The following is a 57,671-nucleotide window of genomic DNA, read 5'->3' on the forward strand; positions in this document are numbered from 1 at the left end:
AGCCAAACGGCGCAAAACGTGACTGTCCCAAGATCATCGGCATGTCAGCGATCCGTTCTCTCGATGGGCGCGGCATCTTTCATGCCACCTCCTGACTGGTATCGTGTGGGGAGATTTGAAGCGGTAATGCCTCTCTTGTCCACTGGCGAGTGAAAATTCAGTCAGGCCGCATCGACCCTTGGTCACGGGTGACAGGAGCCGGATCTCCGCTATGCCGAGACCCGGTTCCGCCTAAGCCAAAGCGTCAGCCGATCTGCGCGTTGTCATCACGCTTGATGGCGATAACGGTGGAGCGCGGCAGCTTGCCTTCGCCATCCGGGAAGGGGGCGTCGGGGTGCTGGATGCCGACGAAGTGGGTACGCTTGTCGCCGGACCATGTCTGGCCGGTAACTTCAGAACCCTTCGGCGCGGTCAGGAAACGTTCGATACGGCCGGTCGCCGGATCGCCTGCCAGCATCTGGTTATTGCCCTGGCCGGCGAAGTTGCCCTCGTTGCTGTCCTCTCCGTCGGTCTGGATCCAGAGGAGACCGGTCGAATCGAACATCATGCCATCGGGCGAGTTGAACATGTTGCCTTCGTTGATGTTCGAAGAGCCGGCATAGGCATCCTTGTGAACGGTGGGGTTGCCGGCCATGCAGAACAGGTCCCACTTGAATCTGCCGTCCGCGTGATCGTCGTTTTCCGGGTACCAGCGCACGATCTGGCCGTATTCGTTCTTTTCGCGCGGGTTGGCAGCATTGATCGCCATGGCGTCACCGCCAGCATTGGCGCGCAACTTGCCGTCTTTCATTTCGCCGCGACGGCTGTTGTTGGTAAGGGCGCAATAGGCTTCGATGGCGACCGGGTTGATGGCGACCCATTCCGGGCGGTCCATCGTTGTCGCGCCCACCTTGGAAGCGGCCTGACGGGTAAAGACGCAGATTTCATCGATCTTCATGCCTGTCGTCTCAGGCGTGAGAGCCAGCCATTCACCAGCGCCGTCGTCCGAGAACCTGGCGACGTAGAGCGTGCCTTCGTCTAGCAGTTTCGAGGTGTCGCCACCGGGCACGTAAATGCCGTTGGAGACGAATTTGTAGAGGAATTCGCCACGCTCGTCATCGCCCATATAAACCACCACGCGGCCGTCACGGGCAATCACCACGGCGGCGTTCTCGTGCTTGATGCGGCCAAGGGCGGTGCGCTTGATCGGGGTGGAGGAGGCGTCCGAAGGATCGATCTCAACCACGTAACCGGCGCGGCGCGGCTCGTTGGGGTTCTTGGCGACATCGAAACGCGCATCGAACTTCTCATAGGCGTAACGGGTCTCGGCGACGATACCGTAGCGCTTGTAGTCATCCGGCAGCTTGAAGGCGGCATCAGTGGTACCGAAATAGCCGTTGAAGTTTTCCTCGCAGGTGAGGTAGGTGCCCCAGGGCGTGCGGCCGGCGCCGCAATTGTTGAAGGTCCCCAGACAGTCGACACCCTTCGGATCTGCGGCGGTCTTGACGAGGTCCGAGCCTGCGGCCGGGCCGGAAAGCTTCATCGGGGTGTTGTGGTGAATACGGCGGTTGAACGGGCTGTCGAGAACGATTTCCCAGCCTCCGGTGCCTTCCGCAACTTCCATGACGGTGACGCCCTGCATGTTCTGCAGGATCTTGACGTCGTCGGCCGTTTTCGGGTTGCCCTTTTCGGCATGCGGCAGGTTGGTTTCCGGGTTTACATATTCATGGTTGACGGCGATCAGCTGGTGATTGCCAACCATGAACAGTTCCATGCCGTCAGTATTTTCGCCGAAGACCTTGTCGGAGTTTTCAACGCTGACACCCTTGGCAGGGTCGAGGTCGGGCACGTTGGAGAACAGCGGCTGGCCCCACTTGGCGACCGGCTTCCAGCTGTAGCCTTCCGGTACGTGAATGGTGTGGTCGGTCGCGGCAGCCACCGGCTTGAAGGGGAAACGGCCGGCTGCCGCTTCCTGCGCTTCCGCCGAGGTGCTGGTCATCAGGTTGCCGAGCGTGCCCATGGCTGCTGCGGCCGAACCGAAGGCAAGCACGCCACCGAGAAAGCCGCGGCGGGAAATCGCGGTCTCGACCACGCGGTCGAAATCGGTTTCGGCCGGCGGCGGGTTTTGCAGCTCGTCCCACGCATCCCAGGAAAGCTTGCTCGTATCGATGTCGGTCATATCGTATCTCCACCGTTTGCATGTTTGGAATCATTCCAACACGGTGCGTACCGTTTCAGTGTTTCACACAAATGACGGGAATAACGACTTTAAATATGATCTTCACAGGAAAGGATTCTGTATTTTTCCCTCAATGCGGGAGAAGGATACGGGTGAGCAAAAAGCCTTCGAAGCGGCAGAAGTGGAAAGGAATGTCCGTTCCCTTGCGCCACTCGCCGCTGATGTCGGTCGTCAGCCGAAGGGATGCTGAACCGCACTCTTCATAGCCGGATAACTCCGCCGCCTCGAAAAAGAACAAACGTCTGACGGTCGGATAAAGCGCTTTGAACAGGCTTTCCTTGGCCGAAAAGATCAGCCCGGTCATGAAGGGATCGATGTCGTTTCCAAGACTGAGGCGTTCGTTTGCGGTCAGTACCTGCGGGGCAATATCGCAAGCTTCCTCCTCGTTCAGAAGCCTTTCGATATCGATGCCAATGCCGCAGAACCGCTCGGAAGAGCCGGCAAGCGCAATTGCCCGCTCGTGGCTGTGGGAAATCGCGCCGACCACGCCTTCGGGCCAGATAGGGGCGCGATCCTCTCCCATGCCGGGAAAGGCGGCGCGGCCGGTGAGACGGCGTATGGCTTCGGCAGCACATCTGCGCCCGGCGATAAATTCCGCCTTGCGTCTGGGCGAAGCGCGCAAAAGCTGCGGCGGCAAGGGAGGGACCTTGCCGCCGCGCCCTTCTTCGGCGCTGTAATGAAGGCTGACGCAATGACAATCGCATCTGTCATCCGGCCAAGGCCAGATGGCCTCGGGTGGATCGCCGGAAACAGCTTCGCCGTGAAACGCCGGCACGTTGGCCATTTCTGTCATCCTCATCACGCGGACCGATGCTCAGGCGGCAAGCGTGGCGCCGCCATCGACTACGATCTGTTGCATCGTCACATGGCCTGCCTGATCGGAGGCGAGGAACAGCACCGTGTCGGCGATGTCGTCCGGCCGCGCGATCTTGCCGAGCGGAATGCCGAGCTTGAACTGCTCGGGAAGACCGGCGACCAGTCGCTGTTTGCCGCTGGGATCGTTCAGCATGCCGGCCAGCATCGGCGTATCGGTGGAGCCGGGTGACACCACATTGCAGCGCACGCCATAGGGCGCGAGTTCAAGTGCTGCGCAATGGCTGAGGCTGACGAGTGCGGCCTTGGAAGCACAATAGGCGAGCATGCCGATGCGCGGCACAACGGCGGCGTTGGAGGCGATGTTGACGATTGCCCCGCGCCGCTGCCGCTTGAAGACGCCGCTCCATTGCCGCAGCAGGTAGAACGGCCCCGCAGCATTGACATCCATGCAGGCGTTCCAGTCCTGCGGCGTCAGGCTTTCGCTGTCGCCGAGCCGGAGGATGCCGGCGGCGTTGACGAGAATGTCTAGCCCGCCCCATTCCTTCTCGATCGCCTCGCTCGCCGCCTCCACTGCCGCCGCGTCCGTGATGTCGAGCGTGATTTGGCGGAAGGTTGCATCGGTTGCATCGGCAATGAGGTCAAGGCCGATGACCTCGGCCCCTTCCTCGGTGAAACGCTCGGCGATGCGGCGGCCGATGCCCTGCGCGGCACCTGTCACCAGCACGCGCCGCCCGTTAAATCTGTTCTGCATCATCTTGTCCGTCCGCTCAGGCCGCGAGCCGCTTTTCTTCGATCAGCGCCCACCAGGCAGAAAGCGTCGGTACGCGGGCAAGCTCTTCGAAGCCCACGATGACGCCGCGTTCCTTCAGTTCGCCGGCAAGCTTCATCACCTGCAGCGAATCCAGCCCATAGAAGATCAGGTTCTCATCCGGGTCGATGTCGCTCTCGTCCTCCACCATTTGCAGGATGCGGGCCTTCAGCCATTCGCTGATATCGGTGGTCTCTCCCGCGCCGGCAAGGCTTGCAGTGTCGATCACCACGCCGCAGCGTGTTGCCACATATTGCAGCGCCATGCGGTGTTCGGCTTCGGAAAAATCGGCGACGGCATCACCCAGCATGAAGGGCTGAATATCCTTCATGAAGGCTTCAACAGCCGTCATCATGCAGCCGATATGGGCATAGACGCCGCCGATGATGATCTGGTCGCGGCCCCACCCCTTCATGCGCTCGGCAAGGTCTGAACGCTGGAAGGCGCTGTAGCGCCATTTGGTCAGCACCACATCGTCGGGCGTCGGCGCAAGCTTGTCCACGACCTTCTGCAACTCCGGGTCGACCACGGTCAGGCCCGGTCCCCACATGTCGTTCAGAAGCGCGCGGTCGGCGGCAGGCTGATCGTGCGGCTGGGCGGTGTAGATGACCGGCACGCCGTTCTGAACCGCCCATGCCTTTACCTTTGCAAGATTGTCGATGAGGGTTGTCATCAACCTGCCGTCAGCCTCGTAGAACCGCAGGAAATAACGCTGCATGTCGTGGATGAGCAGCACGGCGCGCTTGGCGTCCGGCTGCCATTTGGTCTTGTTGGCCGGAAAGCTTGCTGCGACCGGCATCGGATAATCGGAAATGGTGGGGATCGTCATATTGACCTCGATAGTTTGGCGCATCGGCATGGGCGACACGCAATTTTCAAATGGTTGAGGCGTGCACGCTCAATTACGCCGGGATTGGCGCTGCGAGCATGTCGCGCAGACGTTTCTTGTCGATCTTGCCGACGGCAGTAAGCGGCATGGTGTCGATGAAACGCACCCGGTCCGGCAGCTTGTAATCCGCAACACCCAGACCAGAGAGATGCTGGCGGATGGCCGGTGCCTTGAGAGCGGGATTGCGGGAAACGACGAAGACGCAGCTTTTTTCACCGAGGAGTTCGTCCTGCATCGCGACCAGTGCGGCATGCGTCACATCCGGATGCTGAAGGATCAGGTTTTCCACCTCTTCCGATGCGACCTTCTCGCCGCCGCGATTGATCTGGTCTTTCACCCGGCCAACCACCCGCAGGTAACCTTCGGGGGTGCGCTGAACGACATCGCCGGAATAATAAAAACCCTGGTTGTCGAAGACGCGCGCGCTGTGCTCGGCGGCGCGGTAATATCCGCGAAACGTATAGGGGCCGCGCGTCGCCAGCATGCCGGCTTCGCCTTCTGGGACGTCGTTGCCGTCCTCGTCAACGATGCGGATCTCGTCATCCGGGCTGATCGGCCGCCCTTGCGTGGTGAAGACAATATGGTCGGGATCACCGGCGCGGGTATAGTTCACCAGACCTTCCGCCATGCCGAAGACCTGCTGGAGGGCGCAACCCAGCACCTGCGGCACCTGACGCGCTAAAGCTTCAGCAAAGCTTGCGCCGCCGACCTGCAGCAGCTTGAGGGATTTCAGCCGTTCGCGATGGGCGGGCGCCACCTGTAACCACAGCGCCACGGCAGGCGGCACCAGAGGCACAATGTCGATGCCATGTTTTTCGATGAGGTCGAAGCAGGCAAGCGGCTCGGGATTGGCCGCCATTACCACGGTGCCGCCAGCGTGGAACACGCCAAGCGCACCCGGCGAACTCATGGGGTAATTATGCGCCACCGGAATGGCGCAGAGGAAACGGGTCTGCGGCGTCAGCTCGCAGATTTCCGCACTGGCCCGGGCGCTGTAGTCATAGTCGTTATGCGTGCGGGGGATCAGTTTCGGTGTTCCGGTGCTGCCGCCGGAAAGCTGGAACAACGCTACCTCATCGGCTGCCGAAGGGCCGTAATGCGGCGCATTTTCGGCGGGTGATGAGAGCCATTGTTCGAGGCTGCGCTGCGGTTCCGTCTCACCAAGCAGCAGCGTTACGGCAAGCTGCGGAGAGGCAAGCTTCAGCGCATCCAGAAACGTGTCATTGGCAAAAAGCTCGTGGGAACGCGAGCCGATCACCAGCTTTGGCGCAATCTGTTCCGCATAGGAGGTCATTTCCAGCCGGCGATGGCTGAAAAGCGCATTGACGGGTGCAGCGCCGATTTTCATCAGAGCGAAAAAGACGAGATAGAACTCCGCGATATTAGGCAATTGCACCAGTGCCGTGTCGCCCCTGCCGATCCCGGCGGCAGCCAGATGCCCGGCAAGATTGGAAGATTGCCGGTCGAGATCGGCATAGGTGAAGCGGCGGTCGCCGCAGATCAGCGCGGTCGCGTCCGGCCGAAGTTCTACCTGCTGGGTGAGGATGTCGCTGAGCGGTCTGTCGATCCAGTAGCCGCGGTCGCGGTATCGGCGCGCCAGATCTTCGGGCCAGCGTTCAAATTCGATTGTCATGGTGTGTCCCTGGGAAAATTAGGCAGAAAGACCGCAGGCGTTCAGCATGGTCTTGAGCTTGGTCTGCACCTCGGCCCATTCGGATTCGGGTTCCGAGGCTTCAACGATGCCGGCGCCTGCGAACAGCCGCACGGTTTGCCGTTGCACGGTGCCGCAACGGATTGTCACCACCCACTCGCCGTTACCCTCGGCATCCGTCCAGCCGACCATGCCGGTGAACAGCCCACGCTCGAAAGGCTCGACGAAGCGAATAAGCCTGCGGGCACGTTCGGTAGGGAAACCGCAAACAGCAGGTGTGGGATGCAGCAGGCACGCGAGTTGCAGCGCATTGGTCTCGGGATCAGCAAGGCGACCCTCGATGCGCGTCGAAAGATGCCAGAGAGCGGCCGTGTTGATGAGGGAGGGTTTTTCGGGAACGTCGATTTCAGTGCAGCAAGGCGTAAGCAGCGAGCGTATATCCTCGATCACGAGGCTATGCTCGTAATGGTCTTTTTCCGAAGCCGAAAGCCGGTCTGCATTGGCCTTGTCCGCTACCGGGTCAGCCATGCGTTTTGCCGAGCCCGCGAGCGGGTTCGAGATGACTTTTTCACCCTGCTTGCGGATGAGGAGTTCGGGGCTCACGCCGATCAGATCGCCGCCATCGGGTAGCGGAATGCGGAACTGGTAACCCTCGCGGTTCTGTTTGGCGAGGCTGGCCAGCAATCTTTCGACATTGACCTCGGAGGCGAAGGTCAGTTCGCGCATGACCGAAAGCACTGCCTTGCGGACATCGGAATGGCGGAAATTGACGATGGCATGCTCGACGGCGCGCTTGAAGCCATTTTCATCGGGCAGGCTGTTCTGGCCGACAAGCGTTGGCATCGCCGAATCAGTCGAGATCGAAGCGGTACCCTTTGGATTCCACTCATGGTTGTTGGGAATGTACAGGCAGGATGGCTCGTTGACGTCGAAGGGGATGGCGCCAATGGCGATGGGATTGTCCTGTCCGGCCCTGCGCGCCCTCTCAAAAGCGGCCTTTATCGCCTTCTGCAAAGGGCTTCCCGCATCTTCGGCGCCATGGGCAGGAATCGTTATCCTTTCGCGAATGCCTCTGGCTCGCAGTTCGCCCGAGCCAGAAGTGAACAGAAATTCTCTATCAAAATCAGTAATTTCGTCGGAATCGACGTCATTCGTCCTGAGTGCTCCCGTTTTCATGGGATGCCTCCTGTGCGAGTGGTTGACGGTGGCTTATACTTGATTATGATAATCATGTTTTGTCAATCGGTGCAAATTCACATGCTAAATTTAACCCCCATGCAGGTTGCCTACTGGGTCGGCCGAGAGGCGGACGGGATACTCGGAAAAGTTACGCCGCATCTCTATCTCGAGTTCGAAGGCAAGGGGCTGGAGGCGGAAAGACTGGCCGTCGCGGTCGAAAGGCTTTGCCGGCGTCACCCCATGCTCAGCCTCAGGATCGATGCGGAAGGGCGACAGACGGCGGACCCCGCCGGCCGGCCGCTCCGCCTCGGCGTGGAGGACATGGCGTCTCTCAATGAGGAGGCGCTTGCGCACCGTCTTGCCGCCAAACGTGAGGCGTGGAGCCATCGCCAGATCGATCTACGCGTTGCCCCGCCGGCGGCAGTGTCGCTCAGCCTGCTGCCCGCAGGTCGCGCCAGGCTGCATTTGGATACCGACATGCTGGCCATCGATCCCGCCAGTATACGTATCGTGCTGGAAGATCTCGCCCGCTTTTATGAAGCCGACGCGGACGAACTCGAGCCATTGGGGGATACACCACCATCGTTTTTCAGCTGGGCGGAACGTCTTGCATCCGATCCGGAACTCAAAGCCCAGCGTGAAAGGGACCGGCTGTGGTGGCGGCAACATATTGCCGATATTCCGGAGGCACCGCCATTGCCGTTTTTGCCCGAGGACCCGTCACGCGCCGTTCACACCGATCGCCTTGCAGCAAGACTTTCTCCGGCTGAACGCAGCAGTCTGGAACGGGTGGCGCGGCGCTGCGGCGTGACCACGTCGACCCTGTTGCTTGGTATCTTTGCAGTGGTGCTTTCGCAGGCGACGAATACGGAAAAGTTCCGGCTTTCCGTGCCGGCTTTCTGGCGCGCGCCGCTGGTGGAAGGGGTCGATGGCATCGTCGGCGAATTCTCCAATGTGCTCATTCTTGGCGTTGATATCCGGCCTGAGGAGAGCCTTGAGCGACTGCTTGGACGGCTGTTCGGAGAGATGAACGGGCTTCTGGCGCACCAGTCCTATCCCGGGGTCAGCGTCATGCGCGACCTTTCCCGCCTGCGCGGCGGTTTGCAGACCTCACCGGTTGTCTTTACCGCGGGTGTCGATTTGCCCGGGGGCGAGTTGTTTTCGGAAAATGTGGCGCGCGTGTTCGGCCCGATGATCCACACCGTCTCGCAGGGGCCTGGAGTTGCGCTGGATGCGCAGGTCGCAGCGCTCGATGGCGGGCTTTTGATCAACTGGGATGTGCGGCTCGATGCGCTGCCGGAAAGCTGGCTGCGAGCCCTGTTCGACGCCCATACCGCCCTTCTTCGCCACCTCGCCGCCAGCCCCGATCTCGCTTCCGAGACCGTTGAGCGATTAGGCTTGCAAGCGCCTGAAGCGACAGTGCAGACAAAAGGAAAATCCATGGAACGGCCACTCTCAGCCTTGCAAAAGGCCTATCTGCTCGGTCGCGGCACCCATCTGCCGCTGAGCGGCGTGGCGATGCAGGAGTTCCGCGAATATCGCGGCAATATCGATCCCGCATTGCTTCGCTCGCGCCTTACCGCAATGGTCGAGCGGCATGAAAGCCTGCGCACCCACATCGATGAGCGGCGTCTGGTGCAGGTGATCTCGGATGAGCCGAAGCTAAACCTTGATATTGTTGATCTTTCGGACCTGTCCGCTTCCGAAGCCGAACAGCGGATCGACACCGTGCGGCAGGATTTCTCCCATGCCCATTTCGATCTTGCCGCTTCTCCCTGGCAGGTCACGGTCTTTCGTCTGCCGGAGGTTGCGGTGGGGGACAGCGTGGCGGTCTTCCTGCGCTTCGACGCCCTTATTCTCGACGGACGGGGAATAGCCAGCCTTGCGGCGGAACTCTTCGATGATGTCGTGCCGCCCGGATCAGCCGTCGCAGCCACCGCCGCGCAGCAAGATGTAGCAGCGGCCCGTGCCGAGGATGCCGCATATTGGGCTGAGAAACTTGAGGGTGCGGAAGTGCCCTCGCAACTGCCCTGGAAAGCCCCGCTCGAAACCATTGCCGTTTCGCGTTACAGCCGCCAGAGCCTGACCGTGGAAAAACAACGCTTTACCGCCTTTTCACGGATCGGCGCGAAAGAGCGGCTGTTCAAGAATTCTGCGCTGACGGCGGTAATCCTCGATGTGCTGTCGCTTTGGCTGAACGAAGGTGCCCTCGTCGTCGGCATTCCTGTCGCCCCGCAGGTGGAAGGCGCGTTTGCCAATCGCTCGAGCTTCATCGCAGTCAAATGGGATGCGGCCAAGGGCGATTTTGCGGAGCGGGCCGCAGCTTTGCAAACCGATGTGCTTGAGGGCCTCAATCATCTGGCTTTTTCAGGGGTAGATCTCAATCGCATCCTTCTCAACGCCAATCCGGGTGGGCTCGCCCTGCCTGTCGTCATCACCAACGGCCTTTCATGGCCAACGCTTTCGCAAGCTTCGACGCTTCGTTGGACTGACGGGCTTACCCAGACGCCCCAAGTCGCGCTGGATTTCCGTTTTTCGCAAAACCCGGATGGCGATCTCGTCCTTGCTATCGACTATGCGGAGCAGGCTATCGATGCCGGATTGGTGGCTGGCATTCTCGGTGCCATAGAGCGTGCGATTACCGCGATCACCGCCAGCGGGACGTTTTCGATGAATTTCCGCGAGATCGTCGACCTGTCTCACTATCGGCTGAATGGCGACGAGCGGAACTTCGTCTGCCCGCCATTCCTGGAACGGATCGCCTCGCATCTTTTCGAAGGAGACGGATCGCGCACGGCCCTGATCAACGGCAAACGGCGCATCTCCTATCACGAACTTGGCGACGCGGTGGCGCGGGCGATGGCGGGCCTTAAGACGCGCGGCATTGGCCGAGGCGATGTCGTAGCGGTGTGCCTGCCGCGCAGCCCGGAGCACACAGCCGTCACGCTCGCCGCTGCACTTATCGGCGCCATCTGGGTGCCGATCGATGCGAGCTCGCCGGAAGATCGCCTGCACTATCTGCTGACCAATTGCCACCCGGCCATGATCGTTGCCCGTTCCGTTCCGCAAGGATTCGACGCTGTCGGTCCCGAGGAGATTCTCGCAACGCCAGCCGCCTCCGGCGTGCCCGTTAACGCGGCGGAACTGGCGGCACTTTCAGCAAGCGAAGCACCCGCTTATTACCTCTACACTTCCGGCACGACAGGCAAACCGAAATGCGTCGTGCTCTCTAACAGGGCCACGGCCAATGTCATCGGCAGCACGCTTTCGGAATGGGCGGTGACGGAAAATGACGTCTTCATCTCCGTCACGCCCTTGCACCACGACATGTCGGTCTTCGATGTTTTTGGGTCGCTTGCCGCCGGTGCGACACTGGTGCTGCCGGAACCCGGCGAGGAAAAGGATGCGGTCCGCTGGAACGAGTTGGTGGCCGAACACGGCGTTACGCTGTGGTGCTCGGTGCCGGCGATTCTTGAGATGCTATTGTCCTGCCATCGTGGCGACCAGCTCGGCTCGCTCCGGCTCGTCGCGCAGGGCGGTGATTACATCAAGCCCGTGGTCATCGAGGAGTTGCGCCGGCTGAAACCCGAGCTTCGGCTGATATCGCTGGGCGGGCCGACGGAAACGACCATCTGGAGCATCTGGCACGAAATCGTGACAGCCGATACCTCGGCGATACCCTACGGGCATCCCTTGCCCGGCAATCGCTATTTCATCCTCAATGATCAGGGCGGCCATTGCCCGACGGGCGTTGTCGGGCGCATCCACACAGTGGGAGTGAATGTGGCGATCGGCTATCTGGAAGATGGCGCCATTACCCAGACGGATTTCGTGACGGTCAGCGATACGGATGGACATGCGGTGCGCGCTTTCCGCACCGGAGACCGGGGCCGTTACCGGCCGGATGGCAAGATCATGTTCGCCAGCCGCGTCAACGGTTACGTCAAGGTGCGCGGGGTGCGGGTCTCGCTGCCGGATGTGGAAAATGAACTTATCCGCCACCCCTTCATCCAGCGTGTACTGGTGGTGGATTACGGTGCCGAGCAAAAGGGGGAGGCTGCTATCGGCGTGCTTTATGTTCCGATGCCCGGCCTTGAGCTTTCCACCGCCGATCTGCGCAATTTTGCCCGCAGGCATCTGCCGGAGTCGCATGTGCCCGGCCGCTTTCTCAATGTGGCCGATCTGCCGCTCTCGGCTAATGGCAAGCCGGATCGCCGCCGCGCCCGCGAATTGCTGACGGCAGCGGAACCGGCAAAGGCACCTGCGGCTGTAACAATCAAAGTCGCCGATCAGGGTGATCGCCGCGTGCTGGATATCTATCTCGGCGTACTGGGCAAAAACCCGGCGAATGTGGACACGAGCAGCGATCTGCTGGCGCTTGGCCTTTTGCCCTCGCATCTGAAAACCGTTTCGGCCGAAATTCGCAGCGCCTTCGGCGTGGAGCTTTCGCCGCAGCAACTCCTGCGTTGCCGAAACGCCAAACAGGTCAGTTCGCTTTTACCCGATTCGGCGGCATGAGCCGCATCATTGCGGCCAAAATTACGGAAATAATTCAAGGAAAAACAGATGGCGCATATCGATCCTGCCGGCGGCTGGCTTCCCCTGACCCAGCCGCAACTCGATTTCTGGGAGGAGTTTTCCTTCCATCCCGACGAGCCGGTCTCCACCGTCGCCCATTACATCGAGCTTTCGGGTGCCGTGAACGAAGGCGCTCTGCTTGAGGCAATCAGGCGCACCGTCCGCGAATCGGAAGTTCTGTCGATCCGCTTTCGCGTCGGTGAGGATGGCGAGACGCCACAGCAATGCTGCGATCCGCTCCACGCTCCGATGGTCGAGCTTGTCGATCTCCGTGCCCATACAGCGCCTTTCGAGGAAGCGCTGGGGCGCATGAACGCGGATGTCGAGGCAAGGCTTGATCTTCGAACCGACAAGCTGTCCGCCCAGGTGCTTTACCGCATCGCCGACGATCGCTACCTCTGGTATATCCGTGCCCATCATATCGTCGTCGACGGTTATGGTCTTACGCTGGTGGAGCAGCGCTGCGGGCAGCTTTACGGGCACTATTGCGGCAAGGGCGAGGCGGGTCCGGATTTCCATCCTTTCCCCAGTTTTCTTGCCGAAGAGGACGCCTACCGGCAAAGCCGCCGTTTCGAAAAGGACCGCGAGTTCTGGACGGCCTATCTCGCGCCGCCGGTGGATCTGCCCGTGCTGGACAAGGATTGCGAGGATTACGGCGGCGGCGGCCTGCATGCCGATGCGGGATTGCCGGAAGGTTTCAGCACAAGACTGCAACAGATATCCAGCGCACTGGAGATAGGCTGGCCGGACCTTCTGGTGCTGCTTTCAGGCCTTTATCTTCACCGCGTATTGCCGCGCCCGGATCGCGATGTGCTGACGCTGTGGCTGCCCTTCATGAGCCGCTGGGGCAGCGTCGGCGCGCATATGCCCGCCATGCTCGTCAACATCCTGCCTTTCCATCTGACGATAGAACCGCAGGAGAGCCTTGGTAGCTTCCTTGCGCGCAATGCCGCCAATCTGCGCCGGCAACGCCTGCATGGCCGCTACCGCCTCGAACAGATCGCCGCCGACCGCGACATCTCCAAGGGCCGGCGGTTTTTCTTCTCACCGCTTATCAACGTCCTGCCCTTCAGCGCGCCGGTATTTGCAGGGCTTGCCGTTATCAGGCACATTCTCGCCAATGGTCCGGGCGACGGGTTCAACCTGACCTTCCGTGGCGAGGATGACGGCAGTGATCTGAACCTGCATATCGACGCGGATTCCGCACTGACAGAAGCCGACGATTTCGCGCGTTACCGCGAGGAATTGCCGCAGTTTCTGGATGCCATGCTGCGCGACGAGGCGCTGGCGGCTCCGGCCGAAGAGGTTTCCGCGGCCTTCCGTCTGGCGGTTTGAGAAGCCGGGTGCTCTGCAAAAAGGGGACGGAAATCTCTCTGCCGTCACTCTGCATTTGGTCGGGAGTGACTGGGTGCGGATGTGATAAACCCGGCTCCGTTATGCAAAACCCTGCCTGATGGGGTGACACGCTGTCCTCCCACACAACGTCATCCTTGGGCTTGTCCCAAGGATCCAATCACGTCCAATTAAATCCAGACGTCGCAGATGCTCGGGGCAGGCCCGAGCATCACGGAAGAGAGCTTTCCGGACATTTGTTAAAAAGCAAAACCCGGCGCCGCCATGCGGAGCCGGGTTTATTGGGAAGCCTGGCCAGCACTCAGGCTAGCGTTGTCAGCACCCGGCCCGAAGCGCCTGCTTCGGCGAAACGGCTGAAGACGCCGCTGGTGGTCGTGCGCAGCCGGTCGACATCTTCGGGGCCGTAACGGTCGGAGCGGTAGCTCATCAACACGCGGATGGAGCGTTCGCCGCCAATCGTTTCTTCCATCACCTCGAATTGCAGCCCCAGCATGGATTCGTGCTTGTCGGGATCGATCTGGCGGAACTCGACGGCTTTGCCGTCCGGTCCTGTAAGAGTGCCGTTCAGCTTGTTCTTGGCGTGAATCTGGATGAATACCTCGAACAGATGATCTCGACCCGGTGTCATGCCAAGCGCCTCTTCGACGAGATCGATCGGGATTTCGCTGTGTTCAAGAGAGCCGTTGACCGTGTTCTTCACCGAGGAGATCAGTTCGCCGACAGTCATCTCCTCGCGGAAACGCACACGATGGGCAACGACCGTGGTGAAATAGCCGATCGTATCGAAATAGCCACTGTCGGTGCGCCCGGACGCCGATGTGCCGACCACGAGATCGCTCAGCCCGCCCAGATGGCGCAGCGACGCGGCGATGGCGGCATAAACGACGTTGAACAGGGAGGCGCTGTTCTGCTTGGCGATGGCGTAAAGTCCGTCGCTGACGTGTTTTTCCAGCTTGAACTCGATCCAGCCGCCCGCCGGCGCCTCGTCGTGTGCAGCATCTGTCGACGTGCTGTTCTGTCCGGTAAGGACCAGGCCCTTCGGTGCGTCCCGCAGCATATCGGTCCAGTAGGCAAGGTGGTCGCCGTTGACGCCGGATGCCACCTGTTTTCTGGCGAATTCATGGAAGGGTGCGGGCTTGCTCGCAAAGACAGGGGCCTTGCCCGTGGCTCTTGCCCTATAGGCTTCGGTCAGCTCGTCCATCATCAGGTTCACCGACCATTCGTCCAGCACAATATGGTGGAAGAGGAAAGAGAGCACCTGGCCGCCGGTTTGGGGATTGCGCAGGAAACGCAGCCGCATCGGCAATTCGCGGGCAAGGTCGAACCGCCAGGAAGCCTCCGTATGCCGGTCTACGCCGTCGCTTTCTTCGCTGGTCCAGAACCATTTGTAGCCGGGCAGGTCGTGCATTGGCACGATCTTTTGCAGAACCGTCCCATCTTCGATGTAAAAATGGGTTCGCAGGCCGGGATGACGCTCGATAATATCGAGGAATGCACATTCGAAAGCGCTCTCATCCACCGGATCGAGGAAATCGAGCGCGAAGGGGATGTTGAAAATCTCGCCGAAACCGAAGGCGGCATAGGCTTTCCAGAGCGACATCTGCGCAAGAGAAAGCGGTGCCGTCAGCGAGCCGGTCGCGGTTGCTTCCGCCTGTGAAGGGGCGCCGGTTTCGAGATGCGTCGCCTGTTTTGCGAGCGATGCGGCGGTGGGATAGCTGAACAGGTCGTTGAAACGCAGCTCGATGCCGTGATTGCTCAAAAGGCGTCCGATGATGCGGGTCGCGATCAGCGAATGGCCGCCAAAATCGAAGAAATCGTCATCCGGTCCCATGTCTGGCGACGCAAGCGCTTCGCGGAATTCGGCAAGAATTGCCGCGGCAGTCTCGTCGTCGCTGGAGCGGGAGGCGGCGGGCAGGGATGCTGCAGCCTCCGGCCCTGCGGACGAGGTTTGATGCGTAATGCCGGAAAAATCCGCACCGCCTTCGAGATGGGCGATGAAACGCTCCAGCAGAAATGCCGTCGCATGCGGCGAGGCCTCCTTGCCGCCGGTCAGTTCCAGACGGATGTGGCCATCAACCGTGCTGCCGGCAGCGAGCGTCAGGCCAAGGCCGGACTGGAGAGAGGGGAGTGGCAGGCGCTCGAACCGGAGCCGCTCGACGGATGAGGTTTCAGCCGATGTTGGCAGCGTCTGAAGCGTGAAGGTGGCAACCTCGTCGTTGTGTTCGCCATGTCGGGCCAACCCAGCCAGCACGGCTTTTTCGGCCTCCTGCGGCGACTGGCTACGTGAGATCGAGACGCGGGCGACCGCATCTGCCGGAAGCGGCAAGCCGGCCTCGTTCCCGGGTTGCAGCGGCAGGCGCAGGGTAACAGTGTCGAGATCGCCACTGGCCGCCAGAAAAAGCGCGAAACGGGCGCCGGTGCGTGCCAGAAGCGCGTCCGTTGCGGCCGAGCCGTTTGGGTCGAGAAGGGCAGTCGGAAGATCGACACTGTGGCAGTGGCTCGCCGGCTTGGTCCCGTTATTACGCAGAGAGACGACGGGCGTGCTGGAGGCCGGTCCTTGCAGCCAGGGGAGCGGAACTGGATTGACGATGGCGTTTTCGGTGATGCGTGGCGAAAGCGGCTTTGGTGCCTCGCCAGCATAGGCTGCGGCAACAGCGCCCAGCAAAATCTGCGGCGAGAGGGATTCACCAAGCAGGCCATGCACCAGAAGCGCCAGCAGTACCTCTCCTTCGCTCAAGAGCACGATGGCCTGAAACGGCGGATCGATTTCCGCGTCGAACGGGCTTGCCTGAAGGTCGTGCAGAAGGGCCACCGCTTCGTCTTTCGATGCCGTCTGAAACAGCTGCACGAGAGATGCCGAAGGGGCCTCTACGCTCTTGGCAAGGGTGCCGTCTTCTCCAAAGGAAAACCGCACGCGCAGTTCGGGCCATGCCTCGCAGACCGTCTCCAGTGCCGATGTCAGGCGCAGAAGGTCGCTCTCGCCGCCGATGCGGTAGGTGAGAATATGCCGGAAGACCTGATCGGGGTCCTGAAATTGCTGGAACCAGACCCGCTCCTCATATTGGCTTGGCTGCGATCCGCTCCGTGGGGCTTCGTCCGCATTGTCGAAGGTTTGTTCGATGCGGCGCGCAAGCATGCGCGAATTATCTGCTGCCATGGTCCTCTCCTTGGAAGTATAATGTTGAGGTACGTTGCGCTTGGCTGGGAAAGTCCCCTCTTGCGGGGATCAGCAGCCCGCGCGCGACTGCTCGATCAGCGCCTGCCAGGCGGCAAGCGTGGGCTGACGGGCGAGATCGTCATAGTGAAGTCGCGTGCCGGCGAGCTGCGAAAGCGGCGGGATCAGGCGCATGAGAGCGAGGGAGTGAAGTCCGCAGCCGAACAGGTTGGCGTTCGGGCCGATATGTCCCAACTCATCGTCCAGAACCTTGGCGAGATGGGCTTTGAGTTCCGTCATCATGTCCGCCTCCAGCTTGCCAGCCGCCGCGATTGCAGGTTCATTCATCGAAATGATCGTGAACGCCGCTTGCTCCGCGCCGCCAGTAGCCGGAAGCGCGCGTCCACTTGGGGTTCGCGCCGTACTCGCCGATCAGGATGGCGCGCAGGTCTTTCGCCGCTTTCGATTCGCAGGCGACCCAGCTGAAGAAATCGCCCTCAGGCAGTTCAAGCGTACGCAGCGCCTCCGTCAGGGCGTCGTGATCGGCGCCGCCCGCGGCCTCCTGCGTTACCCAGATGATCGACGCGTCAGCTTTCGTGGCGAGGTCCAGGCGATCAGCCTCCGTCTCAACTTCGATCAGCGCGACGACGCGGGTGCCCTCGGGCATTTCTTCCAGTCGCCGTGCAAGGGCGGGAAGGCCGGTATCGTCGGCAATCAGCAGATGCCAGTCGAAGGTGAAGGGAATGGTGAACGAGCCGCGCGGGCCTGCAATCCATGCCTTGTCACCCACCCTGGCGGATTTTGCCCAGTTGCTGGCGGGGCCATCATGGTGCGTGGCGAAATCGATGGCGAGTTCACCCTTCTCGGCATCGAAGCTGCGCGGCGTGTAATCGCGTGCGAGCGGGCGCGGCGCGCCTTCGGGAAATTCGAGGCCGTTCGGGCCGATCACCGGCAGGTTAGGTTCGGTTTCGCCGGGAAGCGGGGAGAACATCTTGACGTGGTCGTCAAAACCGAGACTGGCAAAGCCTTCAAGCTCAGGCCCGGTCAATACGATGCGCACCATGGACCGGCTGAGTTTTTCCACGCGGGCCACGTCAAGGCAGCGTAGCTTGACGGCGTAACGATGGCGTTTGGGGGTCCGGTCCGGAACGCCGGTTTCGATGCTTTGTGCAATGCTCATGTTGCTGTCTTCCCTGGGATATCGCCGATGGGGATCGGCAGTTTCGCTGTCCCGGATCGGCATGCCGGACAATCGCGCACCGGAGTTTTCCGGCGGGAGATCCGACGTCGTTGTGTCAAGATGCGCAAACCATAACAGGCGGTTCCGGCGGTCGCAATATAAGTTTCTTCAAAAACTCAAGTTTATGTCCGGCGCATGGTTTGCGTCGGAATTACGCTTGTCGAAAAGGCGTTTAACGGCGGCCTGCCCAGCTTTCCACCGCGTCCAACGTGTGCAGCGCGCTTGGGATGGACGGCGTCGTGACCCGGCTGGAATCGAGAAAGATGATCCGGCCGTCACGCGCCGGTTTGACGAAGCGTTCCCAGCCGGGAATGATCTTTTCAAGTGCGGCGCGCGTTCCGGCTTCGCCTCGGGCGGGGCTGTTATAGCTGTTCATCACCACCAGCAGATCCGGGTTGAGCTTGCCAAAAGCCTCGGCACTGAGCGGCATCGCCAGGGTGGAACCCAGCCCACCCGACGAGGTGGCGTTGTCGATTTTCAGCCGTGCGTAACCCAGATCCTCGAGCGCCTGCACCGCACCGGACATGTCGCCGACCGCGTTGATCTGGTCGGTCAGAAGAATTGCGAGATAGGTCTTGCCTTTTGCGTCTTCGCCGAGTGCTTTTTTGACGGTGGCGAGTTTCTCGTCATAGGTCTTCCGGCGCTCGGCAAAAGCGTCACTTCTGCCAACGAGACCCGAAAGATTCTCTTCGACGCTGAAGCCATACGTGTGGCCAGTGCTTACCTTCTGCAGATAGACGGGCGCGACGGTGGAAAGCTGCTCGGCCTTGCCGCTGTCCATTTCCGTGGCGACGATCAGGTCAGGTTGCAGCGCTCTCAGCTTTTCCAGATCGATCTGACCCACCGCGCCGAAACCTTTCGGTTTCGTGCGGCCTTCACCGAGAACGGTGTCGATGAAATCAACGGCGGTTGCGAATTTGCCGTCGCTGTTGCGGCCATAGGCGCCTACCACGTTGGCGCCAAGATCCATCAGCGGCACGCCCAGCAGCGGTTCGTGCATGACGACGATGCGCTGCGGCTGCTCGGGGATGGAGACCGTGCGGCCGGCGGCATCGGTGACGGTTCGCTCTGCGGCAAGGCTGCTTCCGGCGGTCAGAAGTGCTGCAACGAGGATGGCAAATCGCATGGCATACCCTTTGTTCAATTTCTTCAGTGGCGGTTGGTTCTGCGCAGCGCCTGCAGGCGCAGCGTGAGGATGAAAAGCGGCACGCCGATCAGCGTCAGCGCAAGGCCTATCGGCATCGGCGTATCGGCCACCAGCCCACGCGAAAGCGTATCGGCGGTCACCACCAGAATGCCGCCCGTCAGCCCCGACAGGAAAAGCCTGGCGCGACCGACGGCGGGCGACACGAAGGTGGCGAGATGCGGGGCGATGACGCCGAGAAAGGTCAAGGGGCCGACAGCGGTGACGGAAGCGGAGCTGAGGATGACCGCAAAAACGATGACGAGCGGGCGCGAACGTTTGACCGTTTCGCCGAGCGCCATGGCCATCTCGTTACCGAGATCAAAGACTGCAAGCGCCCGGCCGATGAGGAAAATGCCCACAAGGCTGACCGCGAAAAGAGGCGCAAATACGAGGATGATCGGCCAGCTCGCCTGAAACAGCGAACCCGCCATCCAGTCTGCAAGCGACAGCGATGTTTCCGTTGGTGTGTAGAGCAAAAGCACTGATGAGACTGATGAAAGGGCGGATTCGATTGCGATGCCCATCAGCAGGATGGCGAGCCCGCTGGAACGTTCGCGCCCCACGAGCGCGATGAGCAGGAAAGCTACCGCAAGGCCGCCGCCGACGGCCGCAAGCGCCACCATGGTCTTGGGCGCCGCCGGCACCAGCACCAGAAGCAGCATGATGGTGGTCATTGATCCCTGGCTCAGACCGAACAGGCCGGGATCGGCAAGCGGATTGCGGGCGACCGATTGCAGCATGGCCCCGGCCAGCGCAACGCTCCATCCGGCCATGAAACCAAGCAGGATGCGCGGCAGCCGAACCGTCCACAGCGCATAGGCCTGATCGTCGCTCAAATGCCCGCCGGCAACGCCGCGCAGGAGGTCAATGAGACCGGTCTGTGTATTTCCAAGACTAACGGAAATGGCGGCCAGCACCAACGCCAGCAGGATCAGTGCAAGCCCGGCCTTTAGGTTGCCGATGCCGATCTGCAGACCGCTCGGCAGCCGCAGGACCGCTTTGCCATCGGTGGCCAATTGCCTTTTCATGACAGCCCCCTTCATGACAGTTTATTGGCCGAAGGCGAAAGATAGAAGCGCTTGACGATGACGATGAAGACGAGGCCGCCAAGCAGGTCCATGAACAGTCCGGTATTGACCACATACGGCCTGAACAGGGTTTGCGCGCCGAGATCGGCCAGCACGCACAGACTCGCCCCGACAAGGGCGGAAGCGGGTAAAGCGAGCGTGAAATTCACCCCGACCAGCGGCCGGACCATATGCGGAACGATGAGGCCGACGAAGCCGATGGGACCGCAGATGGCCACGGCCGAGCCGGACGCCAGCATGGTGGCGAAAAGTGCCACCCGGGAAACGCGCGTGACGTTGACGCCGGCGGAAGCGGCTTTTTCCGCACCCAGCAGTACGAGCGTCAGCGGGCAGGCAACCGACCAGAGCATCACCATCGCAATGGCGCCAATCCACCAGAAATCGGTGAGGCGCTCGGCATAGACGTGGTTGATATTGCCGCCGACCCAGCTCAGGAATTCGGCGCGACGTGTGGGGTTTGACAAAAGGAGGGCATTGGTGATGCCGATCAGCAGCATGGAGACAAGAGCACCGGACAGGATGAGCGACAGGCCGCGCGGATCGTTTGACCGCCCGGCCAGCCGGGCGACGAGGAAGCAGGCGCCAAAGCCGAAGCCGGCGCCGATAAGCGCGATGAGCCCCTGTATTTCGGGCGAGAAATCGAACACCAGCGCACCGGCGACCACAAAAAGCGTCGCACCGGCATTCAGGCCCAGGGTGGAGGGCGAGGCGAGAGGATTGCGGGCAAGCCCCTGCAGCACGCAGCCACTGACGGCCGTGGTGGCGCCGACATAGATCGCAATCAGTGAGCGCGGGATTTGCTGATAGAGGAGAACCGACTGTTCATAGGTTTCGGCCTCGCCATGCAGGAGCGTCGTCGCGATTTCGGCAAGTGGCAGGTCGCCAGTCATCAGCACGAAGTTGATGACGAGAACAGCGGCCAGTAAGATCGCGGCGGCAAAGATCAGCATTATTTTAGATGTCATGCCGGAATGGCCTGTTCCTGCCGCTCCAGCCGCGGCACGCAGATGAGCCGCCCCTGCCGGGAAAATATGTCGGCCTCGAGATCAAAGACGTCGGCAACATTGGCTGATGTGACCGTATTCGCGACAGGCCCGGAGGCGAGAACCCGTCCGGCTTTCAGCATGATGACGTCATCGGCGAAGGTGGAGGCGAGGTTGAGATCATGCAGCACGACGATAACAGTTTTGCCGTGCCTGTCCGTCAGTTCGCGCACAAGGCTGAGGACGGCATATTGATATTTCATGTCGAGATGGTTGACCGGCTCGTCCATCAGGATCACCTCCGTGTCCTGAGCGAGCACCATGGCGATGAAGGCGCGCTGGCGCTGGCCGCCGGACAGCGTGTTGACCTGCGCCCTGGCCTTGTCTTCCAGCCCGACGGTCTTCAGCGCTTCGGCAAAAAGCGCCCGGTCGCGTTCGGATGGACCGCCGCCAAGCCCGTAACGTGCATAACCCGCAAGCTCGATCAATTCGCCAAGCGTCATATAGTCAGGGCAATGGCATTCCTGCGGCAGATAGGAGATGCGACGGGCGAGTTCGCGGCGTCCGATCGCGCCGATCAGGCGGTCACCGAGGCTTATCCTGCCTGATGATAAAGGCACGAAACCCATGATCGTCTTCAACAGCGTCGACTTGCCACAGCCGTTGGGTCCGACCAGCGCTGTGACGCGGCCGGTTTGAAAGCGGGCAGACAGGCCCTGCAATACGGGGATGTGTCCGTAACTCGCATGAAGGTCCGTGGCATCAAGCACCGGATTACAACTCCTGTTATTCATAGGGCCATGCGTCGACTCGACGCACGTCCTACCTAAGCTGTTGAATTCACGTATCAAACTTGCGGAAATCGGGTTCTGTACCGGCAAGCGCGACAGGCTGGTCTTGAAGCGACACTAAACTATAGTAAAATTCTCCACAAATCGAAATTTGCCGATTCACATCGCGGATTTCGTGATGATTTTTTCATTCGAGGTGTTTCATGTCAGTCGCGCTCAAGCTTCACGTCGGCATGTCGCTGGCGCCAACCTGGCTCAGCGGCGAGGCATGGCGGCGTCAAGACAGCGGTATAGACGGGGTTTTCTCCAGCGATTATTTCGTCGATCTTGCAAAGCGCGCCGAGGCTGCGCACGTGGATTTTGTCTTCCGGCCCGACACGTTGTTTCTGCGCACCGAGGGGCTGGAGACCGGCGGCGGATTTGCGAGTATGGACCCGACCATGCTTCTGGCCGCCATCGCTCGGGAGACCAGCCATGTCGGCCTGTTATCCACGGTTTCGACGACATTCCTGCCGCCTTATGTGGTTGCCCGCCAACTGCAATCGCTGAACTGGTTGAGCAATGGCCGGGCAGGATGGAACATCGTCACGGCGCTGGACGGCCACGAAAATTTCGGCCTGAAAGAAATGCCGTCGCCACAGGAGCGCTATGAACGCGCCGCCGAGTTCACGCAGGTAGTACAGCAGCTCTGGGCGAGCTTTCCCAACGAGGCGCTGAAGCTGGACAAAGAGAGCGGGCGTTTTGCAGATTCGTCGCTGGTCCAGCCAATCGCGCATGAAGGAGAGCACTTCAGCGTCAAAGGCCCGCTCAACCTGCCGGCCCATTCCAGCCGTATTCCACTGGTGCAGGCTGGGGCTTCCCCCGAAGGCCGCGATTTCGCAGCCTCCGTTGCGGATGCGGTCTTTGCCTCGACGCCGGATATGCAGGCGGCAATCGAACTTCGGGCGGATTTGCGGCAAAGAGCGGAGCGGCATGGGCGCTCACCGGATGTGGTGAAGCTGATGCCGGGTCTCAGTCTTTATCTGGCGGACACCAAGAACGAGGCGCTGGAGCTGTTTGCGGAGACCCACGCAAGGGCCAACCATGGCCGCATATTTGCATCCATTCAAAATCTGACGGGTCTTGACCTTTCCGACTGGTCGCTCACGCGGATCGTCACCCCTTCTGACTTGCCGCCGCCGCCCGAGACACCGAGAAGCCGCACCCATGCCAATTTGCTCCGCCGACTGATCGAACGGGAAACGCTGAGCGTTGCCGAATTGTTGCGGCGACCGGAAGTGATGGGGTCGGGCCATTGGCAGATCATCGGCACGGTTGAGGATGCTTTTGAAAGCATCCGCGAATGGGTGGCGGCCGGCGCGATAGACGGCTTTGTCGCGGTGCCTGGCGGTTCGGTCGCGTCGATGCGGCTGGTGCTGGAGCGGCTGCTTCCGAGGCTCGGTGATGCCGGGCTCTTCCGCACCGCCTATTCCGGCAGCACCTTCGCCGACCACCTGGCCGGATAGGTTTACGAGCCGCCGGATTCTGCCGTCGCCTTTCCGGCCGCTTCAAGAAGCTGCGGAAAGTGCCGCTCGGTCTCGGCGGTCGCGAGGAAAGAAACGGTGGTGACGACGCAACAGATTTCGCCCTGTGCGTCGAAAACCGGGGCGGCCTTGCCGGTTAGGGCGGAGAACAGGTGTTCGTTGAGTTCCGCCCCGCCTGTCTCACGAATGGCGTGCAGGACTTTAGCGTCTGGGCGGGACCCGCGAAAGGCGGGCGGCTGCAGCTTGCGCACCGGCGCTGTCCTATCCGGTGGCAGATAAGCCTGAAAAAGCAGCCCGCAGGCGCTGTTATCCAGCGGTAGAACATCCCCCAGCGCCACGGTGCTGATGGAGAAGCTGGCACTCCTGTGCCACTGCACCACGGTCGGGCCGCGATCGGTCCAGATCGCCACGCCGCAACTGGCGCCGATCTGCGAGGCCAGTGCTTTCATCTGTCGACCGGCGGTTTCGACCGGATTGATTCGTCTGAGCGCGCTGACGCCTATCGAGAGCGCGGTTGGGCCGAGGTCGTAGCTGCCGGTTGCAGGGTCCTGTGCCACCAGTCCTTCCCGCACGAGGCTTTGCAGGTAACGATGAGCTGTGGAACGGCCTGTGCCGGCGCGTTTGGCGAGTTCGCCCAGTGCAAGCGCCCCGTCCGATTTTGCCAGAAGGTCGAGAAAACGGGCAGCAATAGAGACCGACTGAATGAGGGCAGAGCGCTTCTCTCCGTCGTTTTCAGGCAGATTGTCCGGCTCGTCATCCATGGCGTCCAAGTCGCTCCCCGATTTATGTCGTGAACATGCCTAGCGCATCCGACCGGAAATCGGAATCGATTTCTGAGTTATTTCAACGCCTTCCCCTTGAGGCGGGGAGTTACATGACAACGGCCAGTCGATAAACTTTGTTGTAAATATGGCACATCCCGTTACGGAACCCTATCCGTCCACAATACGGAACGCATTCTCTATTGCGAAACGGATAACGCTTCCGTTACTTGAATATGACTTTGATACTCATGTTTATTAGGGGTGTGTTATGGGGTTTCGTTCTAGCGGCCGTTTGATGGGCGGGGTCAGCGTTTTGACGCTGGCCGCCCTGTTTGTGACGCCGATTTTCGCCCAGGAGCAACAGGCCGAGGCCTCGGGAACGACCGTTCTCAAGCCGATTGTGGTGACCGGCGAAAAAGTCGCGCGCGACATGAAGAACACGGCGTCTTCCGTCTCGGTCAAATCCAGCGATGAACTGAAAAAGGAAAAGACCGGCGATCCAACCGTCTCAGACGCGATCAAGGACATTCCAAACGTTGTTTATACCGACAATGTCAGCGCCCCGATCATTCGCGGTCTCGACACGCAGGGACCGAACACCGGAGCAACGGCGTTCTTCGCCGGCACCGTGCCGCGCGCCACGATCAATGTCGATGGTCACTATCTCGGTTATAACGAGTTCATCTATGGCGCGACGTCCATCTGGGATGTCGAAAGCATCGAGGTCTTCCGTGGGCCGCAGACCACATCGCAGGGCGCTAACGCCATTGCCGGCGCCATTCTCGTCAATACCAAGGACCCGACGTTTACGCCGGAAGCAAGCTATCAGGCCGAAATCGGGAATTATCACCAGAAGCGGGCGTCCTTTGCGGTCTCAGGCCCGTTGATCGAAGACGAGCTGGCGGCGCGTCTGGCAATCGATTATTCGGGTCGCGATACCTTTATCGATTACATCAATTCCGGTTTTGCCCACGCAGGCACCAACCAGGATTTCAAGGAATTCAACGCGCGTTTCAAGCTTCTGTGGGAACCGCCGGAAATTCCGGGCCTGACGACCAAGCTGACCTATTCCTATAACGCCGCCAACCGGCCGAGCCAGGAAGCGGCGTCGCGTCCTTTCGAGGATCTCAACCACGTCACCACCACCATGCCGAGCTGGAGCCAGAATACCCACACCGGCATTCTCGACATCAATTACGACTTTGAAAACGGCGTAAAACTCTTCAACCAGACCCAATTTTCCGCTTCGGATGCGCGCCGCAGGGTGGGTGTGGTCAATAATGGCGACGCCAATATCGATCAGAAGAATGTGTCCCACGAGACCCGTGTGACCTTCGGTGACCAGGAAGACGTTCTGAGTGGCGTCGCGGGCATCTATTACGCCCATACGCAGGCCGATGAAATTCTCTATCTTCTGAACCCGGCAAACAGAAGAACCCTTTCGACATTTGACGATACCAAGGACAATCTCGGCATTTTCAGCGAGTTGAGCTACCGTCTGACCGACCAGTGGACGCTTACCGGCGGCCTGCGTTACCAGACCGATCGTATTCAGCGCGCGGGCCGCTCCGTCTATTCCAACGTCGCGGTTGATTTTGACGAGACCTTTTCCGAATTGCTTCCCAAGGCCTCGCTTGCCTATGCGATCAACGATGACTGGACCGTTGGCGGCATGATCAGCCGTGGTTACAATCCCGGCGGCATATCGCTGAACATCTCGTCCGGCCAATGGTTGCCCTTCGAGAAGGAAACCATCTGGAACTACGAACTCTACACGCGCGCGAAGTTGCTGGATGACAGGCTGACGCTCAACAGCAACCTGTTCTACATGGATTACAAGAACGCCCAGTACAATATTCCGGTCGTTATCTCGTCAGGCATTACTCAATCCTACACCATCAATGCGCAGAAAGCGCATGCCTATGGTCTGGAAATCGGCGCCGATTATCAGGTTCTCGACAATCTGACGCTGAAGGCAAGTGCCGGCGTGCTGAAGACCGAAATCGACCAGATTTCCAGCAATGCCAGCTATGCAGGCAATGAATTCGCGAAATCGCCTGGTTACATGTTCAGCATCGGGGCAAGCTGGGATGTGACCGACAAGTTCACCGTCTCGGGTCAGGTGCGTCATATCGACGGTTATTATTCCGATACGGCCAACACGGCTGCCTATGCGATCGACCCCTACACCATCGCCGATGTGCGTGCGAGCTACAAGTTCCAGGAGGAGATGGAGGTCTACGCTTACGTGAAGAACGTCTTCGACGAGCGTGCGCCGACCTATATGCAGCAGAACCGCGGCATTGGCGGCATCGAGGCCAGCATGACCGAACCGCGCATGTTCGGCATTGGTGTCAGAGGCACGTTCTAAGCGATTGCCTGAACCGGAAAAGTAAAAAGGCCTTCGAATTGATTTTCGAAGGCCTTTTTTTCATGAAGGAAATGATGCGGAGAAGGTCTTAGAAAAACGCCTGAATGCCCGTCTGCGCCCGGCCGAGGATCAGCGCGTGAACGTCGTGCGTGCCCTCGTAGGTGTTTACCGTTTCGAGGTTCTGGGCGTGGCGCATCACGTGGTACTCGATCTGGATACCGTTGCCGCCGTGCATGTCGCGGGCCTGGCGGGCGATATCCAGCGCCTTGCCGCAATTGTTGCGCTTGATGATGGAGATCATTTCCGGCGCCATTTTGTGCTCGTCCATCAGGCGGCCGACGCGCAGCGATGCCTGGAGGCCGAGAGCGATCTCGGTCTGCATGTCGGCGAGCTTTTTCTGGTAAAGCTGCATGCCGGCCAGCGGCTTGCCGAACTGCTTGCGGTCGAGACCATATTGCAGGGCGCGGAACCAGCAATCTTCCGCAGCGCCCATCACGCCCCAGGAAATGCCGTAGCGGGCGCGGTTGAGGCAGCCGAACGGGCCTTTCAGGCCGGAAACATTCGGAAGCAGCGCATCTTCGCCCACTTCCACTCCATCCATGACGATCTCGCCTGTTATGGAGGCGCGCAGCGAAAGCTTGCCGCCGATCTTCGGTGCAGACAGACCCTTCATGCCTTTTTCCAGCACGAAGCCGCGAATCTGGTTGTCGTGGGCTTCGGATTTCGCCCAGACGACGAAGACATCGGCGATTGGCGCATTGGAAATCCACATTTTCGAACCACGCAGGCGATATCCGCCGGCGATCTTTTCGGCGCGGGTCTTCATTCCGCCCGGATCGGAGCCGGCATCCGGTTCGGTCAGGCCGAAACAGCCGATCAGTTCGCCGGAGACGAGGCCGGGCAGGTATTTCTTCTTCTGTTCGTCCGAGCCATAAGCGAAGATCGGATGGATGACGAGCGAGGACTGCACGCTCATCATCGAGCGATAACCGCTGTCGATCCGCTCCACCTCGCGGGCCACGAGACCATAGGCCACGTAGCTGGCATTTGCGGCGCCATATTCTTCCGGCAGGGTGACGCCCAGAAGGCCGGTGCGGCCCATCAGGCGGAACAGTTCCGGTTCGGTGGTCTCAGAAAGATAGGCCTCGGACACACGCGGCATAAGTTCCGATTTGCCGAAGGCTGCGGCGGCGTCGCGGATCATCCGCTCGTCGTCGGTCAGTTGGTCTTCCAGCAGAAAAGGGTCCTGCCAATTGAATGCTGCGCGTTCGCTCACTGTGTGCCTCCGGATTTGCTGGCCGGATTATTCGTGTTAGCCCCTGATGGCACAAGCCATGTTTACTCATTTTTGCATTACATATAGTAATGGCTCATGACGTCTCTCAGCCGCAAACTCCTGCCCTCCACCAGTGCGCTTGCCGCCTTTGATTCCGTTGCCCGGCTTGGCAGCTTTTCAGCCGCTGCCGATGAACTTGCCTTGACGCAAGGGGCGATCAGCCGTCAGGTTATGTCACTGGAAGAACAGCTTGGCGTGCGCCTGTTCGAGCGCGGCGCGCGTGGGGTGTCACTGACGACCGAGGGTGGCGCTTACGCGAAATCGATTGCCACAGCCCTTGGCGAGATACGTGCCGCCTCGTTGCAGATCATGACCAAAACGCATGGCAATACGCTCAATCTAGCGATGCTGCCGACATTCGGCACCCGCTGGCTTCTGCCGCGCATTCCTGATTTCGTCTCCAGTCATCCGGAAATCACCATTAATTTCGCCACCCGCATCGGCCAGTTCGACTTCGAGCGTGAGCAACTGGATATGGCGATCCACATCGGGCAGGCGGATTGGCCGGGAGCGGAAAGCACCTTTCTGATGCATGAGATGGTTGCGCCGGTATGCAGCCCCGAATTCCTGAAGGCGCATCCGGTCGAAAAGGGTGAGGATATTGCCGGCCTGCCTCTGCTGCACATGGCCTCGCGGCCTGGTGCCTGGAGCCACTGGTTCGAGAGTCTCGGCCATTCGCTTGCCTTGCCGCAGGGCATGCGGTTCGAGCAGTTTTCCAGCGTGGCGCAGGCCTGTATAGCCGGACTTGGCGTGGCTTTGATGCCGCTTTTCCTGATCGATAACGAACTGAAATCGCGGCAACTGGTGAAAGCCTACGATCATCAGGCCAAAAGCCCGAGTTCCTATTATGCGGTCGCGCCGCTATCCCGTGCCAACCACGTTCCAGTCGTGCTGTTTCGCGACTGGCTGGTACGGCAGGCGGAGGCCTATCGTGCGGCTGGCAATCTGCCACTGGAAAAATAAGCGCACTTTTTTCGGGCATTTAGAGTTCGTGCCTCGATTTTTGCCCGGTTTTGTCTCTGGCCGGACTCGACAGGACGGTTTTGGTCGATTATCGTGATTAAACGTTTAATCAGCCCTTTCGGACCATCATGGCGTCTTCACGGCCTGCCACCAATCTGAGCGCGATAGCAGCGGCACTCGGCGTGTCGGTTGCAACCGTGTCCAATGCGCTGTCAGGCAAGGGCCGTGTTTCGCCGGAACTGGTGGAGCGCATCCGCAAGACCGCAAGCGAACTTGGTTATGTGCCGAGTTCGGCGGGCAGGGCGCTGCGCACCGGCAGGTCAGGAGTTCTCGGGCTGGTGCTGCCGGATATCGCCAATCCACTCTTCCCACAGATCGCGCAGGCCATCGAAAAGGCAGCCGTCAATGCCGGTTATGGTGTTTTGATCGCCGACTCGCGCGGCGAGATCGCCATGCAGACGGACGCCATCAACCGGCTGATCGAGCGTGGAGTGGATGGCATGGTCGTCGTTCCCCGCCGCGGCACGCGTATCGCGGATGTCGATTGCCCGGTGGCGGTGATCGACAGCCCCTCGACGCCCGGAAACACGGTAGCCGCTGACCACTGGGATGGCGGCCGGCAGATCGGCGAATATCTCTCAGCCCTCGGACACGACAAGGTGGTGCTGATCGGCAAGAACCGCGACTCAAATGTGCAGAACGACCGACTCGGCGGCATTCGCGATGGTCTGGGCAAGGCCTGCGTCACGGAAACGCTGTGGGTGGACGCCATTGAAAAGGCGGATGGTGCGGGTTGCCGTCTCGGCCTTACCGAAAAGGTGAGGGATGGTTTCACTGCCTTTGCTGCCGTATCCGACCTGCATGCGTTGCGCGCGCTCACTGAATTGCAGCGCGAGGGCATCGAGGTGCCGGAAGAGGCGAGTGTCACCGGCTTCGACGATCTGATTTTCTCCGCCGTTGTGACGCCGCCGCTGACGACGATGCGCATGGATATGCGCCGCATCGCCGATCTGGCCGTGGATGCGCTGTTGCGCGCGATCGATGGCGAGGCGGGCTTCGAAAACGGCATAGCTGCCGAGGTCACGGCAGAAATCTCGAAAGTACCGATGGCGCTGATCATGCGCGGCTCCACCGGCGAAAAAAAGCATGATGCGATTGAAGCCAAAAACACGACAGCAGGAGAACTCACACCATGAAAAAAATCATTCTTGCATCGGGCACCGCCCTGATGCTGACGATGGGTGCCGCGCAGGCGCAGGACAAGACGCTGACGATCTCGGTCTACGCCTTCGCGCAGGACGAATTCAAGGAACTGGTCTATACACCGTTCGAAAAGCAATGCGGCTGCAAGCTGGTCGTCGAGACCGGCAACAGCGTTGAGCGCCTCGCCAAGATGGAGGCCAACAAGGCCAATCCGGTGGTCGATCTCGCCATTGTTTCCATGGCGGATGCGCTTTCCGCCACCCGCAAGGACCTGATCCAGAAGATCGATGCCGCCAAGGTGCCGAATATCGGCAAGCTCTATGATATCGCCAAGGATCCGAATGGCGACGGCATGAGCGTTGGCGTCAACTTCTACGCCACGTCAATCGTTTACCGCACAGACAAGATGAAGATCGATAGCTGGGCCGATCTTTTGAAGGACGGTATCGTCGACCACGTCGCTTTCCCGAATGTCACTACCAATCAGGGCCCGCCGGCGCTTTACATGCTGGGCAAGGCCATCGGCAAGGATACGCCTGATCTTGCTGGCGCTATCGAAGCCGTGGGCGAAAAGAAGGACGATATCGTCACGTTCTACGTGAAATCGTCGCAGCTGGTGCAGCTCATGCAGCAGGAAGAAATCTGGGCCGCCCCCATCGGCCGCTTCTCCTGGGCGCCCTTTACCAAGCTCGATCTGCCGCTTGCCTGGGCAACCCCCAAGGAAGGCCAGACCGGCGGCATGAACGTGCTCGTGGTGCCAAAGGGCACGAAGAACGAAGATCTGGCGCTGCAGTTCATGGATTTCTGGCTCTCGACCGACGTTCAGAAGGCGCTGGCCGAAAAGCTCGTGGACAGCCCGACCAACAAGGAAGTCAAGGTGTCCGACGAGGTGGCGAACAATATCACCTATGGGGACGAAACCGCAAAAAGCCTGCAGCTCATTCCTTCCGCCGTGACGCTCGACAACCGTGACAAGTGGCTGTCGGAGTGGAACGCCAAGGTCGGTCAGTAAGTCCTTATCAAGGTTTGGAATGGGGCATTTAAAACGTCCGAAAGGGCGGCTCCATTCCCGGAAAAGCGGTTTGGTCGTCCCCTGACCGCTTTTCCACCTCTCAATTCCGCAAGCTGGCCCTGGCCGCTTGCAGTAACAATCGGCCGCAGGCCGTTCGGGGAATAAAGCGATGTTTCAGAACCGGGCCGAAGCGCTGGCGCTTGCCTTGCCCGCCGCTATTTTCGCGGCGGCGGTCTTTCTTGTGCCGGTCTTCATGCTCCTGTCGGAAGGCTTTCACACCACTGACGGCTGGACATTGTCCGCTTACGCCGATTTCTTCTCCGATCCGCTGAACAGGGCGGTTTTCCTGCGCACCCTGAAGCTTGGCGCGCTTGTCACCATCGTATCTGCGGTGGTGGGTTATGCGGCGGCTTTCGCCATCGTCAATCTGTCGCAGGGCGCGAAAGGACATGTCGTCAATCTGGTCGTCTTGCCGCTGATGATCTCGCCGGTTGCCCGCACCTATGCCTGGATCGTCATTCTCGGCAGAACCGGCATCGTCAACCAGGCGCTTCAGGCGGTAGGACTGAGCGATGCGCCGATCCGTATACTGTTTTCCGAAACGGCTGTTTTCATCGGCCTTCTGCAATTGTTCCTGCCATTGATGATCATTTCCCTCATCAGTGCGCTGGAGAATATGCCCAAGGATACGATCGCAGCCGCCCGCGTTCTCGGCGCAAACTGGCTGCAGGTGTTCTGGAAGGTCATCCTGCCGCTCACCAAGGAGGGGCTTGTTGTCGGCGGCACGCTGGTGTTCACCGGTTCGCTCACGGCCTATATCACGCCGGCCATTCTCGGCGGCTCCAAGGTGCTGATGCTGGAAACCCTGCTCTATCAGCAGGTGACGGTCTCCAACAATTTCGTCGCCGCCAGCGTCATCGCCTTCATCCTGATCGTCATGAGCTTTGCCGCCAATATCCTGCTGAAGCGCATCGCCACCGCAAGGAACAAGAAATGACCCGGCAGCTCTTCATTCCGCTCACGCTCCTGCTCGTTGTCGGCTTCCTGATCGGGCCGTTCCTCATCATCGTTGCGGCCTCATTTTCGGCCGGCGACACGCTCGCCTTTCCGCCGCAGGGCTTTTCACTGAAATGGATCGCGAAGGTCTTCACCGTCGAAAGTTTCCGTGAAAGCTTCGCGATGTCGATGTTCCTCGCCATCGGCGGCACATTCACGGCGCTCGTCCTCGGTATTCCCGCGTCCTATGCCATGTCGCGCTACAAGCTGCCCTTTGCGGAAACCGTGCGCACGATCGTTTCGGCGCCGATCATCGTGCCGGGTATCATCGTCGGTCTGGCGCTGCTGCGCTATTTCGTCGTGCCCTTCGGCATCGGCATCACGCTTGCCCTGTTTCTCGCGCACACGGCGCTCATCCTGCCCTATGCGGTACGGGTGGTTTCGGCCAGCCTCAACAATCTGCGTTCGGATATCGAGGCGGCGGCGGTGCTGCTCGGCTCGTCGCGGTTTGGCGCATTTTTCCGTGTGGTGCTGCCCAATATTCGCGGTGGTATCCTGTCGGCCTTCATCCTCGGTTTCGTGACGAGTTTCAATCAGGTGCCCGTGTCGCTGTTCCTGTCGGGTCCGGGCGTGCGCACGCTGCCCATCGACATGCTAGGCTACATGGAGATCGTTTTCGATCCGTCTGTCGCCGCACTCTCATCGCTGCTCGCCTTCCTTTCCATCGGCATCGTCTTCCTGGCCGAACGTTTTCTGGGGTTCTCCCGTTATGTCTGACGCAAATTACCTTTCGCTCCAAAAAGTCTCGCTCGCCTACGGCAACAGCATCGCCGTCAAGGATCTCGACCTCGATATCCGCAAGGGTGAACTTCTCGCGCTGCTCGGTCCTTCCGGCTGTGGCAAGACCACCACGATGCGCGCCATTGCCGGGCTGATGCCGGTGGCGGGCGGGCGCATCGATCTCGACGGCGCCGATATCACCCGCGTCGCCGCCAACAAGCGCGCCGTGGGGCTGGTGTTTCAGTCCTATGCGCTGTTTCCGCACCTGACGGTTTACGAAAACGTCGCCTTCGGCCTGAAACTCAAGGGCATGAACGGCAAGGCGCTTGATGACAAGGTCGCCTCCGGCCTGAAGTCCGTGGGATTGTCGAACTTCGCATCGCGCAAGCCGGCCGAGCTTTCCGGCGGCCAGCAGCAGCGCGTGGCGCTGGCGCGCTCCATGGTCATGGAGCCGAAGGTGCTGCTGCTCGACGAGCCGCTCTCCAACCTTGATGCGCGCCTCAGGCTTGAAATGCGCACCGAATTGCAGCGCGTGCAGAAGGAAACCGGTGTGACGATGATCTTCGTCACCCATGACCAGATCGAGGCGCTCGCATTGGCCGACCGTATTGTCGTCATGAAGGGCGGCAAGATTGAGCAGATCGGTACACCGGAAGAGATCTACAATGCGCCGGTTTCCGCCTTCGTGGCGGATTTCGTCGGCTTTGAAAACATCTTCGCGCTGGAAGGCGGCGCGTTGAAAACCGAAAACGGCATAACACCGCTTACCGGACCAGTCCCTTCAGCATCTGGACTGGCCTGGCGGCCGCGCATGGTCACCCTTGGTTCAGGTCCTTTCCAGGGAACCGTGCGCGGCACATCCTTTGCCGGAAATACCCGTGAGTACCTGCTGGATACGCTGCTTGGTCCCATCAAGGCGGAGACCGATGCTGCGCTGACCGCCCATACGATCGGTGATACGCTCGCCTTCGACCTTCCGGTCGAAAAGGCGGCAAGCCTCAAGGTGTTTGGCTGATCATGGGTGTGTGGATCGATACTGATATGGGCTTTGACGATATCGCCGCCATCATGGTGGTGCAATCGGCAGGCCTTGCCATAGACGGCATTTCGCTGGTCTTCGGCAATGCGACGCTGGATGTTGTCTGCAGCAACGCCGCAGGCGCGGTCGCCGCCTTCGGCTGGTCCATGCCGCTCCATCAGGGCCGTGCCAAACCCGTCCTTGGCGCGCTCGAAACCGCACAATGCATTCTGGGTGACAGCGGCATTCCGACCGTCGGCCGTAGCCTGCCGGATGCCCCCGCTCTGCCGCAAAGCGACGCTTTCACTGCGCTGTGCGGCTGGCTTGAGGGGGCAGGCGAAAAGCGCATCCTCGCGCTCGGCCCGCTTACCAATATCGCCGCCCTTTGCCTTGCCCTGCCCGATCTTGCCGCGAAAATTTCCGATCTGACCTGGATGGGTGGCGGCGTGACGAGCGGCAACCACACCGCATCTGCCGAATTCAACGCCTTTGCCGATCCGGAAGCGCTGGCCATCGTGCTTTCCCACGGCCTGCCGCTGCGCATGGTCGATCTGGACGCCTGCCGCAAGGTCACCGCCTCGCCAGCCGATGTGCTGCCGATCCGAAATGCTGGCGGCAAAAACGCCGGCCTGATTGCCGACCTGCTGGAAGGTTTCATCGGCATCGCCACGAGACGCGGCAGACCGGCCATGGCGCTTTACGATCCCGTTGCCGCTGTCGGCTTCACCTCCGAGCTGCTTGGCTGGCGCCACACGCGGATCGATGTCGAGCTTCACGCGGCGCTAACGCGCGGGCGAACGGTGGTTGAGCCGCGTGCCGACAAGGTTGCCGCCTTCAACGCGCATTTCGCCGACACCGTGAATGCCGAAGCGGCAAAGGCTGCGGTTCTCGAGGCGTTGCGCCGCGAGGCTGCCCGATGAGTGCACAATCCCCGATACGCGAGCCGGTCGATCTCAACGACGATGCGCTGCGCGCCCGCGCGGTTGCCGCTGCGCGCGGCGATGCGGCTTTCGATGTTCTCATTACTGGCGGAACGCTGGTGGATGTGGTGACGGGGGAGCTTCGCGCCGCTGATATCGGCATTGTCGGTCCGCTAATCGCCAGCGTTCACGAACCGGCAAGCCGCAGCGATGCAGCGCAGCTCGTCGACGCGTCGGGCGCCTTTGTCTCGCCCGGCCTGATCGACACGCATATGCACATCGAAAGCTCGATGATAACGCCCGCTGCCTATGCGGCAGCAGTCGTTGCCCGCGGCGTCACCACTATCGTCTGGGACCCGCATGAATTCGGCAATGTCCATGGTGTCGAAGGGGTTCTCTGGGCGGCGAAATCCATCGAAAACCTGCCGCTGCGCGCCATTCTGCTTGCACCCTCCTCAGTGCCATCAGCACCGGGTCTGGAGCGCGGCGGCGCTGATTTCGATGCCGGAATTCTCGCTGATATCCTGTCGTGGCCGCAGATTGGCGGGGTTGCGGAAATCATGAACATGCGCGGCGTCATCGACCGCGATCCACGGATGAGCGGCATCGTACAGGCCGGTCTTGTCTCGGAAAAGCTCATCTGTGGCCATGCGCGCGGCCTGAAGGACGCCGATCTCAACGCCTTCATGGTGGCCGGTGTTTCTTCCGATCACGAGCTGGTCTCGGCTGAAGACCTGATGGCGAAGCTTCGGGCGGGGTTGACCATCGAGCTGCGCGGCTCGCACGATCATCTGCTGCCGGAATTTGTGGAGGCGCTGAATGCGCTCGGCCACCTGCCGCAGACGCTGACGCTCTGCACTGACGATGTTTTCCCGGACGATCTGTTGCGGGGCGGCGGGCTGGATGATGTGGTGCGCCGCCTTGTCCGTTATGGCCTGAAACCGGAATGGGCGCTGCGCGCCGCAACACTGAATGCTGCGCAAAGGCTTGGCCGTGCCGATCTCGGCCTCATCGCCGCCGGTCGCCGTGCCGATATCGTCGTTTTCGAGGATTTGAGTGGTTTTTCACCCCGTCATGTCTTGGCCGGTGGCAGGGCGGTTGCGGAAGCCGGGCATATGCTCGTCGACATTCCAGCCTGCGATGCGGCGGCGCTCGAAGGCTCGATGAAGCTGCCGCTGCGCGCAGCCGATGATTTCCGGGTTGCCTGCGAGGGCGCAAGGGTGCGCCTTGCCACCATCGACCGCCCACGCTTCACGCAATGGGGCGAGGCGGAAGCCGAGGTGAAGGATGGTTTCGTCGTTCCCCCCGAAGGCGCCACGATGATTTCCGTCACCCACCGCCACGGCAAGGCCGAGCCAGTTACCAGGACCGGCTTCCTTACCGGCTGGGGACGCTGGAACGGCGCCTTCGCCACCACCGTCTCGCATGACAGCCACAACCTCACTGTCTTCGGCGGTAATGCCGAAGACATGGCGCTGGCCGCCAATGCGGTGATTGCGACAGGCGGCGGCATGGCTGTCGCCTCTGAGGGTAAGGTGACCGCGCTTCTACCCCTGCCGCTCTCAGGCCTCGTTTCCGATGCGCCGCTTGAAGACGTAGCACAGGCTTTCGAGGAATTGCGCGCCGCTGTCGGCAAGGTGGTCGATTGGCAGCCACCCTATCTGGTCTTCAAAGCCTGCTTCGGCGCCACGCTCGCCTGCAACATCGGTCCTCACCAGACAGATATGGGCATTGCCGATGTGTTGACGGGACGGGTGATGGAAAGCCCGGTGCTTGCGGTGGTGGGGTAAACCAGGGTCGAGCGTTGCCAAAAAGCCGGCATATTGCTAAATCCAACCCCTGTTTACCTGTCGCTCTATATGGATGTTGAACATGGGTGCCTCGAAGTCATCAGATAAGTAAGCCGCAACGACGATATTTCGTTGTTGCGGCGTTCTGTCGAGCGATCCCTGTTTCTTCGGGCAGACGCCGCCAAATGTCCTCATTTGAGCGGATCAATTCTAATGTCTATTCCAACTCCCGTTTGGGGGAGATCGCTGTTGGCAGCAATGCTGCTGATGGCTCCCTTTGATATTCTCGCCTCGCTGGCCATGGATATTTACCTGCCGGTCGTCCCCATCATGCCGGAAGCCCTCGGCACGACACCGGTGGTGGTTCAACTCACGCTCACCGTTTACATGGTGATGCTCGGCCTTGGGCAAATCGTGTTTGGCCCCATCTCCGACCGCATCGGTCGCCGGCCCGTCTTGATCGGCGGTGCCCTGCTGTTCGTCGTGGCCTCGTTCTGCCTCGCAGCTGTGACAACGGCGAGCGCCTTTATCGTTTTCCGGTTCCTTCAGTCGGCTGGAGCGGCGGCGGCATTGGTCGCCACTTTCGCCACCGTTCGCGACGTCTATGCGGATCGTCCGGAAGCAACGACGATATACGGAACGTTCAGCTCCATTCTCGCATTCGTCCCGGCACTCGGTCCGATTGTCGGGGCGGTCATCGCCAATGAATTCGGCTGGCGTGCCATCTTCGTCACCCTGGGCGCGGCAGCTTTCATTGCGACGGTTGCCGCAGGGATGAACTGGAGCGAAACCCGACCGGCGACGGCAACGATGTCACGCCTATCGCCTTTGCGCATGTTGGGCAGTGGTCGCTTCTGGACCTATACGCTTGGGTTCAGCACTGCCATGGGAACGTTTTTCGTATTCTTCTCCACCGCTCCGCTCGTCATGATCGGCAGGGCAGGTCTCTCCGAGGTGGAGTTCAGCCTGGCTTTTGCAACCGTCGCAATCGCAATGATCGTTACCACCCGTTTTGCGAAGTTTTTCGTTGCCAGATGGGGTGTGCAGGGCAGTCTCGTGAGGGGCATGGCCCTGTTGTTCGTGGGGGCGTTTCTGTTCACTGCAGGTGAAGTCGGGGCGGTTCCGTCATTTTTGACGTTTATCGTACCGATGTGGGTCATGGCGGTCGGAATCGTTTTTACGGTTTCAGTCACCGCCAATGGCGCGCTGGAGGAGTTCGGGCACATGGCTGGAACAGCCGTCGCCTTCTATTTCTGCATTCAAAGTCTGTTTGTGGGAATAGCGGGCACCTTGGCTGTCGTCATTCTGCCGGGTGATGCGGCATGGCCGGTGATCGCCTATTCATCGATCATGGCCTGCCTTGTCCTGACGGCGCTATATTTGTTGAACCGCCGGAATATCTGAGCGAGAAAGCCGGGCAGCGCGTCTGCCGCTGCCCGGCTTTTCAGATTTGGGAATGCAAAAAGTGGCTTTCGGCCTTACTCCGCCGCCAGTTCCTGCTCCACCAGTGTTGCCCAGAAAGCGACGCCGGGAACGATTGCCGCGTCGTTGAAGTCGTAGGAGGTGTTGTGGTGCAGCGCGCCATCCACCGCGGGGCCGTTGCCGAGCCAGACGTAGCAGCCGGGGGCTTCGCCCGCGAAAAAGGCGAAGTCGTCGCCGGCGGTCGAGGGCGGGAAGGCGGTGCGGGATTTGTTGCCGAAGACGGTCTTGGCGGCTCGCAGCGCCCGTTTCGTCGCATCGGCATCGTTGATGACGGGCGGAATGCGGCGGATGAATTCATAGCTTGCCTCGATGCCGAACATCGCCGCCGTACCCTTGGCGAGCCTGCCGATTTCCGTTTCAAGCTGGCTGCGCACCTCAGGCGCGTAGGCGCGTGCGGTGCCGCCGATTTCGACGAGATCGGGAATGACGTTGAGCGCCTTGGGGTCACCCGCCTGCACCGAGCAGGCGCTGACGACGGCAGGTTGCAGCGGATCGACGACGCGGCCGACGATGCTTTGCAGCGAAGCGAGGAAGGTGCCCGCCGCCGTTACCGGATCGCGGCCGAGATGCGGCTTGGCGCCGTGGGTGCCGATGCCCCTGAAGGTGACGCGCCAGCTATCGGAAGAGGCAAGCTGCGGTCCTTCCACCACGGCCATTTCGTCAATGCCAAGCCCCGGCATGTTGTGCAGGCCATAAACTGCATCGCAGGGAAACAGGTCGAAAAGCCCGTCCTCAACCATTTTTTTCGCGCCGCCACGGCCTTCTTCGGCCGGCTGGAAGATGAAATGGACGGTGCCGGAAAAATCGCGGGTACTGGCGAGATAACGCGCAGCGCCCAGCAGCATGGCGGTGTGGCCGTCATGGCCGCAGGCATGCATCTTGCCGGGGAACTTCGATTTATAGGGCCGGTCGGGAATTTCCGGCATGGCCAGCGCATCCATGTCGGCGCGAAGACCGATACTGCGGGTGCCGTTGCCCACCTGCAGCGTGCCGACCACGCCGGTACCGCCAAGGCCGCGATGCACCTTCACTCCCGCCCTTTCGAGAAGATCGGCGACGATGGCGCTGGTTCTCTCCTCTTCAAAGCCCAGTTCCGGATGGGCGTGGAGATCGTGGCGAAGCTCCGTCAGGAATGGCAGGTCCTCGCCGATGCGGTCCAGCAGTCTCATGGGTAGCTTGTCCTTGAATATGGGGAAAACCCACGCCATAGGTGGGCTTGTCCGAATGCCTGTTGCTTTGTTTCCTTCTAGCTGAAAAACCCAATGAAATGAACCCGCCGCATGCCTGCGGTTGTCGAAATGCCTGATATGCCGAACGGGGATGGCGCGGATGAAAATCGCTTCCGCTTTTGCCGTCCCGCTTCTGAAAGGAAAACCGATGCCGCAATCCGCATCGCCCGCCGCATCATCCCCCGCCGCGCCGCATGAGTTCTGGCAGGATGTTCTTCCGCCCCGTTCGTTCGATACGACAGGCCCGCATTCGGCTTTCTTTCCGGCGGAGCTGGATGACGGGCGGCAGATCTGCCTGCCGATCCGGTCCTTGGCGGATGGCGAACATGCGCTCGCCTCGCTCATCGTCAATCAGGCCTCTTTTGACGTGCTGGAAGTGCTGGCCGCCGACCTGGCGGAAAAGCTTCGCCCCCTCAAGCCAGATGTCGTGATCGGCCTGCCGACTCTGGGGCTGACGCTTGCCGCAGCCGTTGCCCGTCACCTCGGCCATTCGCGATATGTGCCGCTCGGCACTTCGCGCAAATTCTGGTATCTGGAGGAACTGTCGGTGCCGATGTCCTCCATCACCACCAAGCAGGAAAAACGGCTTTACATCGATCCGCGCATGTTGCCCCTCATCGAGGGCAGGCGGGTGGCGCTGGTGGACGATGTCATCTCCAGCGGCAGCTCAATCATTTCAGGTCTTTCGCTTCTCGCCTCATCCGGCATCAAGCCGGTGGCAATCGGCGCTGCCATGCTGCAATCGGATCGCTGGGTGCAAAAAATCGCTGCTTTCGGGCCGGAATGGCCGGAGCGGGTGAGGGGTGTTTTCGCGACGCCGCTGCTGAAAAAAGCCGAAGGCGGCTGGCAGGCTTGACGTTGCGCAATTCCCGGCAAAAGGCAAGTGGTGATAATTTCATCGTTGCCTAATTTGCGTCTTGCGGAGCCGTGAGAGATCGTCCTAAGATCGTTTCTGACAGACTATAGCAGTCGGCGAAAAATGCGCCGTTTTGCTCTCGCGCGGTGTTATTCCGGCGTCTGCCCGCCCCCTTTGGTTTTGCCGCTTACTGGAATTTCTTGACATGCATGCAGTGTTCGACGGTCATAATGATGTGCTGCTTCGGTTGTGGCGCAACAGCAAGGCCGGTGGCGATCCGGTGGCTGAATTCAAGAACGGCACCCGCGAAGGCCATATCGACGGTCCGCGTGCACGTGCAGGCGGTCTCGGCGGCGGCATCTGCGCCATCTACATTCCTTCCGGCGATCTGGTCCTGCAGGAGCCGGACGCGCAGGGTCATTACGATACACCGCTTGCGGCGCCGCTCGAACGCCAGCCCTCGCTCGATATTGCGATGGAAAAGGCTGCGATCGCGCTCAGGCTTGACCGTGCCGGCGCCTGGCGCCTTTGCCGCTCGACGGCCGATATCCGCAAGGCCTTTGCCGAGGATATTTTCGCGGCCGTGCTGCACATGGAAGGCTGTGAGGCGATCGGTGCCGATCTCGATGCGCTTGAGGTTTTTTATGCCGCCGGCCTGCGCTCGCTCGGTCCGGTCTGGAGCCGGCACAATATTTTCGGTCACGGCGTTCCCTTCTCCTATCCAATGTCGCCCGATACCGCGCCCGGCCTTACCGATGCCGGTTTTGCGCTGGTCAAGGAGTGCAACCGGCTCGGCATTCTCATCGATCTCGCCCACATCACCGAAAAGGGCTTCTGGGATGTGGCGAAGACCACGAACCAGCCTTTGATCGCCAGCCATTCCAACGCACATGCGCTCACCCCCGTCGCCCGCAATCTTACTGACCGGCAGATGGATGCCATCAAGGAGAGCGGCGGTCTGGTGGGCCTCAACTACGCGGTCACCATGTTGCGGGCGGATGCGCGCGACATTGCCGACACGCCGCTTTCCGACATGGTGCGCCACATCGACTACATGGTGGAGCGTATGGGCGTCGATTGCGTGGCGCTCGGATCGGATTTCGACGGCGCGACGGTACCCGTTGGCGTTGCCGATGCCAGCGGCAACCACAATCTGGTTGCGGCGCTGAAATCGGCGGGCTACGGTGATGGAGAACTTGCTAAAATATGCCGGGAAAACTGGCTGCGCGTCCTATCCCAGGCCTGGCACGAGCCGGCCTGAAGGCAAATAAAAGCGAACTAAATCAATCTCATAACAAAAGGGGAGATCCTATGATCAAATCGCTCAACAAGTCCATGCGTATCCTCAGCACCAGCGCTGCTCTGTCGCTGATGATGCTGTCTGCGCCGCACGCTTTTGCCGCCACGCCGGCCGATACGCTGGTTGAAGGTTTCGCCATCGACGACATCATCACGCTCGATCCGGGTGAGGCATTCGAGCTGTCGGCAGCTGAAGTTACTGGCAACACCTACAGCAAGCTGGTTTCCATCGATCTCAACGACACCTCCAAGGTGATCGGCGATCTGGCCGAGAGCTGGACGACCTCTGAAGACGGTCTCACCTATACCTTCAAGCTGAAGACCGGCCTGAAATTCGCCTCCGGCAATCCGGTGACGGCAGATGATGTTGCCTTTTCCTTTGAACGTGCCATCAAGCTCGACAAGTCGCCAGCATTCCTTCTGACGCAGTTCGGTCTCAAGGGCGACAACGTCACTGAGAAGGCGAAAGCGACGGATGCCAACACCTTCGTACTGACGGTCGACAAGCCCTACGCACCAAGCTTCGTGCTGAACGTTCTGACCGCGACCGTTGCCGCAGTTGTCGACAAGAAGCTGGTAACCGAAAAGGCCAAGCCCGTCACGCCGAGCGCCGATTACAAATACGACACCGATTTCGGCAATGCGTTCCTGAAAACAGGTTATGCCGGTTCCGGCCCCTACAAGATCCTTGGCTGGAAGGCCAACGAAGCCGTCATTCTGGAGGCCAACCCCAACTATTACGGTGAGAAGCCGAAGTTGAAGCGCGTGGTCTATCGTCACATGAAGGAAAGCTCCGGCCAGCGCCTGGCGCTTGAAAACGGTGATATCGACGTTGCCCGCAACCTCGAGCCGGGTGATATGGAAGCCGTTTCCAAGAAGGAAGGCCTTGCCGTCACCTCCGCGCCCAAGGGCACCGTTTATTACTTCAGCCTCAACCAGAAGAACGAGAACCTGAAGAAGCCTGAGGTCGTCGAGGCCTTTAAATATCTCGTCGACTACGACGCGATCGGCGCGACGATCATCAAGGGCATCGGCGAAATCCACCAGACCTTCCTGCCAAAGGGCCAGCTCGGCGCGCTTGACGAGAACCCATACAAGCTCGACGTCGCCAAGGCCAAGGAACTGCTGGCGAAGGCTGGTCTGAAGGACGGCTTCACCGTGACCATGGATGTGCGCAACACGCAGCCGGTGACCGGCATTGCCGAAAGCGTACAGCAGACGCTGGCGCAGGCTGGCATCAAGCTGGAAATCATTCCCGGCGACGGCAAGCAGACGCTTACCAAGTATCGCGCCCGCACGCACGATATCTACATCGGCCAGTGGGGTTCGGACTATTTCGACCCGAACTCGAATGCCGAGACCTTCACGATCAACTACGACAACTCCGAAGAAGGCAAGAACAAGACGCTTGCCTGGCGTAACGCCTGGGACGTTCCGGAGTTGACGAAGGAAACGCAGTCGGCACTTCTGGAAAAGGATAATGCCAAGCGCGCCGCCATCTATCAGAACCTCCAGAAGGAAGTTCTCGAAAAAGGCCCGTTCGTCATCATCTTCCAGCAGACGGAAGTGGCGGGATACTCCGCGAAGCTCAAGGGCCTGAAGCTCGGCCCGAGCTTCGACACCAACTATGTCTATACGATCTCCAAGGAATGATCCGGAAGGATCGGTCTATTGAGCATCGTTGAAGCAAACAGCCGGGCGAGGCAGGGCAAACGCCGTGCCAACGCCCGCGCGAAGGCCATTCTCGGCTTCGCCGTCACCGTCATCACCACCTTTCTGGGGTTGATGGCGGTCACATTTTTCATTGGCCGCGTTGTGCCGATCGATCCCGCGCTAGCAATTGTCGGCGACCGCGCGCCTGCGCATGTGGTCGAGCGCGTGCGTGAGCAGCTCGGCCTCAACCTGCCGCTCTGGCAGCAGTTCTTCATCTATCTGAAACAGGCGCTGTCGGGTGATTTCGGCATCTCAGTCCTCACCACCAACCCGGTGATGGAGGATATCAAGCGGGTTTTCCCGGCAACCATAGAGCTTGCCACGCTCGGCACCATCATCGGCGCCGTTTTTGGCATTCCGCTCGGCGTGCTTGCCGCGGTCAAGCGCGGCAGCTTTGCCGACCAGGTCGTGCGCGTCATCGGCCTTATCGGCTATTCCGTGCCGATTTTCTGGCTTGGCCTCCTGGCGCTCCTGGTGTTTTACGCCCGGTTGCAATGGGTCGCCTATCCCGGCCGGATGGATATCGTCTACGAATTCACCTTTACGCCGGTCACGGGTTTCTTCCTGATCGACGCGATCTGGCAACGGCAATGGGACGTATTGTGGGATCTGTTCCGCCACATCATCCTGCCCGCCTCGCTGCTCGGCTATTTTTCGCTGGCCTATATCAGCCGCATGACGCGTTCGTTCATGCTGAATGAGCTCGCCCAGGAATATATCGTTGCGGCGCGCGCCAAGGGGCTTTCGGAAACGCGCATCATCTGGTTTCACGCGCTGCGCAACGCCGCCGTGCCGCTGGTGACCGTGATTGCGCTATCTTACGCCGGTCTGCTGGAAGGTTCGGTGCTGACCGAAACCATCTTCGCGTGGCCGGGGCTCGGCCTCTACATCACCAATTCCCTGCAGAATGCGGATATGAATGCCGTTCTTGGCGGCACGATCGTGATCGGCGCCATCTTCGTCGGCATCAATCTCTTCTCCGATCTGCTTTACCGGACGCTCGACCCAAGGACGCGCAGCCGATGACGATTTCGACCGATACACTCAAACCCTACAGCCGCGAATGGCTGCTCTCCGACCGGCCTGCCTCGCGCAGGCAGGCACGGCTAGGCCGTGCCTATGTCATCTGGCGGCGCTTTTCGGAAAACCGGCTGGCGCTGCTTGGCCTCGGCATCATCATTGCGCTGCTGCTTGTCGCACTGTTCGCCAATGTGCTTGCACCACACGATCCGGTGCAGGGCGATCTGCGCAATGCCCGACTTCTGCCTCCGGGGACAGAAGGTTACCTGCTCGGCACTGACGATCAGGGGCGTGATATTCTCTCGCGCCTCATCCACGGTTCGCGGCTGACCCTGTTCGTCGTGCTGCTGGTGGCCATCATCGCCGCACCCATCGGACTCATCGTCGGCACCGTCTCGGGTTATGCCGGCGGCTGGGTGGATGCCGTTCTGATGCGCATCACCGATATTTTTCTGGCCTTTCCGAAGCTGGTTCTGGCGCTTGCGCTGGTGGCCGCACTTGGGCCGGGCATTGAAAACGCGGTGCTCGCCATCGCGGTCACCTCATGGCCGCCCTATGCGCGCATCGCGCGCGCCGAAACCATGACCTTCCGCAATTCCGATTTCATCGCGGCGGTCAAGCTCATGGGCGCGTCGCCGTTTCGCATCGTTCTGAAACACGTCATGCCACTTTGCATGTCGTCGCTCATCGTGCGTGTCACGCTCGATATGGCGGGCATCATCCTCACAGCAGCCGGTCTCGGCTTCCTTGGCCTCGGTGCACAGCCGCCGCTGCCGGAGTGGGGCGCGATGATTGCTTCCGGACGCCGTTTCATTCTCGACCAATGGTGGGTTGCCGCCATGCCGGGCATTGCGATCCTGATCGTCAGCCTCGGTTTCAACCTTCTGGGCGATGGCCTGCGCGATGCGCTGGACCCCAAGGAGGCGAACCAATGAGCGCGCCGCTTCTGACCGTCGAGAACCTGCGCGTTTCCTTTCCCACCCGCACCGGGCTGGTGGAGGCGGTGCGTGGCGTCTCGTTCACGCTAGGACGCGAACGCCTAGGCATCGTCGGCGAGTCCGGCTCCGGCAAATCGCAGACCGGCCGCGCCATCATGGGCCTGACGCCGAAAAGCGCTCGCATCGAGGCCGATGTGTTGCGCTTCGGCGATGTCGATCTTCTCAGTGCTTCGGCAAAGGAACGGCGGCTCATGCGCGGCAAGCGCCTGGCCATGATCCTGCAGGACCCGAAATATTCGTTGAACCCGGTCATGCCCATCGGCCGCCAGATCATGGAAACGCTGCGTACCCATGAAAGCATCGGTTCCGGCGAGGCGCGCCAACGCACGCTCGCCATGCTGGAGGCGGTGCAGATCCGCGATCCCGAGCGCGTGTTCGATCTTTACCCGCACGAGGTTTCCGGCGGAATGGGCCAACGCGTCATGATTGCCATGATGCTGGTCTGCGGCCCGGAACTTCTGATCGCCGATGAGCCGACTTCCGCGCTCGACGTGACGGTCCAGCTCGAAGTGCTCGATATTCTCGACAAGCTGGTTCGCGACCGCGGCATGGGGCTGATTTTCGTCAGCCACGATCTGCGGCTGGTGTCGTCTTTCTGCGACCGCGTTCTGGTCATGTATGCGGGCAAGGTCGTTGAGGAGCTCTCTTCTGCCAATCTTAAAGAGGCGAAGCATCCCTATACGCAGGGTCTTTTGAACTGCCTGCCGGAAATTGGCGGCCACCGGCATCCGCTGCCGGTTCTGGAACGCAAGGCGGAGTGGCGCGCATGAGCACGGTTCTTTCTATCAAAGACATGGTGGTCGATTTCGACGGATATATCGCGCTCGACAGCGTCAGCATCGATGTGGCCGAGGGTGAGTCCTTCGGTATCGTCGGCGAGTCCGGTTCCGGCAAGTCGACGCTGCTTCGGGCAATTGCCGGCCTCAACCATTTCGACGAAGGCTCGTTGATGGTGGCCGGTCGCTCTTATTCGGGCAAGCACCGCGACAAGAGCTTTTATAGCGATGTGCAGATGGTGTTTCAGGACCCTTACGGTTCCCTGCACCCTCGCCAGACAGTGGATGCGCTGCTGCTAGAACCACTCGTCATCCACGGTCTCGACAATCGCGAGCAACGCATCGCGCGTGCGCTTGATGAGGTGGGTCTCGGCACCGGTTTCCGCTTCCGCTATTCGCACCAGCTTTCCGGCGGTCAGCGGCAGCGTATTGCCATTGCCCGCGCGCTGATCGTCGAGCCGAAGATTCTGCTACTGGATGAGCCGACCTCGGCGCTCGACGCGTCCATTCAGGCGGAAATCCTCAATCTGCTGGAACAGGCCCGCAAGGACCGCAACCTCACCTTCGTTATGGTCAGCCACGATCTCGGCGTCATCAGCCACATGTGCGATCGCCTTGCGGTAATGAAAAGCGGCAAGGTGGTGGAAATGCTGGAGGCGGAAGCGCTGGAAAGCCGCGAGTTTACTGCGGATTATACCAGGCAGCTGCTGGTGGCGAGCGAGGGCTTCAAGCGCGCTTGAGCTGCCGCTATAGTCGGGTCAAGCCCGGCATGACGGACAGTGTCGGCCAAAACAGGGTATCCCGACCATGCAATTGCGCGCATTGATGTATTTCGACGAACTTGTCCGCACCAATTCCATGCGCGCCGCTGCCGAAAATCTGAATGTCGCGCCGACGGCAGTCAGCCGCCAGATCGAGAACCTCGAATATTATTTTGGCTCGCCTTTGGTGGAGCGTTCCAGCCGGGGCGTGAAGCTGACGGCGGCGGGGGAATTGCTGGCTGCCCGCGCCGGCAAGACGCTGCGCGAACTCGACCATGTGCACCAGCTGATCGATGACCTGAAGGGGCTTCAGCGCGGCCGGGTCACCGTTTATGCCAATGGCGCGACGGTTGCGAACCTTCTGGCGCCGGTGCTGGCGCAGTTCAGCCTCAAATATCCGCAGTTGCGCTTCGAGGTGCACATCACCAGCGCGCGCCAGGCGATGGAAGCACTGGGTGCAGCCGAAGCGGATCTGGTCGTCAGCCTTTTTGCGCCCAAGGTCTCCGGCGTGAAAGTGCGCTCGCGCACCCGTATCAGTTACGATGCTATCTTTCCGACCGGCCATGCGCTTGCCGCGCAGGCGGAAGTCTCGCTGAAAGAACTGGCCGGCCTGCCGCTTGCCCTGCCGGACAAGAGTTTCGCGGCGCGTCAGGCCTTCGATACACTGTTTGCCGATGCCGGTATCGAGCTTGATCCCGTCTTTATCACCAGTTCGCTGGAAATGCTGAAGGAACTGGTTCTGGGCCATGCCGCGGCCACGCTGTTGCCGGCCTTGTCGGTGGCGCGTGAAATTCGCAGCGGCCAGATGGTTGCTGTTCCGCTTTCCGGCAAGAAGGGCATCCACACCCAGATCGATCTCTGCGTGGCGCCCGACCGTCAACTATCCTTCGCCGCCTCTAAGCTTGCCGATTTCATCGAGCGTTTCATGCGCGAGGCGACAGCGGGGTAGGGGAATTCGTCAGCCTGGAGAATTGTCCATCCCGGTTGATTTCCATCCGTATTTCCGTGTAGCCATTTCAGCTACACGGAGCACACAAAAATCACGATTGTGTGTGCGCCTGCAACATGACACTCTTTTTGCAACGGGTGGTCTTCGAAAGGCAAAAATGCCTCGGCCGCCAGACAGGGGACAATGATGCCACGCACTTATTTTTCGCAGCCGCTGAAAGTTACGCGGCGCGCCGCGCTTGCGCTTGCACTGGGGACGGCGCTCTGGATGCCGCTTTCTATGACGGACGCCGCGGCCGCGCCGAAGACCGCCTTGACGCTGGGCATGACAGTGGAGCCGACTGGTCTCGACCCGACAATTGCGGCACCCGTCGCCATCGGTCAGGTCAGCTGGCAGAACATATTCGAAGGTCTCGTCACCATCGACCATGACGGCAAGGTGAAACCGCAGCTTGCCGAAAGCTGGGAAATTTCAGCCGATGGCAAGACCTATACGTTCAAGCTGCGCCAGGGTGTTACCTTCCACGACGGCGAGGCCTTCGATTCCTCTGTTGCGAAATTTTCGCTCGACCGGGCGCGCGGTGAAACGTCGGTAAACCCACAAAAACGCTTCTTCACCGCCATCGAGAGCATAGAAACGCCGGATGCCGCGACGCTGGTACTGAAGCTGAAGCAGCCGGCGGGCAGCCTGATCTACTGGCTCGGCTGGCCGGCCTCCGTCATGGTTGCGCCGAAGAGCGCTGACAATAACCGTACCACGCCCATCGGCACCGGCCCGTTCAAGTTCGTGAACTGGGCCAAGGGCGACAAGGTGGAATTGGAGAAGAACGCGGCCTATTGGGACAAGGCGGTGGCGGTGAAGCTTGAAAAGGCCACCTTCCGCTTCGTTTCCGATCCGCAGGCGCAGGCAGCGGCACTGAAATCCGGCGATATCGATGCCTTCCCGGAATTCGGCGCGCCGGAACTGATGACGTCCTTCGACGGCGATGCGCGTCTCGGTACCTTCGTCGGCAATACGGAACTCAAGGTCGTGGCTGGCATGAACAATGCCCGCAAACCCTTCAACGACAAGCGCGTGCGCCAGGCGCTGATGATGGCGGTGGACCGCGGCACGGTGATTGAAGGCGCATGGTCGGGTTACGGCACGGCCATCGGCAGCCACTACACGCCGAACGATCGCGGTTACATCGATACGACCGGTGTTCATTCTTACGATATAGACAAGGCAAAGGCGCTTCTTGCCGAAGCGGGTTACCCCGACGGTTTCAGCTTCACGATCAAGGCCCCGCAAATGGCCTATGCCCAGCGGACCTCGCAAATCCTCCAGGCGATGTTGGCCGAAATCGGTGTCACCATGACCATCGAGACCACGGAATTTCCGGCAAAATGGGTGGCGGATGTTTTGAAGGGCGCGGATTACGACATGACCATCGTCGCCCACGCTGAGCCGATGGATATCGATATCTACTCCCGTGATCCCTATTATTTCAACTATAAGAACCCTGCCTTCAACGAGGTCATCGCCAATGTTGAAAAAACGGCGGATGCGGCCGAGCAGGAAAAGCTGTACGGCGAAGCCCAGAAAATCCTCGCCGAAGATGTGCCGGCGCTGTTCTTGTTCGTGATGCCGAAACTCGGCGTCTGGGACAAGAAGTTGAAGGGGTTGTGGGAAAACGAACCCATTCCGTCCAATGTGCTGACGGATGTGCATTGGGAAGAGTGACGTTTGTTGTGAACGGTGAGGCGCATTCCTACCCACCACCTCATTCCTGTGCCTGTCACAGAAATCCAGCCAGCCCAAGTCGTTGGGCTGAAAGGAATCTTTCCGCCGTGCAGGCACGCTTCGGCTGGATCCCTGTGACAAGCACAGGGGTGAGGGAAGAGTGTGCGGGGATGACAATAAATCCATCCGCCACATCCCGAAACGAAACAACGCAAGGAAAGAATGCCAGATGTTAGCCGTTCTCGTCCGGCGCCTTGCAAGCCTCATCGTCACGTTGTTTGCGGTGTCGCTCATCATCTACATCATCATGGGGCTGTTGCCGGGTGATCCGGCGGCCATCATGCTCGGCACGTCGGCGAGCCCGGATACGCTTCTCGCGCTGCAAAAGCAGATGGGTCTCGATCAGCCCTTGCCATTGCGTTACATCCACTGGCTTGCAGGCGTATTCCGGGGTGATCTCGGACAATCCTATACCTACGGCGTGCCGGTAGCGGGGCTTATTGTCGAGCGGCTTGCCGTCACCCTGCCGCTTGCGCTGCTCGCGGTCTGCCTGTCGGTCGCCATCGCCATTCCGCTCGGCGTCGCGGCAGCGAGAAGCCGAAACGGGCCGGTGGATTTCGCAGCCGGGCTGTTTTCCCATGTCGGCATTGCCGTTCCCGGTTTCTGGGTCGGGCTGCTGCTCATCATCGTCTTTTCCACCACGCTCGGCTGGATGCCATCAGGCGGTTTTCCCGGCTGGCGTCCGAGTTTTTCTGCCGGATTTATCGCGCTTGTGCTTCCAGCCATCGCGCTTGCGCTGTCGCAGGCAGGCGTCCTCACCCGCGTCTGCCGCTCGGCAGTACTTGAGGTAATGAACGAGGATTTCGTGCGCACCGCCCGCGCCAAGGGGCTGAGCGAGCGGGTAGCGCTGTGGCGACATGCGGTGCCGAACGCCATGATCCCCGTTGTCACCATGATCGGCCTGCAATTCACCTTCCTGATTGCCGGGGCAGTGCTGGTGGAGAATGTCTTCAACCTGCCGGGCCTCGGGCGGCTTGCCTATCAGGCGTTGACCCAGCGGGATATCGTCGTCATGCAGTCCGTCGTGCTGTTCTTCTCGGCGCTTGTCATCGTCATGAATTTTCTGGTCGATATCGCCTATCTCTTTATCGATCCAAGACTGCGGGCAGGTGCACGATGATGCGACTGATCCGCCGCCGCCCCGCTTTCGTCCTTGGCATCGCTGTCACTCTCTTTCTTGTCGCGGTTGCCCTGCTTTCGCTGGTCTGGACGCCGGTTTCTCCGACGAAGATACAGATTGCCCAGAAGCTGAAATCGCCCTTTGCCTATGGCGGGCTTGGCACCGACCATTTTGGCCGCGATGTGCTGTCCATGCTGATGGCGGGGGCATGGAATTCGCTCTCCACCTCCATCGCCGCCGTTGCCATCGGCGCGCTCATTGGCACGGCGCTTGGCGTATCGGTCGCGGCACTGCGCGGTTTCACCGAAACCCTGGTGATGCGCGCCTGCGATATCATCTTCGCCGTACCGCCGATTTTGTCGGCCATGATGCTCGGCGCGTTCATCGGTACGGGGCGGTTCACCGCCATCATCGCCATTGCCACCTTCATGGTGCCGGTCTTTGCGCGGCTGACGCTGGGTGCGGCCTTGCAGATATGGTCGCGGGAATATGTCACCGCCGCCACCAGCATCGGCCAGAACCGCGCCAAGATCACGCTGTTTCATATCGTGCCGAATATTTCCAACCAGATCATCGTGCAGGTGACCATCCAGCTCGGCCTTGCCATCCTTACCGAAGCGGGACTCTCATTCCTCGGTCTCGGCATGCCGCCGCCGGCTGCCACCTGGGGGCGGATGCTGGCCGATGCGCAGACCTATCTAGGTGCTGCACCCTGGCTTGCCATCATGCCCGGCCTTGCCATTGCGCTCGCGGTCTTCGGCCTCAATCTGCTTGGCGATGGCCTGCGCGACCTGCTGGACCCACGCGATACCAGCTGACCGCTTTAAGCCGATATCGCCCATATTATCTGTTTTCTGACGAGACGAAGCTTATGACCGATCTCATACACCTCAACACGCTCGAAATCCTGGCGCTTTACGGGCAAAAGAAGCTGTCGCCATCGGAATATTGGCAGGCGGTAGAGGCCCGTATCGACGCATTCGAGCCCACGGTGAACGCGCTTTACGCCTATGATCCCGAGGATGCCCGCAAGCAGGCGCTGGCCTCGACGACGCGCTGGCAAAAAGGTGAAACGTTCGGGGCCCTCGATGGGATTCCGGTGTCGCTGAAGGAATTGATCGCCACTAAAGGCCAGCCGGTTCCGCTTGGCACCAAAGCGGTGGAACTGGTGCCGGCCCTGGAAGACGCGCCGGTTGCGGCCCGCTGCCGCGAGGACGGCGCCATCATTTACGCCAAAACCACCTGCCCGGATTACGGCATGTTGTCATCGGGCCTTTCCAGTTTTCACAAGCTCAGCCGCAACCCGTGGGACCCGACACAGAACCCCGGCGGCTCCAGTGCCGGTGCGGCTTCTGCCGGTGCTGCGGGTTACGGCACCCTGCATATCGGCACGGATATTGGCGGCTCGGTGCGGCTACCGGCGGGGTGGACGGGGCTGTTCGGCTTCAAGCCCAGCCAGGGCCGCATACCCGTCGATCCCTATTATACCGGCCGCTGCGCCGGACCGATGACCCGCACCGTCGTCGACGCCGCCTATGCCATGGCCACGCTTTCCCGCCCGGACTGGCGCGACGGCACCGCGCTTCCGCCCAACAATATCAACTGGATGGACCTCGATATCGACGTGAAGGGCCTGAGGATCGGCCTGATGCTGGATGCCGGCTGCGGCTTGGCCCTGGACGATGAGGTGCGGGATGCTGTTGTGGCGTCCGCAAAGCTGTTCGAAGATGCAGGTGCCATCGTGGTCCCGGTCGAGCCGGTGCTGTCTCGGGACATGCTGGATGGGCTGGATGATTTCTGGCGGGCGAAATTCTGGGGCGATATGGCGGCGCTGAGTGACGAACGCCGCGCGGCGATCCTTCCCTATATTCACGAATGGGCGCAGAAGGGCGCGAATGTTTCCGGCGCGCGTGCCGTTTTCGGTTTCAACCAGACCATGGAAATGCGCAAAGCCTGCGGGCGGTTGATGCAGTCGGTTGATGTGGTGATTTCACCCGTCAATCCCATCGTCTCCTATCCGGCCGACTGGGCCTCGCCCACCAACGACCCCGAGCGACCCTTCGAACATATCGCCTTCACCGTCCCTTGGAACATGTCGGAACAGCCGGCATCCTCGATCAATTGCGGTTTCTCGAAATCCGGGATGCCCATCGGCTTGCAGATCGTCGGCCCGCGTTACGCGGATCTGCTCGTTCTCAAGCTTTCCAGGGCCTTCGAGGATTGGGGCGGCGGTGTTCGGCGCTGGCCGGAGCCACCCAAAGCGCGCTGATCCCGTCTTTATCGGCCCTGTAGTATAGCCATAATACCCGCTTCTCCACCCCTCCTGTTACGGTGCCCCGGGCATTCGAAATGGGAGGAGCAAGCATGCCGAAGAAGATTTTGATGATCACCGGCGATTTCGCCGAGGACTACGAGACCATGGTGCCGTTCCAGACGCTGCTTGCGGTTGGTCACACGGTGCATGCTGTCTGCCCCGGCAAGAAGGCTGGCCAGACGATCGCGACCGCGATCCATGATTTCGAGGGCGACCAGACCTATTCAGAAAAACGCGGCCATAATTTCGCGCTCAACGCAACTTTTGCCGATATCAAGGTGGCGGATTACGACGCGCTGGTCATTCCGGGTGGTCGCGCGCCGGAATATCTGCGGCTGAATGCGGATGTGCTTGCCGCCGTGAAGCATTTCTTCGAGGCTGACAAGCCGGTCGCGGCCGTCTGCCACGGTGCCCAATTGCTGGCGGCTGCGGGTGTCCTCAAGGGCCGCACCTGCTCGGCCTATCCGGCCTGCCGCCCCGAGGTGGAACTGGCGGGCGGTACCTATGCCGATATCGCCATCGATGTGGCGGTTACCGACGGCAAGCTGGTGACGGCGCCCGCATGGCCGGCGCATCCGGCATGGCTTTCGCAATTCATGGCGGTGCTCGGCAGATAAGGCCGGCGGAATGGGGCTTTTGCCGGTCCCGTTTCCCGTCTATCTTCTGCAGCTTGCTGAGGGAGGACACAATGTGCAAGCTTTTCATCAAGGCAGACCCGACGCTTTGGGAAAGCCATACCCGGTCTTTGCGGATCGATGGCATGGTCACCAGTGTCAGACTTGAAAACTTCTTCTGGACGACTCTGGACGAGATTTCACGCCGCGATGGCATGAACAGCGCGCAGCTCATTGCCAAGCTTTATAATGAATCGATCGATGCCGGGCATGATCTCGGCAATTTCACCTCGTTTCTACGAGTCTGCTGCGGGCGTTATCTGGCCTTGCAGCTTTCCGGCGATATTCCGGCGCGCAGCGACATTCCGATTGCTGCGCTGGATGCAGACAGCATTCTCGACGCGGAAAAGATGAATTATCACTGAGGTAAAGGGAAGGGCGCAGCCACCGCGCCCTTCGCCTCAGCTCTTAAGCGCCCTTGGATCAAGCGCATCGCGCACGGCATCGCCGATATAGTTGACGCTCAGAACCGTCAGCGAGATTGCCAGTCCAGGCCACAGCACGCGCGAGGGCGTCAGCTGCAGGAAGTTGGCGCCATCGAACAACAGTCGTCCCCAGGTCGGAAAGTCGGACGGAAAACCGAGGCCGAGGAAGGACAGCGCCGATTCCGTGATGATGGCCGAGGCGATGCCGAGCGTGGCTGAGACCATGATCGAACTCAACACATTCGGCAGGATATGGCGCAGGATAATGCGGTATTCGCGCATGCCGCTCGATTTCGCCGCCATGATAAACTCCTGGCTTTTGATCGTCAGCACGTCGCCGCGCACGATGCGTGCGGTATGCATCCAGCTGGTTACCCCGATCACGAAGACGATGAGGATGAAGATACCGGTTTCCGGCCCGAAGGCGGCACGCAGCGTATCACGGAACAGCATGAGAATGACGAGCAGCAGCGGCAGCAGCGGCAGGGCCAGGAACAGGTCCGTCAGCCGCATCAGCGGCCCGTCAAGCCTTCGGAAATAGCCTGACAGCACCCCCACCAGCGTGCCGAGAAACAGCGCCAGCAGCATGGCGGTGATGCCGACGGCAAGCGAGATGCGCCCGCCCGCCAGCACCTGCGCCAGCATGTCCTTGCCCAGATTGTCGGTGCCGAAGGGATGCGCCAGCGACGGCCACTGGTTGCGTTCCTTCACATTGATGGCATTGGGCGCGACAGTGTGGATATAGGGCCCGACATAGACCGCAAGCAAAATAAAGATGAAAACGAACAGGCCTGCCACGCCGCCCTTGTGGACCCGGAACTGTTTCCAGATATCGGCAAGTGCCGATTGCACAGGCGTGGCGGCAACGGCTGGTGCTGCGAGGGTGGCGTCAGTCATAGCGGATCCTCGGGTCGAGAATGCCGTAAAGCACGTCGGCAATCAGGTTGAAGAGCACGATAAGCACCGCGAAAATGAAGGTCAGCGTCTGCACCAGCGGAATATCCGCACCCTGAACGGCGGTGATCAGCAATTGGCCAAGCCCGTTCACACGGAAAATCTGTTCGGTAATGATGGCGCCGGAAAAGATCGTCGGCACGCCGAGTGCGATGACGGTGACGACGGGTATAAGGCTGTTGCGCAGGACGTGAACGAGCAGAACGGATTTTTCCTTCACGCCCTTGGCACGCGCGGTGCGTACATAGTCCTGATGGAGATTGTCCAGCATGGAGGCGCGCACGAAACGGCTGATCTGCGAGACGTTGTAAAGGGTCAGCACCAGAACCGGCATGAACATCTGTTTGATCTGTGCCACGAGGCTTCCCCAGTCAGTCACCTGCAGATTGGTGTCGTAGACGGAAGGGAACCATTGCAGATACGAGCTGAAGATGACGACCAGCAGCACGCCGGTGAAGAAGGTGGGAACCGAATAACCCACCATCGAGACGAAGGTGCCGATCTGATCGAAGATTGAATATTGTTTGTAGGCGGAAATGACGCCGATCGGGATCGCCAGAAGCGCGCCGAAGAGATAGGCAAGGCCGACGACCCAAAGCGTTTGCGGCATGCGCTGGATGACAAGATCGACCACCGGGCTGCGCGTTGCCCAGGACAGCACACGCATGCGGCTGCCGTCGCCGATCTGCCAGCCTGTCAGCTTCTCGAACAGGTTCAGCGGTTCATTGATGAAGAACTGCTGCAGCCACAGCATGTAACGGATGAAGAAGGGCTGGTCGAGACCGAGCGAGGCGCGGATCTGCTCGCGCACTTCGGGCGGAATGGTCAGCGGCAGGTCGCCGGTCGGATCATTCGGCGCCAGATCGAGTAGGGCGAAGATGACGAAGCTGATGACGAGCAACGTCGGTACGGCAAAGGCAAGCCGCCGGAGCGTAAAGGTAAACATCGGAAAGTCTCCAGACCGTCAGGGTCTCGCAAAACGAGCGCGGTCCCCCCGTCAGGGGCGACCGCGCATTTGCGGGTTACTTCTTGCGGGACCAGTCCGCGACGTTCCAGAGTTCCGAATCCCAGGCGTTCATGCGAACGCCTTCGAGTGTCAACGAATGCGAGGAGACGCTGCCGCGATGGATGAGCGGAATATGCGCGCCTTCTTCGGTCAGCATATCGTTCAGCTGCTTGGAAATCTCACCGCGCTTGGCAGGGTCTGCGGTCTTGGAGAGTTCGCCCACCAGCTTGTCGAATTCCGGGTTGCAATAACGCGGAATGTTCTGGCCCTGCCAGCCGTTAGCCGGAGCCGGGATCTTGTCGCATAGCCATTCCGCCAGATATTTTTCCGGGTCGGTACCGTCGAAATTGTTGGTGTACATTTCAACGTCGGCGAAAAATTTCTGGAAGGTGTCGGGGCTTGCCGGATCGCCGCCGAAGAAGACGGAGGCACTGACATTGCGCAGTTCGGAAGCAACGCCAATCTGCGACCACATGTCCTTCACCAGTTCCTGCGTGGCCTGGCGAACGGAGTTTGTGGAGGTCTGGTAGAGGAAGGACAGTTTCACACCGTTCTTGGCGCGGATGCCATCGGCGCCCTTTACCCAGCCCGCATCGTCCAGCAGCTTGTTTGCGCCTTCCAGATCGTGTTTCAGGCACCAGCTGTCATTCTTGGTCGAAGCGACTGCTTCCGGGGCCGGCACGATATTGCAGGTCGGCTTGCCCGCCTCGCCATAACCTGCCTCATCGATAATATCGCGGTCGATGGCAAGCGAGAGCGCGCGGCGCACGGCCGGGTCGGAAAGGGCCGGATGCGGGCCGCCTTCCTTGGTGGAGCGCTTGTCACCCAGCGCAGGATCGGCGTTGTACCAGTTGAGATTGATACGCTCGACCTGCGTGCCGAAGGCAGTTTCCAGCTTGCCCTTGCCGGCAGCTACCATGGTGGCCAGAATTTCCGGCTCCACCTGCATGTTCCAGGCGTAGTCGAATTCGCCGGTTTCAAGAACGGCACGTGCAGCGGAAGCTGCGTCACCGCCGCCCTTCAGGGTAGCCGTGGCGAAGGCGGGCTTGGCCGGATCGCGATAATTGGGGTTGGCCACGAAGCTGATGACGTCGTTCGGCTTGAAATCCTTGACCACGAAGGGGCCGGTGCCGATGGGGCCGAAATTGGCGGATGTGCAGCCGGGAGCCGCAGCGCCGACGCATTTTTCAAACTGTTTCTTCTGGATGACAGGCGATTGTGCGCCAACAAATGCGGAGTAGGGGTAGGGCTTTGGTTCGTTGAAGCTGATCTTGATGGTGTGGGCGTCGATCGCCTCGACGTTCTTCACGCCTTCATATTGTGCCGCCTGCGCGCAGCCGCCGTCCGGTGCGATGCAATATTTCCAGGTGAAGATGACGTCGTCAGCGGTAAAGGGCGTGCCATCAGACCATTTGACGTCGCTCTTCAGCTTCCACGTCATGCTGAGCAGATCCTTCGCGATGCCGCCATTGTCGACCGTCGGAATTTCGCTCACCAGCATCGGCACCAGCTCGCCTTTTTCGTCGTAGCGCGCCAGCGGCTCGATCACCATGGACGAGCTGTAGACTTCCTTCGTGCCAGCGGAAAGATATGGGTTGAGTGTCGATACAGCCTGCCAGAAAAGGATTTTCAGTTCGCCGTCACTGCCACGCTCGGCATGGGCGGCAGAGCCTGCCATGGCCAAGGCCGCCACCGTGCTGGCA

At 60.4% G+C, this 57,671-nt stretch carries 46 protein-coding genes (1 of these 46 running past the window's edge); 27 read left to right on the top strand and 19 right to left on the bottom strand.

Going from position 1 to position 57,671, the window contains the following annotated elements; genetic code table 11:
* Positions 1–244: 244 nt before the first annotated feature.
* From FB593_RS24275 to FB593_RS24300, 6 genes are all read right to left on the bottom strand, one after another.
* Complete coding sequence (locus FB593_RS24275) at positions 245–2,158, bottom strand: PhoX family protein (protein WP_121557414.1); 1,914 nt, start codon at positions 2,156–2,158, stop codon at positions 245–247.
* A 130-nt stretch (positions 2,159–2,288) separates the two neighbouring features.
* Positions 2,289–3,002: a 4'-phosphopantetheinyl transferase family protein gene (locus FB593_RS24280; protein WP_145167144.1), complete on the bottom strand. Its 714-nt coding sequence runs from the start codon at positions 3,000–3,002 to the stop codon at positions 2,289–2,291.
* Between the two features lie 30 nt (positions 3,003–3,032).
* The gene (dhbA, locus tag FB593_RS24285) at positions 3,033–3,788 is read right to left on the bottom strand and encodes a 2,3-dihydro-2,3-dihydroxybenzoate dehydrogenase (RefSeq protein ID WP_145167145.1); all 756 of its coding nucleotides are present in this window, start codon (positions 3,786–3,788) and stop codon (positions 3,033–3,035) included.
* Between the two features lie 13 nt (positions 3,789–3,801).
* A complete protein-coding gene (locus tag FB593_RS24290; RefSeq protein ID WP_145167146.1) occupies positions 3,802–4,671 on the bottom strand; it encodes an isochorismatase in 870 nt (289 codons plus the stop codon).
* A gap of 73 nt (positions 4,672–4,744) precedes the next feature.
* Positions 4,745–6,364 (bottom strand): (2,3-dihydroxybenzoyl)adenylate synthase, encoded by a 1,620-nt coding sequence (locus FB593_RS24295; RefSeq protein WP_038494926.1) that lies wholly within the window; start codon positions 6,362–6,364, stop codon positions 4,745–4,747.
* An 18-nt stretch (positions 6,365–6,382) separates the two neighbouring features.
* Positions 6,383–7,558 (bottom strand): isochorismate synthase MenF, encoded by a 1,176-nt coding sequence (locus FB593_RS24300; RefSeq protein WP_003518132.1) that lies wholly within the window; start codon positions 7,556–7,558, stop codon positions 6,383–6,385.
* A gap of 81 nt (positions 7,559–7,639) precedes the next feature.
* Between FB593_RS24300 and FB593_RS24305 the strand changes: the two genes are divergently transcribed.
* A complete protein-coding gene (locus tag FB593_RS24305; protein ID WP_145167147.1) occupies positions 7,640–12,079 on the top strand; it encodes an amino acid adenylation domain-containing protein in 4,440 nt (1,479 codons plus the stop codon).
* Positions 12,080–12,127: 48 nt separating this feature from the next.
* Positions 12,128–13,474, top strand: coding sequence for a condensation domain-containing protein (locus FB593_RS24310; protein WP_145167148.1), 1,347 nt, complete (start codon positions 12,128–12,130; stop codon positions 13,472–13,474).
* A 319-nt stretch (positions 13,475–13,793) separates the two neighbouring features.
* Here FB593_RS24310 and FB593_RS24315 read toward each other — a convergent pair whose 3' ends face one another.
* From FB593_RS24315 to FB593_RS24345, 7 genes are all read right to left on the bottom strand, one after another.
* Positions 13,794–16,649 (bottom strand): condensation domain-containing protein, encoded by a 2,856-nt coding sequence (locus FB593_RS24315; RefSeq protein ID WP_145167149.1) that lies wholly within the window; start codon positions 16,647–16,649, stop codon positions 13,794–13,796.
* Positions 16,650–16,718: 69 nt separating this feature from the next.
* Positions 16,719–16,994: a phosphopantetheine-binding protein gene (locus FB593_RS24320; protein ID WP_145167150.1), complete on the bottom strand. Its 276-nt coding sequence runs from the start codon at positions 16,992–16,994 to the stop codon at positions 16,719–16,721.
* Positions 16,987–17,826 carry a siderophore-interacting protein gene (locus FB593_RS24325; RefSeq protein ID WP_145167151.1) on the bottom strand — a complete coding sequence of 280 codons (840 nt, stop codon included), beginning with the start codon at positions 17,824–17,826 and terminating at the stop codon, positions 16,987–16,989. Before FB593_RS24325 ends, FB593_RS24320 begins: the two co-directional genes overlap by 8 nt.
* A gap of 232 nt (positions 17,827–18,058) precedes the next feature.
* Entirely contained in the window at positions 18,059–19,012 is a 954-nt protein-coding gene (locus FB593_RS24330) for an ABC transporter substrate-binding protein (RefSeq protein ID WP_112492867.1), read from the bottom strand.
* A 23-nt stretch (positions 19,013–19,035) separates the two neighbouring features.
* A complete protein-coding gene (locus FB593_RS24335; RefSeq protein WP_112682776.1) occupies positions 19,036–20,100 on the bottom strand; it encodes a FecCD family ABC transporter permease in 1,065 nt (354 codons plus the stop codon).
* Positions 20,101–20,111: 11 nt separating this feature from the next.
* Positions 20,112–21,125 (bottom strand): FecCD family ABC transporter permease, encoded by a 1,014-nt coding sequence (locus FB593_RS24340; protein ID WP_145167152.1) that lies wholly within the window; start codon positions 21,123–21,125, stop codon positions 20,112–20,114.
* Complete coding sequence (locus FB593_RS24345; protein ID WP_034502490.1) at positions 21,122–21,937, bottom strand: ABC transporter ATP-binding protein; 816 nt, start codon at positions 21,935–21,937, stop codon at positions 21,122–21,124. The genes FB593_RS24340 and FB593_RS24345 overlap by 4 nt, the downstream gene beginning before the upstream one ends.
* A 200-nt stretch (positions 21,938–22,137) precedes the next feature.
* On the opposite strand from FB593_RS24345, the gene FB593_RS24350 reads away from it, so the two are divergent.
* Entirely contained in the window at positions 22,138–23,439 is a 1,302-nt protein-coding gene (locus tag FB593_RS24350) for an NtaA/DmoA family FMN-dependent monooxygenase (RefSeq protein ID WP_145167153.1), read from the top strand.
* A 2-nt stretch (positions 23,440–23,441) separates the two neighbouring features.
* Here FB593_RS24350 and FB593_RS24355 read toward each other — a convergent pair whose 3' ends face one another.
* Positions 23,442–24,218: an IclR family transcriptional regulator gene (locus FB593_RS24355; RefSeq protein WP_065705812.1), complete on the bottom strand. Its 777-nt coding sequence runs from the start codon at positions 24,216–24,218 to the stop codon at positions 23,442–23,444.
* A gap of 271 nt (positions 24,219–24,489) precedes the next feature.
* On the opposite strand from FB593_RS24355, the gene FB593_RS24360 reads away from it, so the two are divergent.
* Complete coding sequence (locus FB593_RS24360) at positions 24,490–26,592, top strand: TonB-dependent receptor (protein WP_065658489.1); 2,103 nt, start codon at positions 24,490–24,492, stop codon at positions 26,590–26,592.
* An 88-nt stretch (positions 26,593–26,680) separates the two neighbouring features.
* Here FB593_RS24360 and FB593_RS24365 read toward each other — a convergent pair whose 3' ends face one another.
* On the bottom strand, positions 26,681–27,868 hold the full coding sequence (locus FB593_RS24365) for an acyl-CoA dehydrogenase (protein WP_003518112.1): 1,188 nt from the start codon (positions 27,866–27,868) through the stop codon (positions 26,681–26,683).
* Positions 27,869–27,964: 96 nt separating this feature from the next.
* Between FB593_RS24365 and FB593_RS24370 the strand changes: the two genes are divergently transcribed.
* The 9 genes from FB593_RS24370 (at position 27,965) to cml (ending at position 38,014) form a co-directional block, all read left to right on the top strand.
* Complete coding sequence (locus FB593_RS24370) at positions 27,965–28,891, top strand: LysR family transcriptional regulator (RefSeq protein WP_145167154.1); 927 nt, start codon at positions 27,965–27,967, stop codon at positions 28,889–28,891.
* Positions 28,892–29,019: 128 nt separating this feature from the next.
* Positions 29,020–30,087 (top strand): LacI family DNA-binding transcriptional regulator, encoded by a 1,068-nt coding sequence (locus tag FB593_RS24375; protein ID WP_060642890.1) that lies wholly within the window; start codon positions 29,020–29,022, stop codon positions 30,085–30,087.
* A complete protein-coding gene (locus FB593_RS24380; protein ID WP_003504736.1) occupies positions 30,084–31,106 on the top strand; it encodes an ABC transporter substrate-binding protein in 1,023 nt (340 codons plus the stop codon). Before FB593_RS24375 ends, FB593_RS24380 begins: the two co-directional genes overlap by 4 nt.
* 169 nt (positions 31,107–31,275) lie before the next feature.
* Positions 31,276–32,103: an ABC transporter permease gene (locus FB593_RS24385; RefSeq protein WP_003504739.1), complete on the top strand. Its 828-nt coding sequence runs from the start codon at positions 31,276–31,278 to the stop codon at positions 32,101–32,103.
* Positions 32,100–32,879: an ABC transporter permease gene (locus FB593_RS24390; RefSeq protein WP_145167155.1), complete on the top strand. Its 780-nt coding sequence runs from the start codon at positions 32,100–32,102 to the stop codon at positions 32,877–32,879. The genes FB593_RS24385 and FB593_RS24390 overlap by 4 nt, the downstream gene beginning before the upstream one ends.
* Complete coding sequence (locus tag FB593_RS24395) at positions 32,872–33,897, top strand: ABC transporter ATP-binding protein (protein ID WP_035200151.1); 1,026 nt, start codon at positions 32,872–32,874, stop codon at positions 33,895–33,897. The genes FB593_RS24390 and FB593_RS24395 overlap by 8 nt, the downstream gene beginning before the upstream one ends.
* A gap of 2 nt (positions 33,898–33,899) precedes the next feature.
* Positions 33,900–34,820 carry a nucleoside hydrolase gene (locus tag FB593_RS24400; RefSeq protein WP_065687418.1) on the top strand — a complete coding sequence of 307 codons (921 nt, stop codon included), beginning with the start codon at positions 33,900–33,902 and terminating at the stop codon, positions 34,818–34,820.
* Positions 34,817–36,610, top strand: a complete 1,794-nt coding sequence (locus tag FB593_RS24405) for an adenine deaminase (protein ID WP_065687417.1) — start codon at positions 34,817–34,819, stop codon at positions 36,608–36,610. Before FB593_RS24400 ends, FB593_RS24405 begins: the two co-directional genes overlap by 4 nt.
* 213 nt (positions 36,611–36,823) lie before the next feature.
* A complete protein-coding gene (cml, locus tag FB593_RS24410) occupies positions 36,824–38,014 on the top strand; it encodes a CmlA/FloR family chloramphenicol efflux MFS transporter (RefSeq protein ID WP_035200154.1) in 1,191 nt (396 codons plus the stop codon).
* A gap of 74 nt (positions 38,015–38,088) precedes the next feature.
* Here the strand turns inward: cml and FB593_RS24415 are convergent, their stop codons facing one another.
* Positions 38,089–39,261 (bottom strand): M20 aminoacylase family protein, encoded by a 1,173-nt coding sequence (locus FB593_RS24415; protein WP_003518103.1) that lies wholly within the window; start codon positions 39,259–39,261, stop codon positions 38,089–38,091.
* 208 nt (positions 39,262–39,469) lie between these two features.
* On the opposite strand from FB593_RS24415, the gene FB593_RS24420 reads away from it, so the two are divergent.
* The 14 genes from FB593_RS24420 to FB593_RS24485 all read left to right on the top strand — a co-directional run bounded on the left by FB593_RS24420 (position 39,470) and on the right by FB593_RS24485 (position 53,948).
* Entirely contained in the window at positions 39,470–40,177 is a 708-nt protein-coding gene (locus FB593_RS24420) for a phosphoribosyltransferase (protein WP_065687468.1), read from the top strand.
* A gap of 205 nt (positions 40,178–40,382) precedes the next feature.
* A complete protein-coding gene (locus FB593_RS24425) occupies positions 40,383–41,438 on the top strand; it encodes a dipeptidase (protein ID WP_003518101.1) in 1,056 nt (351 codons plus the stop codon).
* Between the two features lie 50 nt (positions 41,439–41,488).
* Positions 41,489–43,129, top strand: a complete 1,641-nt coding sequence (locus FB593_RS24430) for an ABC transporter substrate-binding protein (RefSeq protein ID WP_003518100.1) — start codon at positions 41,489–41,491, stop codon at positions 43,127–43,129.
* A gap of 18 nt (positions 43,130–43,147) precedes the next feature.
* Positions 43,148–44,215 (top strand): ABC transporter permease, encoded by a 1,068-nt coding sequence (locus tag FB593_RS24435; RefSeq protein WP_003518099.1) that lies wholly within the window; start codon positions 43,148–43,150, stop codon positions 44,213–44,215.
* Positions 44,212–45,144, top strand: a complete 933-nt coding sequence (gene nikC / locus FB593_RS24440) for a nickel transporter permease (protein WP_003518097.1) — start codon at positions 44,212–44,214, stop codon at positions 45,142–45,144. Before FB593_RS24435 ends, nikC begins: the two co-directional genes overlap by 4 nt.
* Positions 45,141–45,977: an ABC transporter ATP-binding protein gene (locus FB593_RS24445; protein WP_035200158.1), complete on the top strand. Its 837-nt coding sequence runs from the start codon at positions 45,141–45,143 to the stop codon at positions 45,975–45,977. The genes nikC and FB593_RS24445 overlap by 4 nt, the downstream gene beginning before the upstream one ends.
* Positions 45,974–46,723, top strand: coding sequence for an ABC transporter ATP-binding protein (locus tag FB593_RS24450; protein WP_025595069.1), 750 nt, complete (start codon positions 45,974–45,976; stop codon positions 46,721–46,723). The genes FB593_RS24445 and FB593_RS24450 overlap by 4 nt, the downstream gene beginning before the upstream one ends.
* A gap of 67 nt (positions 46,724–46,790) precedes the next feature.
* The gene (locus FB593_RS24455) at positions 46,791–47,693 is read left to right on the top strand and encodes a LysR family transcriptional regulator (protein ID WP_025595068.1); all 903 of its coding nucleotides are present in this window, start codon (positions 46,791–46,793) and stop codon (positions 47,691–47,693) included.
* 186 nt (positions 47,694–47,879) lie between these two features.
* Entirely contained in the window at positions 47,880–49,415 is a 1,536-nt protein-coding gene (locus FB593_RS24460; protein ID WP_025595067.1) for an ABC transporter substrate-binding protein, read from the top strand.
* Positions 49,416–49,644: 229 nt separating this feature from the next.
* Entirely contained in the window at positions 49,645–50,595 is a 951-nt protein-coding gene (locus FB593_RS24465) for an ABC transporter permease (RefSeq protein ID WP_003518092.1), read from the top strand.
* The gene (locus FB593_RS24470; RefSeq protein ID WP_013762300.1) at positions 50,592–51,413 is read left to right on the top strand and encodes an ABC transporter permease; all 822 of its coding nucleotides are present in this window, start codon (positions 50,592–50,594) and stop codon (positions 51,411–51,413) included. Before FB593_RS24465 ends, FB593_RS24470 begins: the two co-directional genes overlap by 4 nt.
* 53 nt (positions 51,414–51,466) lie before the next feature.
* A complete protein-coding gene (locus FB593_RS24475; RefSeq protein WP_145167156.1) occupies positions 51,467–52,864 on the top strand; it encodes an amidase in 1,398 nt (465 codons plus the stop codon).
* 95 nt (positions 52,865–52,959) lie between these two features.
* Positions 52,960–53,526, top strand: coding sequence for a DJ-1/PfpI family protein (locus FB593_RS24480; protein ID WP_065687415.1), 567 nt, complete (start codon positions 52,960–52,962; stop codon positions 53,524–53,526).
* A gap of 71 nt (positions 53,527–53,597) precedes the next feature.
* On the top strand, positions 53,598–53,948 hold the full coding sequence (locus FB593_RS24485; RefSeq protein ID WP_003518088.1) for a ribbon-helix-helix domain-containing protein: 351 nt from the start codon (positions 53,598–53,600) through the stop codon (positions 53,946–53,948).
* A 36-nt stretch (positions 53,949–53,984) separates the two neighbouring features.
* Here the strand turns inward: FB593_RS24485 and FB593_RS24490 are convergent, their stop codons facing one another.
* The 3 genes from FB593_RS24490 to FB593_RS24500 all read right to left on the bottom strand — a co-directional run.
* On the bottom strand, positions 53,985–54,905 hold the full coding sequence (locus FB593_RS24490) for an ABC transporter permease (protein WP_013762302.1): 921 nt from the start codon (positions 54,903–54,905) through the stop codon (positions 53,985–53,987).
* The gene (locus tag FB593_RS24495) at positions 54,898–55,908 is read right to left on the bottom strand and encodes an ABC transporter permease (RefSeq protein ID WP_003518086.1); all 1,011 of its coding nucleotides are present in this window, start codon (positions 55,906–55,908) and stop codon (positions 54,898–54,900) included. Before FB593_RS24495 ends, FB593_RS24490 begins: the two co-directional genes overlap by 8 nt.
* A 76-nt stretch (positions 55,909–55,984) precedes the next feature.
* Positions 55,985–57,671, bottom strand: partial view of a peptide ABC transporter substrate-binding protein gene (locus tag FB593_RS24500; RefSeq protein ID WP_145167157.1) — the 3' portion only. 23 nt of this gene lie beyond the right edge of the window; the window shows 1,687 of its 1,710 coding nt (coding positions 24–1,710); its start codon lies beyond the right edge, outside the window — the gene reads right to left on this strand; it ends in the stop codon at positions 55,985–55,987.

The sequence above is a fragment of the Rhizobium sp. SJZ105 genome (assembly GCF_007828365.1).
In the GTDB taxonomy this organism is placed as follows: domain Bacteria; phylum Pseudomonadota; class Alphaproteobacteria; order Rhizobiales; family Rhizobiaceae; genus Agrobacterium; species Agrobacterium tumefaciens.

Excerpts from the sequence above, each read along its gene's own strand:
- FB593_RS24380 (WP_003504736.1), top strand. The coding sequence starts at position 30,084 with ATGAAAAAAATCATTCTTGCATCGGGCACCGCCCTGATGCTGACGATG.
- FB593_RS24465 (WP_003518092.1), top strand. The coding sequence starts at position 49,645 with ATGTTAGCCGTTCTCGTCCGGCGCCTTGCAAGCCTCATCGTCACGTTG.
- FB593_RS24485 (WP_003518088.1), top strand. The coding sequence starts at position 53,598 with ATGTGCAAGCTTTTCATCAAGGCAGACCCGACGCTTTGGGAAAGCCAT.
- FB593_RS24425 (WP_003518101.1), top strand. The coding sequence starts at position 40,383 with ATGCATGCAGTGTTCGACGGTCATAATGATGTGCTGCTTCGGTTGTGG.
- FB593_RS24395 (WP_035200151.1), top strand. The coding sequence starts at position 32,872 with ATGTCTGACGCAAATTACCTTTCGCTCCAAAAAGTCTCGCTCGCCTAC.
- FB593_RS24295 (WP_038494926.1), bottom strand. The coding sequence starts at position 6,364 with ATGACAATCGAATTTGAACGCTGGCCCGAAGATCTGGCGCGCCGATAC.
- FB593_RS24475 (WP_145167156.1), top strand. The coding sequence starts at position 51,467 with ATGACCGATCTCATACACCTCAACACGCTCGAAATCCTGGCGCTTTAC.
- FB593_RS24330 (WP_112492867.1), bottom strand. The coding sequence starts at position 19,012 with ATGCGATTTGCCATCCTCGTTGCAGCACTTCTGACCGCCGGAAGCAGC.
- nikC (WP_003518097.1), top strand. The coding sequence starts at position 44,212 with ATGACGATTTCGACCGATACACTCAAACCCTACAGCCGCGAATGGCTG.
- FB593_RS24400 (WP_065687418.1), top strand. The coding sequence starts at position 33,900 with ATGGGTGTGTGGATCGATACTGATATGGGCTTTGACGATATCGCCGCC.
- FB593_RS24305 (WP_145167147.1), top strand. The coding sequence starts at position 7,640 with ATGCTAAATTTAACCCCCATGCAGGTTGCCTACTGGGTCGGCCGAGAG.
- FB593_RS24420 (WP_065687468.1), top strand. The coding sequence starts at position 39,470 with ATGCCGCAATCCGCATCGCCCGCCGCATCATCCCCCGCCGCGCCGCAT.
- FB593_RS24370 (WP_145167154.1), top strand. The coding sequence starts at position 27,965 with ATGACGTCTCTCAGCCGCAAACTCCTGCCCTCCACCAGTGCGCTTGCC.
- FB593_RS24320 (WP_145167150.1), bottom strand. The coding sequence starts at position 16,994 with ATGAATGAACCTGCAATCGCGGCGGCTGGCAAGCTGGAGGCGGACATG.
- FB593_RS24300 (WP_003518132.1), bottom strand. The coding sequence starts at position 7,558 with ATGAAAACGGGAGCACTCAGGACGAATGACGTCGATTCCGACGAAATT.
- FB593_RS24415 (WP_003518103.1), bottom strand. The coding sequence starts at position 39,261 with ATGAGACTGCTGGACCGCATCGGCGAGGACCTGCCATTCCTGACGGAG.
- FB593_RS24430 (WP_003518100.1), top strand. The coding sequence starts at position 41,489 with ATGATCAAATCGCTCAACAAGTCCATGCGTATCCTCAGCACCAGCGCT.
- FB593_RS24280 (WP_145167144.1), bottom strand. The coding sequence starts at position 3,002 with ATGGCCAACGTGCCGGCGTTTCACGGCGAAGCTGTTTCCGGCGATCCA.
- FB593_RS24275 (WP_121557414.1), bottom strand. The coding sequence starts at position 2,158 with ATGACCGACATCGATACGAGCAAGCTTTCCTGGGATGCGTGGGACGAG.
- FB593_RS24405 (WP_065687417.1), top strand. The coding sequence starts at position 34,817 with ATGAGTGCACAATCCCCGATACGCGAGCCGGTCGATCTCAACGACGAT.
- FB593_RS24445 (WP_035200158.1), top strand. The coding sequence starts at position 45,141 with ATGAGCGCGCCGCTTCTGACCGTCGAGAACCTGCGCGTTTCCTTTCCC.
- FB593_RS24360 (WP_065658489.1), top strand. The coding sequence starts at position 24,490 with ATGGGGTTTCGTTCTAGCGGCCGTTTGATGGGCGGGGTCAGCGTTTTG.
- FB593_RS24390 (WP_145167155.1), top strand. The coding sequence starts at position 32,100 with ATGACCCGGCAGCTCTTCATTCCGCTCACGCTCCTGCTCGTTGTCGGC.
- FB593_RS24375 (WP_060642890.1), top strand. The coding sequence starts at position 29,020 with ATGGCGTCTTCACGGCCTGCCACCAATCTGAGCGCGATAGCAGCGGCA.
- FB593_RS24480 (WP_065687415.1), top strand. The coding sequence starts at position 52,960 with ATGCCGAAGAAGATTTTGATGATCACCGGCGATTTCGCCGAGGACTAC.
- FB593_RS24490 (WP_013762302.1), bottom strand. The coding sequence starts at position 54,905 with ATGACTGACGCCACCCTCGCAGCACCAGCCGTTGCCGCCACGCCTGTG.
- FB593_RS24345 (WP_034502490.1), bottom strand. The coding sequence starts at position 21,937 with ATGAATAACAGGAGTTGTAATCCGGTGCTTGATGCCACGGACCTTCAT.
- FB593_RS24460 (WP_025595067.1), top strand. The coding sequence starts at position 47,880 with ATGCCACGCACTTATTTTTCGCAGCCGCTGAAAGTTACGCGGCGCGCC.
- FB593_RS24350 (WP_145167153.1), top strand. The coding sequence starts at position 22,138 with ATGTCAGTCGCGCTCAAGCTTCACGTCGGCATGTCGCTGGCGCCAACC.
- FB593_RS24310 (WP_145167148.1), top strand. The coding sequence starts at position 12,128 with ATGGCGCATATCGATCCTGCCGGCGGCTGGCTTCCCCTGACCCAGCCG.
- FB593_RS24340 (WP_145167152.1), bottom strand. The coding sequence starts at position 21,125 with ATGACATCTAAAATAATGCTGATCTTTGCCGCCGCGATCTTACTGGCC.
- FB593_RS24470 (WP_013762300.1), top strand. The coding sequence starts at position 50,592 with ATGATGCGACTGATCCGCCGCCGCCCCGCTTTCGTCCTTGGCATCGCT.
- FB593_RS24355 (WP_065705812.1), bottom strand. The coding sequence starts at position 24,218 with ATGGATGACGAGCCGGACAATCTGCCTGAAAACGACGGAGAGAAGCGC.
- FB593_RS24315 (WP_145167149.1), bottom strand. The coding sequence starts at position 16,649 with ATGGCAGCAGATAATTCGCGCATGCTTGCGCGCCGCATCGAACAAACC.
- FB593_RS24455 (WP_025595068.1), top strand. The coding sequence starts at position 46,791 with ATGCAATTGCGCGCATTGATGTATTTCGACGAACTTGTCCGCACCAAT.
- FB593_RS24495 (WP_003518086.1), bottom strand. The coding sequence starts at position 55,908 with ATGTTTACCTTTACGCTCCGGCGGCTTGCCTTTGCCGTACCGACGTTG.
- FB593_RS24450 (WP_025595069.1), top strand. The coding sequence starts at position 45,974 with ATGAGCACGGTTCTTTCTATCAAAGACATGGTGGTCGATTTCGACGGA.
- FB593_RS24335 (WP_112682776.1), bottom strand. The coding sequence starts at position 20,100 with ATGAAAAGGCAATTGGCCACCGATGGCAAAGCGGTCCTGCGGCTGCCG.
- FB593_RS24385 (WP_003504739.1), top strand. The coding sequence starts at position 31,276 with ATGTTTCAGAACCGGGCCGAAGCGCTGGCGCTTGCCTTGCCCGCCGCT.
- FB593_RS24290 (WP_145167146.1), bottom strand. The coding sequence starts at position 4,671 with ATGACGATCCCCACCATTTCCGATTATCCGATGCCGGTCGCAGCAAGC.
- cml (WP_035200154.1), top strand. The coding sequence starts at position 36,824 with ATGTCTATTCCAACTCCCGTTTGGGGGAGATCGCTGTTGGCAGCAATG.
- dhbA (WP_145167145.1), bottom strand. The coding sequence starts at position 3,788 with ATGATGCAGAACAGATTTAACGGGCGGCGCGTGCTGGTGACAGGTGCC.
- FB593_RS24325 (WP_145167151.1), bottom strand. The coding sequence starts at position 17,826 with ATGAGCATTGCACAAAGCATCGAAACCGGCGTTCCGGACCGGACCCCC.